Source organism: Paenibacillus qinlingensis, assembly GCF_013204845.1.
GTDB lineage: Bacteria > Bacillota > Bacilli > Paenibacillales > NBRC-103111 > Paenibacillus_E > Paenibacillus_E qinlingensis.
This window is the reverse complement of sequence record NZ_JABMKY010000001.1, coordinates 401,097-458,767: the sequence shown is the minus strand read 5'-3', so window position 1 is coordinate 458,767 and position 57,671 is coordinate 401,097. Positions and strand designations below refer to the sequence as shown.

Annotated in this window: 56 protein-coding genes (2 of these 56 cut by a window edge); 50 read left to right on the top strand and 6 right to left on the bottom strand. The window is 43.8% G+C overall.

The window, feature by feature from the left end; all coding sequences use genetic code 11:
• The 8 genes from HQN88_RS02325 to HQN88_RS02290 form a co-directional block, all read left to right on the top strand.
• Positions 1–920, top strand: the 3' portion of a protein-coding gene (locus tag HQN88_RS02325) for a glycoside hydrolase family 15 protein (protein ID WP_173108618.1). 175 nt of this gene lie to the left of the window's left edge; only the last 920 of its 1,095 coding nucleotides appear in the window; the start codon falls outside the window, past its left edge; its stop codon occupies positions 918–920.
• A 47-nt stretch (positions 921–967) separates the two neighbouring features.
• Complete coding sequence (locus tag HQN88_RS02320; RefSeq protein WP_173108617.1) at positions 968–1,186, top strand: DUF1540 domain-containing protein; 219 nt, start codon at positions 968–970, stop codon at positions 1,184–1,186.
• A 22-nt stretch (positions 1,187–1,208) separates the two neighbouring features.
• On the top strand, positions 1,209–1,616 hold the full coding sequence (locus HQN88_RS02315; protein ID WP_173108616.1) for a hypothetical protein: 408 nt from the start codon (positions 1,209–1,211) through the stop codon (positions 1,614–1,616).
• 339 nt (positions 1,617–1,955) lie between these two features.
• A complete protein-coding gene (locus tag HQN88_RS02310; protein WP_173108869.1) occupies positions 1,956–3,248 on the top strand; it encodes a hemolysin family protein in 1,293 nt (430 codons plus the stop codon).
• Between the two features lie 121 nt (positions 3,249–3,369).
• Positions 3,370–4,080 carry a lytic transglycosylase domain-containing protein gene (locus HQN88_RS02305; protein ID WP_173108615.1) on the top strand — a complete coding sequence of 237 codons (711 nt, stop codon included), beginning with the start codon at positions 3,370–3,372 and terminating at the stop codon, positions 4,078–4,080.
• 165 nt (positions 4,081–4,245) lie between these two features.
• The gene (locus tag HQN88_RS02300; protein ID WP_173108614.1) at positions 4,246–5,424 is read left to right on the top strand and encodes a cysteine desulfurase family protein; all 1,179 of its coding nucleotides are present in this window, start codon (positions 4,246–4,248) and stop codon (positions 5,422–5,424) included.
• On the top strand, positions 5,421–6,629 hold the full coding sequence (gene thiI / locus HQN88_RS02295; RefSeq protein ID WP_173108613.1) for a tRNA uracil 4-sulfurtransferase ThiI: 1,209 nt from the start codon (positions 5,421–5,423) through the stop codon (positions 6,627–6,629). Before HQN88_RS02300 ends, thiI begins: the two co-directional genes overlap by 4 nt.
• Before the next feature lie 71 nt (positions 6,630–6,700).
• A complete protein-coding gene (locus HQN88_RS02290) occupies positions 6,701–7,381 on the top strand; it encodes a TerC family protein (RefSeq protein WP_173108612.1) in 681 nt (226 codons plus the stop codon).
• Between the two features lie 23 nt (positions 7,382–7,404).
• Here the strand turns inward: HQN88_RS02290 and HQN88_RS02285 are convergent, their stop codons facing one another.
• A complete protein-coding gene (locus tag HQN88_RS02285) occupies positions 7,405–8,610 on the bottom strand; it encodes an MFS transporter (protein WP_173108611.1) in 1,206 nt (401 codons plus the stop codon).
• Between the two features lie 300 nt (positions 8,611–8,910).
• Between HQN88_RS02285 and HQN88_RS02280 the strand changes: the two genes are divergently transcribed.
• The 6 genes from HQN88_RS02280 to HQN88_RS02255 all read left to right on the top strand — a co-directional run bounded on the left by HQN88_RS02280 (position 8,911) and on the right by HQN88_RS02255 (position 12,808).
• Positions 8,911–9,309 (top strand): hypothetical protein, encoded by a 399-nt coding sequence (locus HQN88_RS02280; protein WP_246320005.1) that lies wholly within the window; start codon positions 8,911–8,913, stop codon positions 9,307–9,309.
• Positions 9,310–9,473: 164 nt separating this feature from the next.
• Positions 9,474–11,315, top strand: a complete 1,842-nt coding sequence (gene typA, locus HQN88_RS02275; RefSeq protein WP_056609692.1) for a translational GTPase TypA — start codon at positions 9,474–9,476, stop codon at positions 11,313–11,315.
• A gap of 146 nt (positions 11,316–11,461) precedes the next feature.
• On the top strand, positions 11,462–11,737 hold the full coding sequence (locus HQN88_RS02270) for a YlaH-like family protein (RefSeq protein ID WP_173108867.1): 276 nt from the start codon (positions 11,462–11,464) through the stop codon (positions 11,735–11,737).
• A gap of 21 nt (positions 11,738–11,758) precedes the next feature.
• Positions 11,759–12,196, top strand: a complete 438-nt coding sequence (locus tag HQN88_RS02265; protein WP_173108610.1) for a hypothetical protein — start codon at positions 11,759–11,761, stop codon at positions 12,194–12,196.
• A gap of 1 nt (position 12,197) precedes the next feature.
• Positions 12,198–12,479: a hypothetical protein gene (locus tag HQN88_RS02260; protein WP_173108609.1), complete on the top strand. Its 282-nt coding sequence runs from the start codon at positions 12,198–12,200 to the stop codon at positions 12,477–12,479.
• Positions 12,480–12,664: 185 nt separating this feature from the next.
• Positions 12,665–12,808, top strand: a complete 144-nt coding sequence (locus tag HQN88_RS02255) for a hypothetical protein (RefSeq protein WP_173108608.1) — start codon at positions 12,665–12,667, stop codon at positions 12,806–12,808.
• A gap of 40 nt (positions 12,809–12,848) precedes the next feature.
• Here HQN88_RS02255 and HQN88_RS02250 read toward each other — a convergent pair whose 3' ends face one another.
• On the bottom strand, positions 12,849–13,397 hold the full coding sequence (locus HQN88_RS02250; RefSeq protein WP_337995211.1) for a YhcN/YlaJ family sporulation lipoprotein: 549 nt from the start codon (positions 13,395–13,397) through the stop codon (positions 12,849–12,851).
• A gap of 113 nt (positions 13,398–13,510) precedes the next feature.
• Here HQN88_RS02250 and HQN88_RS02245 point away from each other — a divergent pair, with 113 nt between their 5' ends.
• A complete protein-coding gene (locus tag HQN88_RS02245; RefSeq protein WP_173108606.1) occupies positions 13,511–14,842 on the top strand; it encodes a PhoH family protein in 1,332 nt (443 codons plus the stop codon).
• 43 nt (positions 14,843–14,885) lie between these two features.
• Here the strand turns inward: HQN88_RS02245 and HQN88_RS02240 are convergent, their stop codons facing one another.
• From HQN88_RS02240 to HQN88_RS02230, 3 genes are all read right to left on the bottom strand, one after another.
• Entirely contained in the window at positions 14,886–15,374 is a 489-nt protein-coding gene (locus tag HQN88_RS02240) for a hypothetical protein (protein ID WP_173108605.1), read from the bottom strand.
• Between the two features lie 41 nt (positions 15,375–15,415).
• On the bottom strand, positions 15,416–16,513 hold the full coding sequence (locus HQN88_RS02235) for a murein hydrolase activator EnvC family protein (protein WP_173108604.1): 1,098 nt from the start codon (positions 16,511–16,513) through the stop codon (positions 15,416–15,418).
• A gap of 100 nt (positions 16,514–16,613) precedes the next feature.
• On the bottom strand, positions 16,614–17,582 hold the full coding sequence (locus tag HQN88_RS02230) for a hypothetical protein (RefSeq protein WP_173108603.1): 969 nt from the start codon (positions 17,580–17,582) through the stop codon (positions 16,614–16,616).
• Positions 17,583–17,672: 90 nt separating this feature from the next.
• On the opposite strand from HQN88_RS02230, the gene HQN88_RS02225 reads away from it, so the two are divergent.
• Entirely contained in the window at positions 17,673–18,803 is a 1,131-nt protein-coding gene (locus HQN88_RS02225; protein WP_173108602.1) for a class I SAM-dependent methyltransferase, read from the top strand.
• A 32-nt stretch (positions 18,804–18,835) separates the two neighbouring features.
• Here HQN88_RS02225 and HQN88_RS02220 read toward each other — a convergent pair whose 3' ends face one another.
• Complete coding sequence (locus HQN88_RS02220; protein WP_029196536.1) at positions 18,836–19,066, bottom strand: DUF2626 domain-containing protein; 231 nt, start codon at positions 19,064–19,066, stop codon at positions 18,836–18,838.
• Positions 19,067–19,455: 389 nt separating this feature from the next.
• Here HQN88_RS02220 and HQN88_RS02215 point away from each other — a divergent pair, with 389 nt between their 5' ends.
• From HQN88_RS02215 to HQN88_RS02050, 34 genes are all read left to right on the top strand, one after another.
• A complete protein-coding gene (locus HQN88_RS02215; RefSeq protein WP_173108601.1) occupies positions 19,456–20,109 on the top strand; it encodes an RsfA family transcriptional regulator in 654 nt (217 codons plus the stop codon).
• A 102-nt stretch (positions 20,110–20,211) separates the two neighbouring features.
• Entirely contained in the window at positions 20,212–21,165 is a 954-nt protein-coding gene (locus HQN88_RS02210; protein WP_173108600.1) for a ketopantoate reductase family protein, read from the top strand.
• 13 nt (positions 21,166–21,178) lie between these two features.
• Positions 21,179–21,580, top strand: a complete 402-nt coding sequence (locus HQN88_RS02205; RefSeq protein ID WP_246320004.1) for a DUF3397 domain-containing protein — start codon at positions 21,179–21,181, stop codon at positions 21,578–21,580.
• A 390-nt stretch (positions 21,581–21,970) separates the two neighbouring features.
• The gene (locus HQN88_RS02200; RefSeq protein ID WP_173108599.1) at positions 21,971–23,653 is read left to right on the top strand and encodes a peptide ABC transporter substrate-binding protein; all 1,683 of its coding nucleotides are present in this window, start codon (positions 21,971–21,973) and stop codon (positions 23,651–23,653) included.
• Between the two features lie 100 nt (positions 23,654–23,753).
• Positions 23,754–24,686 (top strand): ABC transporter permease, encoded by a 933-nt coding sequence (locus HQN88_RS02195; protein ID WP_173108598.1) that lies wholly within the window; start codon positions 23,754–23,756, stop codon positions 24,684–24,686.
• Between the two features lie 4 nt (positions 24,687–24,690).
• Positions 24,691–25,623 carry an ABC transporter permease gene (locus HQN88_RS02190; protein WP_171635296.1) on the top strand — a complete coding sequence of 311 codons (933 nt, stop codon included), beginning with the start codon at positions 24,691–24,693 and terminating at the stop codon, positions 25,621–25,623.
• 13 nt (positions 25,624–25,636) lie between these two features.
• On the top strand, positions 25,637–26,674 hold the full coding sequence (locus HQN88_RS02185) for an ABC transporter ATP-binding protein (RefSeq protein ID WP_057314638.1): 1,038 nt from the start codon (positions 25,637–25,639) through the stop codon (positions 26,672–26,674).
• Positions 26,667–27,641, top strand: coding sequence for an ABC transporter ATP-binding protein (locus HQN88_RS02180; RefSeq protein ID WP_173108597.1), 975 nt, complete (start codon positions 26,667–26,669; stop codon positions 27,639–27,641). Before HQN88_RS02185 ends, HQN88_RS02180 begins: the two co-directional genes overlap by 8 nt.
• 157 nt (positions 27,642–27,798) lie before the next feature.
• A complete protein-coding gene (gene bshC / locus HQN88_RS02175) occupies positions 27,799–29,433 on the top strand; it encodes a bacillithiol biosynthesis cysteine-adding enzyme BshC (RefSeq protein WP_173108596.1) in 1,635 nt (544 codons plus the stop codon).
• Positions 29,434–29,444: 11 nt separating this feature from the next.
• A complete protein-coding gene (locus HQN88_RS02170; RefSeq protein WP_173108595.1) occupies positions 29,445–30,707 on the top strand; it encodes an adenosylhomocysteinase in 1,263 nt (420 codons plus the stop codon).
• A 580-nt stretch (positions 30,708–31,287) separates the two neighbouring features.
• Positions 31,288–32,370 carry a DUF4349 domain-containing protein gene (locus tag HQN88_RS02165; RefSeq protein WP_173108594.1) on the top strand — a complete coding sequence of 361 codons (1,083 nt, stop codon included), beginning with the start codon at positions 31,288–31,290 and terminating at the stop codon, positions 32,368–32,370.
• A 126-nt stretch (positions 32,371–32,496) separates the two neighbouring features.
• A complete protein-coding gene (mraZ, locus tag HQN88_RS02160; RefSeq protein ID WP_056612672.1) occupies positions 32,497–32,934 on the top strand; it encodes a division/cell wall cluster transcriptional repressor MraZ in 438 nt (145 codons plus the stop codon).
• A 69-nt stretch (positions 32,935–33,003) separates the two neighbouring features.
• A complete protein-coding gene (gene rsmH / locus HQN88_RS02155) occupies positions 33,004–33,954 on the top strand; it encodes a 16S rRNA (cytosine(1402)-N(4))-methyltransferase RsmH (protein WP_056612670.1) in 951 nt (316 codons plus the stop codon).
• Positions 33,955–33,972: 18 nt separating this feature from the next.
• Entirely contained in the window at positions 33,973–34,431 is a 459-nt protein-coding gene (locus HQN88_RS02150) for a septum formation initiator family protein (RefSeq protein ID WP_173108593.1), read from the top strand.
• 15 nt (positions 34,432–34,446) lie between these two features.
• Positions 34,447–36,747: a penicillin-binding transpeptidase domain-containing protein gene (locus HQN88_RS02145; RefSeq protein ID WP_173108592.1), complete on the top strand. Its 2,301-nt coding sequence runs from the start codon at positions 34,447–34,449 to the stop codon at positions 36,745–36,747.
• A gap of 86 nt (positions 36,748–36,833) precedes the next feature.
• Complete coding sequence (locus HQN88_RS02140) at positions 36,834–38,762, top strand: stage V sporulation protein D (RefSeq protein WP_173108591.1); 1,929 nt, start codon at positions 36,834–36,836, stop codon at positions 38,760–38,762.
• A 111-nt stretch (positions 38,763–38,873) separates the two neighbouring features.
• A complete protein-coding gene (locus HQN88_RS02135) occupies positions 38,874–40,364 on the top strand; it encodes a UDP-N-acetylmuramoyl-L-alanyl-D-glutamate--2,6-diaminopimelate ligase (RefSeq protein ID WP_173108590.1) in 1,491 nt (496 codons plus the stop codon).
• A complete protein-coding gene (locus HQN88_RS02130; RefSeq protein WP_173108589.1) occupies positions 40,361–41,743 on the top strand; it encodes a UDP-N-acetylmuramoyl-tripeptide--D-alanyl-D-alanine ligase in 1,383 nt (460 codons plus the stop codon). Before HQN88_RS02135 ends, HQN88_RS02130 begins: the two co-directional genes overlap by 4 nt.
• Positions 41,744–41,818: 75 nt before the next feature.
• On the top strand, positions 41,819–42,754 hold the full coding sequence (gene mraY / locus HQN88_RS02125; RefSeq protein ID WP_216855617.1) for a phospho-N-acetylmuramoyl-pentapeptide-transferase: 936 nt from the start codon (positions 41,819–41,821) through the stop codon (positions 42,752–42,754).
• A gap of 3 nt (positions 42,755–42,757) precedes the next feature.
• On the top strand, positions 42,758–44,152 hold the full coding sequence (gene murD / locus HQN88_RS02120) for a UDP-N-acetylmuramoyl-L-alanine--D-glutamate ligase (protein WP_173108587.1): 1,395 nt from the start codon (positions 42,758–42,760) through the stop codon (positions 44,150–44,152).
• 56 nt (positions 44,153–44,208) lie between these two features.
• On the top strand, positions 44,209–45,306 hold the full coding sequence (gene spoVE, locus HQN88_RS02115; protein ID WP_173108586.1) for a stage V sporulation protein E: 1,098 nt from the start codon (positions 44,209–44,211) through the stop codon (positions 45,304–45,306).
• 7 nt (positions 45,307–45,313) lie between these two features.
• Positions 45,314–46,384, top strand: a complete 1,071-nt coding sequence (locus HQN88_RS02110; protein WP_173108585.1) for an undecaprenyldiphospho-muramoylpentapeptide beta-N-acetylglucosaminyltransferase — start codon at positions 45,314–45,316, stop codon at positions 46,382–46,384.
• 212 nt (positions 46,385–46,596) lie between these two features.
• A complete protein-coding gene (gene murB, locus HQN88_RS02105) occupies positions 46,597–47,502 on the top strand; it encodes a UDP-N-acetylmuramate dehydrogenase (protein WP_173108584.1) in 906 nt (301 codons plus the stop codon).
• Between the two features lie 15 nt (positions 47,503–47,517).
• The gene (gene murA, locus HQN88_RS02100; RefSeq protein ID WP_173108583.1) at positions 47,518–48,786 is read left to right on the top strand and encodes a UDP-N-acetylglucosamine 1-carboxyvinyltransferase; all 1,269 of its coding nucleotides are present in this window, start codon (positions 47,518–47,520) and stop codon (positions 48,784–48,786) included.
• A gap of 96 nt (positions 48,787–48,882) precedes the next feature.
• Positions 48,883–49,707: a cell division protein FtsQ/DivIB gene (locus HQN88_RS02095; RefSeq protein ID WP_173108582.1), complete on the top strand. Its 825-nt coding sequence runs from the start codon at positions 48,883–48,885 to the stop codon at positions 49,705–49,707.
• A 299-nt stretch (positions 49,708–50,006) separates the two neighbouring features.
• Positions 50,007–51,251, top strand: a complete 1,245-nt coding sequence (gene ftsA, locus HQN88_RS02090; protein WP_173108581.1) for a cell division protein FtsA — start codon at positions 50,007–50,009, stop codon at positions 51,249–51,251.
• Between the two features lie 30 nt (positions 51,252–51,281).
• Positions 51,282–52,406 (top strand): cell division protein FtsZ, encoded by a 1,125-nt coding sequence (gene ftsZ / locus HQN88_RS02085; RefSeq protein WP_056612645.1) that lies wholly within the window; start codon positions 51,282–51,284, stop codon positions 52,404–52,406.
• Between the two features lie 233 nt (positions 52,407–52,639).
• Complete coding sequence (gene spoIIGA, locus HQN88_RS02080) at positions 52,640–53,563, top strand: sigma-E processing peptidase SpoIIGA (RefSeq protein ID WP_173108580.1); 924 nt, start codon at positions 52,640–52,642, stop codon at positions 53,561–53,563.
• Positions 53,564–53,710: 147 nt separating this feature from the next.
• Positions 53,711–54,433: an RNA polymerase sporulation sigma factor SigE gene (sigE, locus tag HQN88_RS02075; protein ID WP_173108579.1), complete on the top strand. Its 723-nt coding sequence runs from the start codon at positions 53,711–53,713 to the stop codon at positions 54,431–54,433.
• 160 nt (positions 54,434–54,593) lie between these two features.
• Positions 54,594–55,376, top strand: a complete 783-nt coding sequence (sigG, locus tag HQN88_RS02070; RefSeq protein ID WP_056612640.1) for an RNA polymerase sporulation sigma factor SigG — start codon at positions 54,594–54,596, stop codon at positions 55,374–55,376.
• 142 nt (positions 55,377–55,518) lie between these two features.
• Complete coding sequence (locus HQN88_RS02065; RefSeq protein WP_056612638.1) at positions 55,519–55,818, top strand: YlmC/YmxH family sporulation protein; 300 nt, start codon at positions 55,519–55,521, stop codon at positions 55,816–55,818.
• A 113-nt stretch (positions 55,819–55,931) separates the two neighbouring features.
• Positions 55,932–56,789 carry a peptidoglycan editing factor PgeF gene (gene pgeF, locus HQN88_RS02060; RefSeq protein WP_246320003.1) on the top strand — a complete coding sequence of 286 codons (858 nt, stop codon included), beginning with the start codon at positions 55,932–55,934 and terminating at the stop codon, positions 56,787–56,789.
• Between the two features lie 45 nt (positions 56,790–56,834).
• The gene (locus HQN88_RS02055) at positions 56,835–57,521 is read left to right on the top strand and encodes a YggS family pyridoxal phosphate-dependent enzyme (RefSeq protein ID WP_173108578.1); all 687 of its coding nucleotides are present in this window, start codon (positions 56,835–56,837) and stop codon (positions 57,519–57,521) included.
• Positions 57,522–57,581: 60 nt separating this feature from the next.
• Positions 57,582–57,671 carry the 5' portion of a cell division protein SepF gene (locus HQN88_RS02050; protein ID WP_056612633.1) on the top strand. The gene runs 333 nt beyond the window's last position, so the window shows 90 of its 423 coding nt (coding positions 1–90); the start codon lies at positions 57,582–57,584; its stop codon lies beyond the right edge, outside the window.

The following is a 57,671-nucleotide window of genomic DNA, read 5'->3' as shown; positions in this document are numbered from 1 at the left end:
AATTCTACCGCTGGGTGCATCGAGTTCTGAAGGACAAACGCCCGCGGCTAACCGATCTAATGCGAAAACACGAGAATAGGGAGTGGATTGATCGTTCCGAGTTTTTAGGGACAAGGTATCACTTGGATGGGCGAGATGATCATTCCGAATGGGGTCACTTCCAGTTAGATGGTTACGGGGCTTGGATCTGGGGGCTTGTAGAACATATACGTTTGACGGGTGACACTTCACTTCTAGAAGAGTTCAGGGACAGCATTGAGATAACAGTAGACTATGTCATGACATTCTGGCACTATCCGAATTTTGATTGTTGGGAGGAATATCCTGATTATGTCCATCCAGCAACGTTGGCCTGTTTATATGGAGGACTGAAGGCGCTAGGTGAGCTTGAAGGACGTCCGGCCTTGATTGAGAAATCTGATCTCATCCGAGATTTTATACATACGCATGCTGTTCATGACGGGCGCTTCGTGAAATCTATTCATTGTATGAATGAAGTATGGCAACCGGCGTTGTTTGGTGTTGACGCAAGCCTAATGTGGCTCGCCTTACCATTTGGTGTATGTAAACCAGACGACCCTATTATGCTGCGAACACTGCAAGCGATTGAAGCTGATCTTAAACATGACGGGATTGGGCGCTACATCGAAGATCGATATTACGGGGGCGGCGAGTGGCTGCTTCTGACTGCTTGGTATGGCTGGATCCAGTTAGAACTTGGAAATAAAGACGAAGCTCAGCGCTGTTTAGCATGGATAGCAAGCAAGGCTGATGAGCTGGGACGTTTGCCAGAGCAAGTAGATGACCACCTTCTCGAGCCGGCTGTATATAAAGAATGGATAGAGAAACATGGGGATCCTGCACTGCCGCTGTTGTGGTCGCACGCCATGTTCTTGGTCTTATCTGACAGACTTCGCTAGGCATAGTTCACTCCTGAGGCGGGCAAATTGTTAAGGGGGTGATAATGATGCCAGCAGTCAAATGCGCAGTAGCGAATTGTGAATATTGGACACAAGGAAACAACTGTCATGCGGACACGATTATGATTGAAATTGATCAGCACGCTCATGCTAGCTACAATGAAGAATTTGCTTCAGAGGAATCGTTTGATACTACTCATCATGATACTGCAACTAAAGCGGCTAATACGTGTTGCCACACGTTTAAGCCTGCGAGTAAAAACTAGGTATGTGTAACGCGGAGGTAGCATGAATAAAGAGGACAGTTCTTTAGACAATGCCACCAAGGAGCGATTCCAGAAGAGTCAGCTTCATCTCGAAAGCGGACTCCATGCTGGGGAAGAATATGCAGCTGAGATTGCTGTACCTCAGACCAGAATAAACCCAGATTATAAGTCCAGTTCGACCTCGACAGTTTCTGATGAGGAAGTCGCTGAGCTCGTAGAAGTTGTAACACGCAATAAAGCAGTGGGGTATGTTGCACTGTTTGTTGCTCTGGCCTCTTTATTTGTATGGCCAGTACTGCTTGGGATTTCGGGTATTATTCTCGGTGTTATTGCTTTTGTAATGGGAAATAAGAGCTTGGGTTCTTGGTCCGTTGCTCTTGGTTTTATTGCCGTTGCCGCCTATTTTTTATTGATTCCATATTATTCCTAGCAAGCCAAGCAAGCCGAGAAATCGGCTTGCTTTTTATTTTTAATCAGAAAAAAAGGTGGAAAAGGGCTTAAGAATGCCATTATTCCTGTGTAAAAGCGCGAGAAGGGCTTATTTTAATGTGTTTACGCCCATTTGCTCGTACTATTTGGCTTCAAGTGTCATATTCGCACCTTTGAATGATTACAGTATTATTATATAATGAGTAGTGATATTTAAAAAAATAAAATCGAAAATTAAGGGAGGTGTACCTACTCTCCTGGGTGCAGCTTTTGCACTTGTTAGGGGATAGGTAAGGTATTGGAAGATCCTTTGCCCGAAACGTTAATCAGTTTTCTGTTAATGTTTGGACTAGTGTTGTTAAACGGTTTTTTTGTCGCAGCAGAATTTGCAATGGTGAAAGTACGTGGAAGTCGGATTGAATCGCTTGTCGGTGAAGGCCGGCGTAATGCGAAGTTTGCTCAAGGAATTATGAATAATCTTGATGCTTACCTTGGTGCGTGTCAATTAGGAATAACACTCACTTCATTAGGACTTGGTTATGTAGGTGAACCGACGTTTGCCAAAATTTTAGAGCCATTATTCGCTCCGCTGGGATTACCAGACACCGTTTTTCACACGATTACATTTATTATCGCGTTTTCCTTAATGACTACTCTTCATATCACGTTAGGTGAACAGTTTCCTAAAACGTATGCGATTCGTAAAGCGGAACAAATTACGTTGCTCTCTGCAGGACCCATGGTATTATTCTATAAAATGATGTACCCGTTCATTTGGACATTAAATGGCATTTCGAATTGGATGTTGCGCCGTGCTGGGATTGAGCCTACAACGGAACACGAATCTGCGCATACGGAGGACGAAATTCGAGTCCTGATGCAGGAAAGCCACAAAAACGGACTAATTGATAACACAGAGCTCACGCTTGTTGATAATATATTCGGATTTGCTGAGACGACAGCACGCGAAATTATGATTCCTCGTACAGAAATGGAATGCTTATATGCAGGACTTTCTTATGCAGAGAACTTAGCTATCGCGATCAAAGAAATGCGAACTCGCTACCCAGTGTGTGATCCAGATAAGGATAACATCATCGGTTTTGTTCACATTAAGGATCTGCTGAAGCCTGATGCCAACCTGAAAGGCATTAAGAAAATCATTCGACCGATTACTACGGTACCGGATTCTATTCATATCAGTGATTTGCTGAAAATGATGCAGAAACGCAAGAGCCAAATGGCTTTGCTCATTGATGAATACGGCGGTACTTCAGGTTTAGTGACGTTAGAAGACATTATGGAAGAGATTGTTGGTGAAATCCAAGATGAATTTGACGAGGAGCGCCCAACGATCGAAATGAAAGATGAGAATACATTCTCAATTGATGGATTGTTGTTAATTGATGAAGTTAATGATTACTTCGGACTTGAAATCGAGTCGGATGACTATGATACGATCGGTGGTTGGATTTATTCCCAAACGGAAATTCCTCCTAGCCGTAATCAGCAGGTAAGTTATAACGACGAGTTTATGTTTATCGTTGAAGAAACCGATCATTTGCGCATATCACGAGTCACAGTGAGAAGATCATTGAATGACAATGAAATGCTGCAACAGAATATTTCTTGAAAGGCAAGAGGGGGCAGTCAATAGACTGTCCTTTTTTTTATGTATTCGAATAAAAGTATAGTCGTCAAGGCTCAAAACGTGTACAATGAATACATCGAAAATGAAAAAGCGAGGTCTGAGAATGAACAGCATCACGAATACGCAAGGAATTGACCCTAGAGTGTTGAAAGAGCTGCTTCAGCTTCAGACGATGAGTAAAATAAGTCTTTTCGCTGATAACTCCTCATCTTCAAGCTCGGACGAAACTAGTGATTTCAGTGAGATTTTAAACACATTGATGGGCCAAGGTGTAAATACGGGGACTGACCCTTTAGATACATCTATACTTAATCAATCGCTAAGCAATCTGCCAAGCGCGTTAGGCGCTTTGAATAAATCATTTACACCGTTGCAGTCCCTCTCACAGCCGACATCTGTAACGCAGTTTGAAGGGCTCATTGGGCAAGCTAGTTTAAAATATGGCGTAGACACCTCTTTGGTTAAGGCGGTCATTCAGCAAGAGTCCTCGTTCAACCATCAAGCAGTTTCAACCGCAGGTGCCAAAGGATTAATGCAGCTAATGGATGGAACTAGCAGCGGTTATGGGGTCACGAATCCATTTGATCCCAAGCAGAATATAGATGCAGGTACACATTTCCTTAGTGGATTGCTGAAGAAATATAATGGGAACGAAGGCGTTGCTCTTGCAGCATACAATGCTGGTCCTGGTCGTGTCGATCGCTTAGGGATAAAGACAGATCAGGATTTGGCCGCTAAGCTTCAGTTCTTGCCGAAAGAGACGCAAGCGTATGTTTCAAAAGTGCTCGATCATCGTTCTAATTTTGCTCAATAAATACGGATCCAATGGGCTGGTTTTCGCATGTGCTATGCGGAGATCGGCCTTTCGCATTGTTGCCTGCTTACTTGAGTTCTCATCGGATATACGTTTTAATAGGAAAAGCATCCCATGAAACAAGAATCATTTTAGTTTAGGGGTATGAAGGGGAATCTGCAAACTATGCTTTATATGGATTACGCGGCAACGTCGCCGCTTTATGAAGAAGTGATAGAAACGATCGCGGAAGTAATGAAATCTCATTACGGAAATCCTTCCTCGATTCATCGCCTTGGTGTAGAAGCTGAGAAGCTTCTGCAAAGCGCGAAGGGAGTTATAGCTTCATCGCTTAAGGTATCGTCAAATGAAATCATTTGTACTTCTGGCGGGACTGAGAGTAATAACTTAGCGATCAAAGGCGTAGCCTACAACTATCAGCAAAGAGGCAAGCATCTGATTACTACGCAAATCGAGCATCCATCCGTTAAGGAAGTATTTGCTGGACTTGAGCAGGAAGGCTTTCGTGTTAGCTATTTGCCTGTCTCTAAGACTGGCAGCGTACAGCTCGAGGATCTTCAAGCAGCCATTTGTGAGGATACAATTCTTGTTAGCATCATGTATGTGAATAATGAGATTGGCACGATCCAACCGATTCAAGAAATTGGTCAGTTCCTCGCGGGTTTTCCGAAAATTATATTTCATGTTGACGCTGTACAAGGCATTGCTAAACTTCCTCTAGAACCGAAGACATGGGGAGTTGATCTCTGCAGTGCTTCTGCGCATAAATTTCGAGGTCCAAAGGGTGCAGGCTTCTTATATCGGAGAGCAGGCGTACAGCTCAAACCATTGCTTGCAGGTGGGGGACAAGAATTTGGTGTTCGTTCAGGTACGGAGAATGTCCCTTTGATCGTGGGCATGGCCAAAGCACTGCGCATCAGTATGGATCATCTTGCATCGAAAATTGCTCACAAGCGGGCGCTCAGGCAACAATTGTTGACCGGTATCTCTGCCATACCTGAGCTAGCAATTTCAGGCTCTGCGGTGGAGGAGGAGATGGCTCCTCATATTGTTCATTTTTCTTTTGCAGGAATGAAAGCAGAGGTCGTCGTGCATGCCCTAGAACAGAAGGGGATCTACATCTCTACGAGATCAGCTTGTACATCTGGTGAATCGGAGCCTAGTGAAGTCATGCTGGCATTGGGTTATCAGCGTGATGTGGCCGCTAGCGGCTTAAGAATAAGCTTTTCTGATGAACAACAAGCAGAAGATATAGCGCTGTTCCTGCGCTCATTACAAGAGGTGGCCAAGGAGCTTGCTCCCATGAGAAATCCATCCGTCATCCATAGGGGGAAGCGAAATTGAAACCGGATTGTTTAATATTGCGTTTTGGCGAAATGATGTTAAAGGGTAAAAATCGCAAACGATTTGAACAGAGTGTTATAATTCAAATTCGTAAAGTTTTAAGTTCTTTTCCTGATGTTAGGTATATTCCGGAGTTTGGACGCGTATATGTGGAGCTAGGGGGTGCCGCTTATGAACAGGCTTCTGCTTCTTTACAGCGTGTATTTGGACTTGCATCCTTCAGTCCAGCGTATCATGCGCCATTGGAACTAGCTGCAATTCAAGAAACAGCGCTGCGGATGATGCAGGCATTACCTAAGCAACCTTCGACTTTTAAGGTGACAGTTCGCAGGGTTAATAAAGCATTTCCGCATGACTCGCAGCAGATGAATTACTTGGTTGGCGGTTATGTGCTTCAAGCGATTCCGGGGCTGCAGGTGGACGTTCGAAAGCCTGAGGTTGAATTGCGTGTAGAAATCCGAGAGGATAAGGTGCTTTTATACGTTGAAGTCATTGAAGGGGCTGGGGGGTTCCCGTCAGGTACAAGTGGCAAAGCGCTGCTCATGTTGTCTGGAGGTATTGATAGTCCTGTTGCAGGTTGGTTAGCCATGCGAAAAGGGTTGACCTTGGAGGCTATCCATTTCCATAGCTATCCATATACGAGTGAGCGGGCGAAGGATAAGGTCATTCAGCTTGCGAATCAGTTGGCAGGCTACACGGACTCCCTAAAGCTTCACATGGTGTCTTTCACAGAGGTTCAAACCTCCATACATCGTGAGTATCAGGATAATTTGCTAGTCACGCTCATTAGGCGGGCTATGTACCGAATTGCTGAACGGATAGCTGAGCGTGAAGGACTTGGAGCCATAGTTACCGGTGAGAGCTTGGGGCAAGTTGCAAGTCAAACCCTGCCAAGTTTAAATGCTATTGGTCGTGTGGTCACTTTACCGCTCCTTCAACCGTTGATGATGATGGACAAGCAAGAAATTATTGGTCTTGCAGAATCAATTGGGACTTTTCCTATTTCGATTTTACCCTATGAGGATTGCTGCTCCTTGTTCCTTCCGCCATCTCCTAGTACGAATCCTAACTTAATCTTGGTTGAGAAGCTGGAAGCTAGCATGGGTTTTCTAAATGAGTTAATTGACAAAGCGGTCTTAGCAACAGAAACTATTGAAATCGTACATGGACAATTGAAACAGGAAACTAACGCCCATTTATTCTAACTCTCGACGCTGCTGTGAACGCACCCTTTCCAATCACTTGCTCTCCATGTTCGCCAGGAGGTCGTGAAGCAATGATTGATGCGTTATTATTATTTCTGCAAATTATGTTAATCAATATCGTTCTGAGCGGCGATAATGCGGTTGTCATTGCATTAGCCAGCAAGAATCTGCCGCTTGAACAGCGCAAGCTTGCGATTTGGTGGGGGGCGTTCGGCGCTATTGCTCTTCGTTTAATACTGACACTTGTAGCCGTGAGTCTGCTTTCAATTCCATTCATTCAAGCGGGCGGTTCTATCTTGCTCTTATGGATTGCGATTAAGCTCCTTACGGACGAAGAGGGGCATTCCAATGTCAAGGAAGCTTCAACGCTTGGCAAAGCGATTTGGACGATTATTGTTGCAGATTTCGTCATGAGTTTGGACAATGTATTAGCGATTGCAGCCAAAGGAAATGGCAATAATACGGTCATTATTTTGGGTATTGGACTAAGTATTCCGATTATTATTTGGGGAAGTACGCTTGTGATGAATTTATTGCAGAAATACCCGATTCTGGTATTTATCGGAGCAGGGATACTTGGATATACAGCAGGGGAAATGTTTGTAAAAGATGAGAAAATGATTGACTGGTTGCTGCATGATTATGAGTTTTTACATATTTGGATCCCCATTATGGCAACCATTGTCGTAATTGCGGCAGGTGGTATCGCCAAAGGGGTACGAATGCTGCAATTCAAGACGCGGAATGAATGAATTCAAAGCACGCTGACCATGGGTCAGTGTGCTGTTTTTTTGTGCGACGCGATGGCCCAGAAGGACCAGCCATAGATTAAGAGGAATAGAATAATTAATGTTGTGGAGTATCTATACATCATCGCGTAACTACCACTCCAGTTAGCGAGGGCGCCTAACGCCATGGCACCTAATCCAATGCCAAGGTCGTTGGCTGAGAAGAAGGTTCCATTGGCAGCGCCTCGGCGCTCAGGGGAAGAACGCTGAATCGTCCACGCTTGAAGAGCGGGTTGTATCGAGCCAAATCCAACGCCGTAGCATAAAGCTGCAATAGCTAGGCTAGTGTTGGAGTGCGCATATGAAAGTAATAATAAGCCTGAAATCGTGAAAGCCGCTCCAGGGAGCAGCACCCACTCCGGTCCTTTGCGGTCGAAGAGAACCCCAGTGAGGGGACGCACGAGTAGAACCATGCTGGCATTGCATAAGAAAAATAAACCTACATTAGGAATGCCTGCTTCTAAGCCGAATAAGGTAATGAAAGTCACAATTCCTCCGTAACAGATTGCACTGCATAGTAACAGGGCAGAGGGGAGGAGCGCGCTCTGTTCCCATAGGCGATCGACAAAGCGAGGGCGTTGACTTGGTTTCACTGGGTGTAGAGGCTTCGGATATGTAATGAAAAGCGAGCTAAACAAAGATAAAATAGCAAGAATAGTTGAGATTAAAAGCACATAAGCAAATCCTATGGATTGCATGACCCACAAACCAGTTAACGGACCGACGGCCATGGCCAAGGTGTTGGATAACCCATAATAGCCCATTCCCTCGCCGCGGCGTTCAGGGGGGATGATATCGGCTATTACGGTTCCGAGCGATGTCGTCGACAATCCCCAGCCGATGCCATGAACGAATCGTGCTGCTAGAATTAACGTAACTGCTGCGATATATGAATAACCGGCAATGGTAAGTGCGCAAATAGTTAAACCAACTAAGAGAACATGTTTTCTACCTAAAAGGTCTAATGCTCTGCCGGCGAATGGTCTTGTCAGGAGTGAGGAAATAGTGAAAATCCCAATGACAAGTCCGACTTGGACATTGTCTCCACCTAATTGAGAAAGATGAGTAGGTATCGTAGGGATCAGCATTTGAAAACTAAAAAAAAGCAGTAAATTTGCGAGTGATGTGATCAGAAAAGCTTTGGTCCAAAGTGGTTTCTGTTTTACCTTATCGCTAGTTAGAGTTTGTTCCATGATACCTCCTCAGTTGAACATCAGACGACCGATCGCCAAGGCAAATGGGGCCTGTGCGAGCTATAGTATACCCAGTCATTTGGAATTGAACGCAAATTGGGGCAATCATAAACACCTAGCAATTTTATGCCATGTGAGCTAAAATATTTGTTGAAGGGTGTCGATTTATAGTCGATTTACCCTATTCAACCTATGCCCATTTGAGGAGGGATTCGTATCGCTAGAAATAGCTACTCCATTGGTATTGTATTTATTGGCTTAGCTGTCTTATTGTTGCTAGGCAAATTAGGAGTCTTCCAGATGCTTTTTTCCTTTTTTTGGCCACTTGTCTTACTCGTGCCTGGACTGCTCTTTCATTTGTTGTATTTTAACCGCCGTTTACCAGCGGGCGTTCTCGTTCCTGGCGGCATTTTAACCGTATATGCCCTTATGTTTTTCTTTTGCAACTTATTTGGTTGGGGTTCTATGGCTTATATTTGGCCAGGTTTCATACTAGGTCCTGCAATTGGTTTATATGAACTCCACTTGTTTGAACGGGGGAGTGATCGCGGTATTTGGATCGCAGCTATGGTGTTAGGCATCATTTCGGCAGCGCTGTTTGCTTTGACTTTACTAGTCAAACTAGGGATTTATGTAATCGCTTTGATCCTTGTTGTTGTTGGACTTTCCATGATTTTCCGAAAGCGAAGATTGTGGTGAACTTGCTTCTTTCCAGTTAAAAGTTTTGTTAAGTGTGCCTTTTGTCTTGCATAATGTCGAGAAACTGCGTATACTAAGGGTAAATGTCAAGCGTCGGCGCTTATGTCCGACGCTTGTTTTATGAACAGAGACGAAAATTATAGGGTAGAGAGGGTTTGACATTCATGCATGCAAGAGACAAGATTCGCAACATTGCCATTATCGCACACGTTGACCACGGTAAAACAACACTCGTAGATAAATTGCTTCAACAATCCGGAACATTCCGCGATAACGAAGCTATTCAAGAAAGAGCGATGGACTCCAATGATCTAGAGAGAGAGCGCGGTATTACCATCCTTGCCAAAAATACGGCGATTAACTATAAAGATTACTTGATTAACATTGTAGATACACCAGGGCATGCTGACTTCGGCGGAGAAGTTGAACGTATCATGAAAATGGTAGACGGCGTATTGTTGGTTGTTGATGCTTTCGAAGGTACAATGCCACAAACGAAATTCGTTCTACGTAAAGCGCTTGAGAGCAACCTATCCCCAGTTGTTGTTGTAAACAAAATTGACCGTCCGAACGCTCGTCCACAAGAAGTTGTTGATGAAGTTCTAGACTTGTTCATTGAACTTGGTGCTACTGACGAGCAACTTGATTTCCACGTTGTATATGCTTCCGCATTGCAAGGGACTTCAAGTCTAGATCCAGAGAAACAAGATGATAACATGGAAGCTATCTATGAAACAGTCGTACAACACATTCCAGCTCCAACGGAAGATGTTGAGCAACCTCTTCAATTCCTAGTTACATTGATGGATTACAATGAGTACTTGGGTCGTATCGGTGTAGGCCGTGTGAACCGCGGTAAAATCCGTCAAGGTCAAACTGTTACGGTTATGACTCGTGAAGGCGGACAAAAACAAGCTAGAATCGAGAAGCTTTTTGGATTCAGTGGTTTGAAGCGTATTGAGATTGAAGAAGCAGCTGCAGGGGACATCATTGCCATTGCAGGTATCAAAGATATTAACATTGGTGAAACGGTAGCAGATCCTGCGAACCCAGAAGCATTGCCAGTCTTGAAAATCGATGAGCCAACGCTTCAAATGACATTTATCGTAAACAACTCGCCATTCGCGGGTCGTGAAGGTAAATGGGTTACTTCCCGTAAAATCCGTGAGCGTCTTTATAAAGAACTTGAAACAGACGTTTCCCTTCGTGTTGAAGATACGGATAGCCCTGACGCTTTCGTAGTATCGGGCCGCGGTGAGCTTCACTTAGGTATTTTGATTGAAAACATGCGTCGTGAAGGCTTTGAATTACAAGTTTCCAAACCAGAAGTTATCATTCGTCAAATCGACGGACAAAAAATGGAACCGATTGAGCATTTGATCATCGACGTTCCAGAAGACAGCATGGGTTCCGTTATGGAGAGCTTAGGTTCTCGTAAAGCCGAAATGGTCAACATGATCAACAACGGCAGCGGTAACGTTCGTCTAGAGTTCAAGATCCCAGCACGCGGTTTGATCGGTTACAGAACGAACTTCCTAACGCTTACTCGCGGCTACGGAATTATGAACCATGCTTTTGACAGCTATGGTCCATACCAAGGAGCAGGCGTTGGCGGACGTCACGAAGGCGTACTCGTTTCCAGTGAATCCGGCGTATCTACATTATATGGAATTCTTTCTGTCGAAGATCGCGGTATCTTGTTCGTTCATCCGCAAACAGAAGTTTACGAAGGTATGGTTGTTGGTGAGCATACACGTGACAATGATATCATCGTTAACATTTGTAAAGAAAAAGCGGTTAACAACATTCGTTCCGCAAATAAAGAAGAAACAGTAAAAATGAAAACACCTCGCTCGTACTCTTTGGAGCAAGCTCTTGAGTACTTGAATGATGATGAGTATTGTGAAATTACACCTAAATCGGTTCGTATCCGTAAAAAGATTCTGAACAAGAGCGAGCGCGAGCGTGCTGAGAAGCACCGCAAAACAGCGGAAGCTAACGTTTAATTCACAAAGTATTCGAATAAAGGGAAATGTGGGCTTTCTAGCCGCATTTCCCTTTATTTTATTGTCGTTTTAAGGGATAATGAGGAATGACTTACATTGGATGACTTAACCTATTAATGAAATGGAGTGTATGTTCGTTGACTGCCCTGAATGAATGGTTTGCCAATCACCTCTTGATTACGTATCTATTAATCTTTGTTTTTATGTCCTATGTGTACAATAAAGTGTTTCGTACCCGCAAGCTGCCAGTGCTTAAAGCAGCTCTAATCTATGTGTTGTTAGCAATCGGTTCCGTGATGCTCCTCGTATTCCAAATCGTAGGCTTGCCCATTGTACTTTGCTTGGCTGTAGCGATTTCTTTGATGTTCATGGTTAGAATCCGCTATTTTATTGAAAAAAGAACCGGCAAAAGGCCGACATAACAAGTAAGGAGTCCATGCCTTATGACGCGATATTGGTTAACACCTATTCTCAGTTATTCGCCGCTCGTGTTGGGGGCTGAGCGTATGAGCTGCCTGCCTGACGCAGAATTCGAATCGTTCCGCCAGCTAGCAGGCCAGCAACATCCTCGCTTACTCCAGATGTTTAAAGCGAGCCTCCTGCTCAGTGATGATGAAGAGATGTGTGGATCAGACCTCGTAGAATTAGATTTAACGCATGAAGGTAACCTTGTATTTAATGGTGAGCCATTCTATCTATCGCACTGCGCAGAAGCCTTTCTGGACCGTTTGTTGACTAAGCGAGAGGCGAAAGGTTTGCTAATCGCAATGGATGAACATCGGGAAACTAGCTATAGGATGCATAGCATTTGGATCAAACAATGGATGGATTGGTTAGATGCTGGATATGATGTTGTTCTACTAAGAGAGGATGGACGATGAAATGAAGCTAGGGGATGCTTTTTTCAATTGGTTGCAAATGCATATTGTGTCCCAGGCTCGTCCTGAGGATGAAGCGGCGAAGGAAACGCTGGATTTTTTTGCACTTATAATAGTTGAAGATCACGGAGTTAGTAATCTAGAAGTGCTGCCGATCGAAGATCCGATGAAAATATGGATTGGCTATGACCATGAAGGGGAGTATCACAAGCATTGTTTCGATCGCGAGAGTGCGGAGAAGCTGTTGGATGATATCAACTCGAATCCCATTTACAATAATCAATAGTGCTGTAACGCTGGGAACGTGGACATAACTTTAACAAATCAACGTACACTTAAATATATCTGGGCAAATAAGGAGTGCCCGTTGATTTGAAAATAGATACATAATGGTGGAACGCTTGGCACTCACTATGCTATACTGTAAGTGTAAGGAGCGTTTTCAACCACCTAGTAGGAGGCGCAAACGATATGGCTGAACTTCTAACAGCTGCACCGATGCAATGGACAGATAGCGCCCACATGATGAATACAGCCGAATATGCGAAAGCTTGTGAGAGCCGAGATGCCCAATTTTCACTCGGCCGAGTTTTTGATGCGATAAAAAAAGCCTAGATCTGCGTCTGCAGTCAGGCTTTTTGTCATCTTCAGCAATTTATCGGGCTGGAACCTGAGGGCTGTCCCCACTAGGACCTGCGTTATCGATATCTGGATCATTGCGGATATCACGTGGCAGTTGTGGCATCACACGACCAACGATATCAGCCATTTGTTCTGCAAAGCCTTGTATAGGTCTTCCTGCTTGAATGTTATCCCGGATGTTGCGTAAGCGTTGATCTAAATCCATATCAGCTGTAACGATGGCATTCACGCCATAAGGATCCTTCTTGAGTGCTTCGGCCACCGAATATTTAACGGTTCCGACTCTCGCTCGATCAAGCTCCTTCTTAATATTAATGCCGACGACAGCTGTATTGCCGAAGACGACGCAATGTGCGCTTTCAACCTGAGGGATACCCAATGCTAGGTTTTCCAAATGCGCTGCAACCGCCTTAGAATCTTTGATTTCTAGCTTTTGCGGAGCAATTTGTTGAACTTTTACTTGCTTTTGATTCGTATCTTGAGAGGGGGCACCACTTTTCGGCGCTTGACTGCAGCCTACCGCGAGGATCAATATCAGTCCGCATACGTATATTAGTCTCACCAGAATCGTTCCCTTCTTTCCTTGAATCTCGCGTTTAGTTTGTCCTGTACAGTTAGGTTGTATGTATGAATATAACCAATGATCTAACGCCAAATCTGGGAGGGGACACACCAATGAAAAAAATTTACGTGTTAGATACCAATGTACTGCTTCAGGACCCCAATGCTTTATTCGCATTTGAAGATAATGAAGTGGTCATACCCGCCGTGGTGTTGGAAGAAATCGATTCTAAGAAACGAAATGCGGATGAAATCGGTCGCAATGCCAGACATGTCTCGAGATTGCTAGACGGATTAAGAGCCAAAGGCAATTTATCTGACGGCATTACACTTGGACATGGCGGCAGCATTAAAGTGGAGCTTAACCATCGCAGCTTTGCGAAGCTGCAAGATACGTTTGCTGAATTAACGAACGACAATCGTATTCTAGCGGTTGCATTGAATTACCATTTGGAAGAACAAGAAAATGATGTGACTAGACCTGTTGTTATTGTTAGCAAAGATACGTTGGTCCGAATTAAGGCGGATGTACTAGGAATCCCAGCACAGGATTACTTAACAGATCGGATTGTGGCTCAAACCGATATGTATACGGGGTATATCACGCTTTTTGTTCACCCTTCGATCATTGATGAGTTTTATTCATATCGCTTCTTGACCGTGACTTCACTTAATTTGAGCTATATGCTGCATCCGCACGAATTCGTAATCCTGCGCGATGAGCTGGGCTCTTCCAAGTCCGCACTGCTCAAAGTTACACCGGATGCCAAAAAACTTGAGCCGCTTTACATGAGTAATGATCCCATCTGGGGAATTGCCGCGCGCAATGCGCAGCAGCGAATGGCTCTTGAGCTTTTGCTCAATGACGATATCCCGCTCGTCACCCTAACTGGGAAAGCGGGTACAGGTAAAACGCTGCTTACGTTAGCTGCGGGGCTCATGAAAATTGAGGATGATCGCAAATATAAGAAACTGTTAATTGCTCGTCCGGTCGTCCCGATGGGCAAGGATATTGGTTACCTGCCTGGTGAAAAAGATGAAAAGCTGCGCCCTTGGATGCAGCCGATCTATGATAATTTGGAATACTTGTTCGATACTAAAAAACCAGGCGATATTGAAAAAATACTTGCCGGTCTCGGCAGTATTCAAGTGGAGGCGTTAACGTATATTCGTGGACGTTCCATACCTGGTCAATTTATTATTATCGATGAAGCGCAGAACCTTTCTAAACACGAAGTGAAAACGATTGTATCTCGTGTTGGGGAAGGCAGTAAAATCGTTCTCCTCGGTGATCCGGATCAAATTGACCATCCGTACCTAGATGCATCCAGTAATGGGCTTACGTATGTGGTAGAACGCTTTAAACAGGAAGGTATAAGCGGACATATCACGCTGGAGCGCGGCGAACGCTCGCATCTGGCTCAATTGGCAGCAGATTTGCTCTAAATAGAGAAAAGCCCACATCAGCCGATGTGGGCTTTTTGCTGCGTTATCGAAGGATTTCGATGCCGCAGCGATAAGCTTTGGCAATTCCGTGCATGAGTTCTTCGAGCTGTCGATCAACAACGTACACGTCGTGGCCGCCATCTTTGTACTGGGCGATGAGATGCTCTTCAACCTGAAGGGCAGCTTGATCAACTTCGACAGAGGGACTATTCGCAGTAAAACGGAAAGGGATCACGATTTTATCGTATAAATAGTTATGTTCTGCACGACTAGTGAACCCGTAGTCACTGAACAAATCCGTCAACTCTGCATCTTCAACTAACAAACGAAGCTCCATTAGTGTGGTTTCAATATTAAAATGGGCCATGACTTCAAGTGCAGCGCGTTGTTGCTCTTCATTGCTAACAATCAGCATTTCTTTATCGCGATCGAATAACTCGACTTTGCCGGCAAGCGCTTTGACGATTTGGGCATAGAAGCCAGGTATTTTTCCGTCGGGCAGATCCATCATAAGACCAATTTTAGATTCCATTTTTGTTGTTCCTCACTTTTCCATGCATGATCCCTACTAGTTTACAGAGATAATTTGAGTTTCACAACTGCCACGCCTTTTTTGGTTTCGACACTGATCACATCGAGGTAGCTCACTACTTTTTTCGGTACAAAACCTAGTGAAAATTCCTTCGTAAAGTCTGCAATGGTCGTATCAGGCAACTTGAAGTTGTTAAATTCAAGATTATCAACAACAAATCGTATTTCATTCAAATTTTCAGCGTTGGTAAGAAGGACGAAATTTCCTTGTATGGCTATCTGCAATTCGCCCTTTTTGCCTGTGGCGACCATAGATCCATCTTTGAATTCAAAATTCAACGTTTTCAGAAGCTCACTCTTGGAGTGAAGATAGATATTAAAATCTGCATCTGTGAGATTGATGACTGGTGTTGTTGATGTCATGCTAATATACTTGCTGTCTTGCATCAAGAATTGGGGTAACTCGCGGAAAGCCATGGATAAATTGTCTAAGTAATCTCTGGCCAAAGGTAAGCCTTCTTGCTTCCACTGATCATTCAAACTTTTGATTTGGGATGCAATAACCTGAGCTTGTGCACTGACAGCAAGCTGTTTGTCCAGTTCTTCTTGAAGCTTAACGAGTCTCTCGCGCTGTTGTAGGAATTTATCTTTGGTAACTTGCAGCTCAGTTCGTGAATTCGCGAGTTCCGTTTGTAACTTGGTGAGTTTCTGAAAGGAATCCGTAAACTTCGCTAGTGAGCGATGGTCATTCGTGATAATCATCTGTAAATACTCGAACATACGCAAGACATCGGTAAAGGAATTTGCCGCGAAGAGAAGCATCCAGATCGAATCTCGGTCTCCTGTATAGTACGCGCGAAGCACTTTGCCAGCATGCTTGCGAGTTGCTTCCACATTACCGTTTTGCTTAACGATATCTTGTTCATTCTGTTTGATCTGCTCACCTATTTTGGCATCCTGCTCGTTAAGACGAGCAACCTCTTTATCGATTTCGAAAATAGTGAGCCCTTTCTGCAGCAATTCCTTAGCTTCATCTTGAGATGATTTGATTTCTTCAGCCAAGGCGCCTCCAGTAGGCAAAGTGAGTTGCAATAGCAAAACAATGGACAACAGCAAGGCTGTGAGTTTTTTAGAATTCATTGATGGTATTCTCCCCCTATGAATAGATTATCATATTTCTATTAAATGAAGCACAAAAAAATACTTACCTTTGGGGAAAGGTAAGTATTTAACCTTGTTCCTATTTTTTTGCTGCCGGTGTTAAAAGCTTGAGAATATCATCAAAACTCTTGACTTTAGCAGGAATTTCTTTTGTTAGAGGCGCACCTTGATTAATGGCATCAGTAGTTTGATGAAGTGTAATGTGATTGTCGAGGACTTTGCCATCTAGTGTCACTGAGAACGTGATATCCAGCGTCTGATCACGAATAAAGCCTTGATCATCTATTGCGATCTTCATACTGCTTGGTGCTTTAAGCGCTATAGAAGCCATGCCATTTTTCTTGAGTGCTTCTGCTTTGTCGGCTGTTAACAAGCCATTTGTTTGTAAAGTGCCAATGAACTCTGGCAACTTGGCTTGGAATTGCGTGTTGATTTCTTTTGCATTTTTTGTAGTCAGATCAACTTGAATCGATTTAGCTGTAGAACCGTCAGTTAGTTTAATAGGGTCTTTGGCCTGCTTAAACCACTTCGCATCGATTCCTTCGAAAATCAATTTCGTAAGCGCGGTAGAAACTTGTGGTGTATTTTTCAATGTGTCAGCTTTAAGGGGACTAGCCGTTGTGCTGCTCATTTTTTGTAAATCTATCGCATAGAACTCATCCCCTGTCTTATTTAAGGCTGGCATATTAAAATACAATTTGCTATCTTTAATGAGAATTGGTATGTCGATGGGGGATGTAGATCCCTTCGGTGTCACGCGTAAGTCGGATTGATATTGGAGGGGGTCAACTTGGCTAATGCCCTTCCACGTAATTGTGCTTTCTCTGATCAAAGCTAACAACCCGTTGGTAAGAGGGTTAGCTGATTTCATCAAACCATCACTGATCGCGAGAGTCGTGCTACCATCGAAAGTATAAGATTTTAATTCCGATTGTTTGTTTACGGATTGCTGAAATGCTTCTTTAACTTGTGTGTTGTCTGTACATGCGGTCAACGAGACTAGGCCAATTGCCGTTATCGCTGTTAGGGTAATCCACTTCTTTGTCATGCTGGGCTGTCTCTCCTTCCATAATCCTTTTTCATTATAAGGGTTTCCTATTCATTTGTCTGTAAGTAAAGAAATGGGGGTTTTATAATCGTGAATCAACTAGAGCCTACTAGCGTTGTCGCGGTACTGAAGGAACGTATTTGTTCGACTGTAGATCAAAGAATCTCCTTTCGAGACTATATGGAGATATGCTTATACCAGGAAACAGTTGGTTATTACCGGAAGGACCAAATAAAGATAGGGAAACAAGGAGATTTCTATACTAGCTCTTCCATAGGGACCGTAATGGGCGAAATGGTGGCCTCTTTCATATATAACCATCTGCAAACTCAAACCAATCAGCCTACTCAATTTGAAATCGTTGAATGGGGGGGAGGCAATGGGCGAATGGCAGGCCAATTACTTGATGAAATGAAGCGGGCTGCCCCCGATGTCTATGAATGTATGACGTATACGCTTATTGAATCGAGTGCCTATCATCGCCAATTGCAACTAGAAAGGCTTGTTGAGCACGTGGAGCGAATACGTTTCTTGGATGAAACAGCATGGTTGAGTGAGCCTCCGCGCGATCATGTGTATGTGTTGGCCAATGAATTGCTGGATGCATTCCCGGTTCATCGCCTGCAGTACAAAGAAGGTGTCTTTCATGAATCTTATGTGATATGGCAGGAACAAGAGCCACATTTACAAGAGAAATGGTTACCTCTTCGACCTGGACGCATATTAGACTATCTAAATACATTAGAAGTTCAATGGCAAGAAGGACAGATGAGTGAATGGAATCTAGAGGCAGTAGATTGGTATGTCCGACTTTCGGAACGGATTCGAAGCGGTTGCGTTATTGCAATTGACTATGGCGATGTAGAGGAGGAATTGTACGCCTCTCATCGGCATCAGGGGACATTAATGTGCTATCGGAAGCACGAAGCGCACGACAATCCTTTTATTGATCCAGGTGATCAGGACATTACGGCACACGTTAATTTCAGCATGTGTCAGGAGGCTGCGATTTCCGCGGGATTTGAGCCGTATGTGTTTCAGACACAGCGTCAGTTTTTAGTCGAGCAGGGCATATTGGAAAAGTTGCAAAATCATTTTGATCCAAATCCATTTAGTGATGTGTCCAAAAGAAATCGTTCAATCCGACAATTACTGTTGAGTGACGGGATGAGTGAATTGTTTAAAGTGTTTATTGCCATTAAAAAAGGTGAACCGGCATAATTGCCGATTCACCTTTTTGTTTGTTATCTGCGTTAGACGGACATTTTGAAAAATGACCAATACGTAAATCCGCTGAAGGAGATAATCATGTATCCCCAGAACAGCAATATGTAAGTACGTTCTGACAAGCGCATATAGCCTAGAATAACGAATACGGCAGTTTGAAAAAAGAAAATCAGAGACATAGGTATCATATCGCCAGCTAAGCTCATTAGTGCGATAACAAGTGTCCAAAAACCTAGAACCCGAAACATGCGATCCATTCTCGTTACATCCCCCTCTCGTACCACGTTGCACAATAACTACAACACATTATACCGTTTGATCTTATTGGTGTAAACCGTCAAACGGTGACGAAATTGAAAACATTTCATCATATAGACGTAGTATGTCTTTTTATACGAATCCCATGTATGAGGGTCAAAAAATTTGGCAATACCATTTAGTATCAAATAGATTCTATGAACTCTAGTACGGGCATAGAAATAGTAATAATGGCAACGAATCAATTGATACCTGTCTGACTAATTGATTCTTCTTTATGATGTATCCGCGGGTAGGAGAGAATTTGATCAGTAATCAAAGCTCCCGAAAAGGAGAGACTTTGCTCTCGGACCAAAGATCCCTATAATTTGTTAGGAGGTTTGGCCTTATGTCGGCAATTAGACAAGATGCTTGGAGCGATGAAGACGACTTAATTTTAGCGGAGTTGACATTGCGTCATATCCGAGAAGGAAGTACACAATTATCTGCGTTTGAGGAAGTTGGCGAGCGCATTGGACGAACAGCGGCCGCATGTGGGTTTCGCTGGAACAGCTTTGTTCGGAAGAAATATGAAGCAGCCATTCAAATTGCGAAAGCACAGCGTCAGAAACGGACACAGCTGAAAAAGCATGCACCTGTTTCAATTTCGGGATCTTCATCCATTGGTTTACTTGATAGTCCAGATGTATCTTCGGGCAAGAATGAAGTGTTTACTGAAGAGACGCTGTCTATCGATGCAGTCATTCGTTTCTTACGGCAATGGCGCAGTACCTATCAGGATATGAATCGTCATATTAAAACGTTGGAAAAAGAACTGCAGGACAAAGAGGACGAACTCGATAGACTTGGCAGAGAAAATAATAAGCTGAATAAACAAGTAAATGAAGTTGAAACCGATTATCGCGTCGTGAATGATGATTATAAAGCGCTTATTCAAATCATGGACCGTGCCAGGAAAATGGCCTTTCTCGTAGAGGAAGAGGAAGAAGAGAAGCCGCGCTTCAAAATGGATGCAAATGGTAATTTGGAAAGAGTCGATTAATTATTAAATCGCTTAGAATGAAAAGCTGCAAATCAAGGTGAGCCTTGGTTTGCGGCTTTTTTGCTGTATAATAGTGGGTACATAAATAAAGGTGGTTATTGCATGCATATTATGATCATCGGTGCTGGCTCTCTTGGACTTCTTTTTGCCGCTAAGCTTGCCCCTATTTGTTCGCATTTAACAGTAGTAACAAGGTCTGAAGATCAAGCTATTAAATTGGCGGAGACTGGTATCCAAATCATTGGGATGGAGCCACTAGAAGCGAAGGCGGAGAGGCCGATCGTATTCCATAGCTATTCCGAAGAGACGGGTGAAGCTAGTGTTCCACTTGCGCAACAAGTCGATTATATCTTCCTGATGGTGAAGCAGACGGCGATATCATCAGAGCTTATCAACTATATTCAAAGCCAAATGACACGTCACACTTACCTAATATGTTTTCAAAATGGCATGGGTCATGAAGTGAAATTAGGCCAAGCCATCGGATGGAATAAGCTTTTATTTGCGGTAACAACTGAAGGGGCTAAGCGAACTAGTCCTACATCTGTCAATCATACGGGGCATGGTATCACATATTTAGGGGCGTTAGAACCGAATAATCTTCCTGCCCCAGATAATCAACATATTTTCATTGTGCAGATGTTGGAGTTAGCAGGATTTCGTGCGGAATTGTCGAAAAATATGGGAGTCAGAATCTGGAGTAAATTAGTTGTGAATGTGGTCATTAACCCACTCACCGCCATTTTACGTGTACAAAATGGTGAATTACTCCGTTCGACATGGACTCTGTCTCTTATGCAAGATCTTTACCAAGAAGCGCTTCATGTGGCTGCTGCCAAAGGAGTTGAACTTCCGGTTGAGCTATGGGATACCATTATGGCTGTATGTGAGTCGACCAAAACGAATCATTCCTCGATGTTGCAAGATATCGAGGCATCACGCCATACGGAAGTCGACTATTTAAATGGCAGTTTAGTGAAGATGGGCAATGAAATGGGCATTGAGCTACCTGCGAATAGCATGGTGTATAGAATGATTAAAGCGATAGAAAATTAAGAGGTGAAACTTTTTGCTGAATAGTTTCGTTAGTCTATTATCTACCTTATATGCCATGTTGGCAGTAGCACCATTTATTACGTTTGTTCTAGTGTGGTTCCTTATCTTTCTATTTCTGAAGGATAAGAAAATGACCACACGTTTTACTATGGATATCACAACTTTGTTTCTACTAGGATCTGTATCCTTGATGTGGAACAAACTTTTTCATACCCAATTTGGCTTCTGGTTAATAGTTCTGATCTTATTAATTGCTTTTGGTATTATTGGGGGTTATCAAAATCATTTGAAAGGGGAAACTAATTTAATCAAAGTGGGCAGGCTTGTTTGGCGACTTAGCTTTGTAGGCTTGTCGGCCTTATATATTCTGTTGTTTTTCGTTCATATAGGTAAAAACTACCTTTTTACAACATAGTTTTTCCATGTGGTTACCTGATTTTGGATATTATGGGCAATAATTAAGTAGATGTTTGTAATATTTATTTGAGATTTGTAGAAAATAACAAACAAAATCGTCTAGATTTTATTAACCGTTGGTTGTATAATTAAAAACCGTGAGAGTAAATTTTTTTACCAGTTATTTAGTCATAGGTAAATTAATTGTGGACAAACTCATCGTTTATGTTATAATTCCTTGCGTAGACTCTAGTAAATTTTTTTACCAGAGGTTCGAGTGAAGTTATATAACATTAAAGAAGCGGTTTCATTGATCTCCGGGTTAAAGGTGTAAGGTTTATGTTAATAAAACTAACAAAACACCTAGCCATAGATGTCTAGACATACATATTTTAAAGGAGGAGTTTATATGAAAGCGACAAAGTGGGTTACTACAGCAGTAGCATTAACGCTTATGGGTAGCGTAGCAGTGGGTTGTGGCAAAAGTGAGGAAACACCAGCAGTATCACCAACAGATGGTACTAAAGGTACTTCAGCTCCAGCGTCCAACAAGCCTCAAGAAATTAAAATCAATTTCTCTGCTGAGCCTCCTATTATGGACAGCTCCAAAGCAACTGCAAATGCTGCTTTTACTTTTATTAGCGCATTTAATGAAGGTCTATATCGTACAGATAAAGACGGCAAAGCAGTAGCTGGTCTTGCAAAAGATATGCCTAAAATCTCTCCTGATGGTCTAACGTACACGATCGATATTCGCGACAACGCGAACTGGTCTGACGGACAACCTGTAAAAGCACAAGATTTCATTTATTCCTTCAAACGTACATTGGATCCTGCTACAAAAGGGCAATATAGTTTCGTAGTAGCTTGGATTAAAGGTGGAGAAGCTGTTACTAAAGCGAAAACTCCTGAAGAAGTTAAAAAAGCACAAGATGCACTTGGCGTTAAAGCAATCAGCGACAAGCAAATTGAAATCAAACTTGAAAAACCGGTTGCATTCTTTACACAAATGCTTGCATTCGGAACTTTCTTGCCACAACGTGAAGATTTCGTAACGAAAGCTGGCGACAAATACGGCGCTGAAGCTGACAAAGTTATCGGTGCAGGTCCATTCATCTTGAGCAAATGGGATCATGGCCAAACACTTGAGCTTGTTAAAAATGAAAAATATTGGGATGCTGCAAATGTGAAGTTAACAAAAGCAACAGTCAATATCGTTAAAGACACAAATACAGGCCTTAACCTATATGAAACTGATGCGGCTGATTTGACTGAAATCAATCGTGATCAACTGACTTTGTACAAAGGTAAACCGGACAACCTGCCTAAACCAGAGTTGACGAACTCCTACTTGATGTACCAAGTGAAGAAACAACCAGCGCTTGCGAACAAAAAAATTCGTCAAGCACTTGGTATGGCAATCGATCGTCAAGCTTATGTAGATACAGTTCTTGCTAATGGTTCCGTTGCTTCCACTGGTCTAGTGCCAGGTGGTACTTCTGACGGTGCTGGTGGTGAATTCCGTAAAACAGCTGGCGAAACGCAACCGAAGTTCGATGCTGCTAAAGCAAAAACTTTGCTTGCAGAAGGTTTGAAAGAGCTTGGTCTAACTGCACTTCCAAAAATGAAAGTGAACGCGGATGATACAGAAACTGCGAAAAAATCACTTGAGTTTATCCTTGCACAATGGAAACAAAACCTTGGTTACGTAGCTGAAGCGAACCCAGTTCCTCATGCATTGCGTATCGAGCTTTCCTCCAAAAAAGATTTCGATATCGTTCTTTCCCTATGGGGCGCAGATTACAACGATCCAATGACGTTCTTGGATATGTGGGTAACTGGCGGCGAGTTTGATGAAGGTGACTACAGCAATCCAGAGTACGATAAACTTGTGAAGTCCGCTCAAACAGAAACAGATACGACGAAACGTGCTAAAGCTTTGGTTGAAGCTGAGAAAATCCTTATGGATGATCAAGGTGTAGCTCCATTGTACTTCCGTACTCGTGCGTACCTGAAAAAATCAACAATTAATGGTTTGATTCTTCCGTCGTTTGGTCAAGAGTGGGAATTGAAATGGGCTTCAGTTAAGTAATCTTTAAAAAAGTAGTTTAGAGCAGAAGGGGCCGTTCGCACCTCGTGGGAGCGGCCTCTTCTAACTTTCTTGTCTTATATTTTAATAAAGGAGGAGCAATATGATTAAGTTCATTCTTCGCCGTTTCCTATATGCGCTTATTACGTTATGGCTAATCGCAACATTTACTTTCGTTCTGATGAAAAACTTGCCAGGTAATCCACTAGGAGAAGGCGCTGAGAAGATTCCGAAAGCTACGAGAGATATGTTGATGAAGCAATACGGTTTAGATAAGCCATTGTGGGAACAATACTTGACATTCATGAACAATATCATCCATGGCGATCTAGGAGCTTCCTTTCAATTCCCTGCTCACAAAGTTACAGATATTATCAAACAAGCTTTCCCATCATCCTTAGAACTTGGATTGATTTCAATTGTAATCGCAATTGTAGTTGGTTTAACTTTAGGAATTATTGCAGCCTTGAAACATAATAAAGTTGGCGATTACACAGCTATGTTCATTGCGATCCTAGGTGTTTCCATTCCATCTTTCGTACTTGGGCCAATGCTTTCCTATTATGTAGGTGTGAAGTGGGGAATTTTGCCTGCTGGTTTATGGAAAGGTCCTGAATACAAGGTATTACCAGCTATTGCTTTGTCCTTCGGTACCATTGCGATTCTTGCTCGGTTGATGCGTACTTCCATGTTAGATGTATTGAATCAAGATTATATTAAAACAGCGAAATCAAAAGGTTTGTCAACTTTGACAGTTGTAGTTAAGCATACAATTCGTAATGCGATATTGCCGGTTATCACGATCATCGGCCCAATATTTGTAAACGTCATCACAGGTACGTTAGTTGTTGAACAAATTTTTAGTGTACCAGGTTTGGGTAAACATTTTGTATCGTCTGTATATTCGAATGACTATACGATGATTTCTGGATTGACTATATTTTACTCAGCAATTTTGATTGTCGTTATCTTTATTACTGACGTTGTATATGGCTTAGTAGACCCTAGAATTCGTCTTGGGAAAGGCGGGAAATAAATTCATGCAAACTCCAAATGAATCAACAGATACTAACTACAAGTTTGCTCCCGTTTCAAATAAATCTCTAACTGGTGAAGTCATTGTACGACCTTCACTTAATTATTGGCAGGACGCATGGAGACGACTTAAGAAAAATAGACTGGCTATGGCTGGCTTAATTATATTGGTAGCTTTAATCGTACTTTCGATTATCGTTCCATTTGTTTCAAGCTACGATTATCAGACGCAAAACTTAAAACTTAAAAATGCGGTACCAAGCAGTTCGCACTTCTTTGGAACGGATGACTTTGGTCGAGATGTTTGGACCCGTGTTTGGTGGGGTACTCGTATCTCCCTATTTATTGGTATTACAGCAGCATTAATTGATTTAGTAGTTGGTGTTATTTACGGTGGGATTTCTGCGTATTATGGTGGAAAAGTTGATGAAGTGATGCAACGTTCCATTGAAATCGTCTACGCAATTCCTTTCTTGTTGATTGCCATCCTATTAATCATGGTTATTGGCTCGGGGGTATCTTCCATTATCATCGCCTACAGTATTACGGGGTGGGTGCCTATGGCACGGCTTGTTCGTGGACAAATGCTTACGCTCAAAGAACAGGAGTTCGTATTAGCTTCGCGTACATTGGGAGCTTCTCCCATGAGAATAATTATGCGTAGTTTGATCCCGAATGCACTTGGTATAATCATTGTACAGATCACATTCGTTGTGCCATCTGCGATCTTTACGGAAGCATTCTTGAGCTTTATCGGTCTTGGTGTAAAGCCACCGCTGGCGTCGCTAGGTAACTTGCTGTCAGACGGTGCTAACTATATTCGGTTATATCCGCATCGCCTTATTTTCCCGACGATTGTGTTCAGTTTAATCTTATTGAGCTTCAATCTACTCGGCGATGGGCTTCGTGATGCGCTAGATCCAAAAATGCGCAAGTAAGAAGGGGTGAATAATGATGAGCACCAAAGACAATTTACTAGAAGTGAAAGATTTGAGAGTTTCATTCCAGACTTATGCGGGTGAAGTTCAAGCTGTTCGCGGCGTATCTTTTTCTTTGAAAAAAGGTGAAGTGTTGGCGATTGTAGGTGAATCCGGCTGCGGTAAATCCGTAACGGCACAAACGCTCATGCGTTTAATTCCTACTCCGCCTAGTTATATAAAAAGCGGCTCTATCATGTTTGATGGGAAAGTGGATATTACCAAGCTTTCCAACAGACAAATGGAGAAAATTCGTGGCTCGGAAATGGGCATGATTTTCCAAGATCCAATGACTTCATTGAATCCAACGATGAAAATTGGTGATCAGATCACGGAAGGTTTGATCAAACACGAGGGTTTAAGTAAAAGTGCTGCAAGAGAACGAGCTATTGAAATTCTTAAGTTAGTTGGGATTAACTCGCCTGAGGGTCGTATTCATCAATATCCACACGAACTTTCCGGTGGTATGCGTCAACGTGTCATGATCGCGATTGCGCTCGCATGTTCTCCTAAGCTTCTAATTGCGGATGAGCCGACAACAGCACTAGACGTTACCATTCAGGCTCAAATTATTGATTTGATGAAGAAGATCTCCGTTGAAACGGACTCATCCATTATCTTGATTACACATGATCTTGGTGTTGTTGCTGACATGGCAGGGCGTGTTGTAGTTATGTACGCAGGTAAAATTATTGAGCAGGGCACCGTAGATGAAATATTCTATGAGCCACAGCATCCATATACATGGGGTTTGCTTCGTTCAGTGCCGCGGTTGGATACGAACACGAATGAGGAGCTTGTGCCAATTCCGGGTACACCGCCAGATTTGTTCGCTCCACCGAAAGGGTGTGCCTTCGCAGCTAGATGTCCATATGCGATGAATCACTGTCTGGAAGAAGATCCAGCACACTCCGTGCTGTCTGAAACACATTCAGCCGCTTGTTGGTTACTTCACCCGGATGCGCCGAAGGTTGAACGTCCTGTAGGAGTGGGAGGTAATAGGCATGTCTAAAACATTGGCTAAGTCTGAGCAACCGATTTTGCAAATTCGCAATATGAAGAAGCACTTTAATCTTGGGAACGGCAAGGTTTTGAAAGCCGTAGACAACTTTTCTATAGAAATTAAACGTGGTGAAACGTTTGGTCTTGTTGGTGAATCGGGTTGTGGGAAATCCACAGCTGGAAGAACGATCATTAAGCTATATGACGCGACAGAAGGCGAAGTTATTTTCGATGGTGAAGATGTTCATAAGCTGACTGGGAAAAAGTTGAAGGAATTCAACCGGAATATGCAAATGGTATTCCAAGACCCTTACGCATCCCTGAACCCGCGTATGACTGTCGGGAATATCATTGCTGAAGGAATTGATATCCACGGCTTATACAAAGGTGCAAAGCGTAAAGAACGTGTTATGGAATTGCTTCGTGCAGTTGGTTTGAATGATGAGCATGCAAGCCGATTCCCACATGAATTCTCCGGTGGTCAACGACAACGTATCGGGATTGCTCGTGCGCTTGCGATCGAACCGAAATTCATTATCGCGGATGAGCCGATTTCCGCTTTGGACGTTTCCGTTCAAGCGCAGGTCGTTAACCTTTTCAAAAGATTACAAAAGGAAATGGGCTTAACTTACCTATTTATCGCGCATGATTTAGCGATGGTTAAGCACATATCCGATCGTATCGGGGTTATGTATTTAGGCAGCCTCGTTGAGGTGACAACGTCCGACGCGCTTTACGCGAAACCGTTGCACCCTTACACACAATCCTTGCTTTCTGCGATTCCGATTCCAGATCCAGAGATTGAACGAACTCGTGAACGTATTATTCTTCAAGGTGACGTGCCAAGCCCGCTCAACCCGCCAAGTGGTTGTCCGTTCCGTACGCGTTGCCCACAAGCGATGGCGAAGTGTGCAGATTCCATGCCGCCTAGCAAAGAAGTGGAACCGAATCACTTCGTTGCTTGTCATTTATACTAATAAGCTTAGCCGTCCCAAGAGGGGCGGCTTTTCCTCGTTATCCTAAACGTTACATAATTGTAATTAGAAAAAATACAGTTTTGACGATTTCGGGGCTACCGTGTACAATTAAAAGATAGTTGTTTTATTTGTTATGAAGAGGAGACACTAGTCGCATATGCAAATGGAAACTTTTCAATGGAAGAAAAATCAAACATTAGCGGAAGATTATATAACGGGTAAAGGTAAGGCGAAGTCGCTGTTCCCTTATCATTTTGGCAATGCGGAAGATTGGCAAGCTCGCGTGAATTGGCTGGACGGAGCTGCGGAAGCTCCGCATGTCGTGCGTGAACAGCTTGTAGGGGTGCTAGAGGCCTATAATCGACGTGTAGGGAATACAGGTATGGCTCTCGAATATATCGCTGCATTAGGAGATCAGCAAACGCTAGCGATTGTTGGTGGTCAGCAAGCAGGATTGTTTGGTGGTCAATTGATGATTCTATATAAAGCCATCACCATTATTCAATTGGCGCGTGAATGGCGTACCAAGCTGCAACGAACAGTTGTCCCAATTTTCTGGATTGCTGGTGAGGATCACGACTTCGATGAAGTCAATCATGTTCATGTGCTTTCGAATGCGCAACAAATTGAGAAATTGAAGGTAGAGCACCCTACTGGTATAAGAACGTCCGTGAGTCGCCTGCCACTGTCTTCTGAAGCGTGGGAAGAGGCATTGAATAAGTTGGATCAATCGTTAATGGATACAGAATTCAAAGCGTCCTTGTTAGATAAAATGCGTTCAGCTGCAGGAGATGGCGCAACCCTTTCAGATGCATTTGCTCGTTGGATGGCGATGCTCTTTGGCGAGTATGGACTTGTGTTAATTGATGCGGATGAGCCTTCGGTACGTACCCTAGAGTCATCCATGTTCGAAAGCATGGTAGAGCAGAATGAATCATTTGCCGCATCTTTAATGCACAGCCAAGCTGAAGTGAGTCAAGCGGGTTACGGGATTCAAGCGGAAATTCATGAGGATGCTGCGAATCTCTTTGTTTTCGCTGAAGGTGCGAGGCTGCTGCTCCACCGTGAGGGCGAATATTTTACGGATAAGAAAAAAATGGTTAGATATACGAAAGCGGATCTTCGTGATAAAGCGATCTCGACCCCTGATCAGTTGAGTAATAATGTCATGTCTCGGCCGCTCATGCAGGAATATTTATTTCCCGTTCTGGCGACCGTGCTTGGTCCAGGGGAGATTGCTTATTGGGCGCTGACAAAGCAAGCTTTTGAAAATTTCCGTATGCGGATGCCGATTGTGGTGCCGCGTTTGGAATTTACTTTGATTGAGGGTACGATAAAGAAACAGATGGACAAATACGAGCTCACGTTGACAGACGTTCTGGAGCGCTTTGATGAGAAGAAGCAAGCCTGGTTGGATGCGCAAGATACGCTTCAGCTCAACGAACGGTTTGAAACTGTTAAGGAGTCCTTCCTTAGCACTTACGCTCCCCTTGTGGAGTCTCTAAGTGGAATTAATCCTGGCGTCAAAAAGCTTGGAGATACGAATCTAGCCAAAATCGTGGAACAAATCGATTATTTGCATCATAAGGCAAGTGAGGCGTCACATACGCAATTTGATGCAGCGATCCGTCAGTTGGAACGTGTTCGACTAACTATTTTTCCGTTAGCCAAGCCACAAGAAAGAGTGTATAATGGGTGTGCTTATCTGAATCGTTATGGGAATGTTTGGTTGCATCATTTACTTGAGACACCAATACCCGTAGACGGCACGCATCGTATCTATTATTTGTAGGAGGAACAAAGATGACAACTGCAACAAACAGTATTGTAACTGACATGGCGCTAGCGCCGGATGGTCATTTGAAAATTGATTGGGTTCAGGCGCATATGCCTGTTTTGAATCGAATTCGTGAGCAATTTGAGAAAGAACAGCCTTTCAAAGGATTGAAAGTAACAATCTCCTTGCATTTGGAAGCTAAAACAGCTTACTTAGCCAAGGTTGTTAAAGCAGGTGGAGCTGAAGTTACAATCACGGGGAGTAACCCGCTTTCCACGCAAGATGATGTATGTGCGGCGCTTGTTGAAGATGGAATCACTGTATTTGCAAAATACAACCCAAGTCCAGAAGAATACAAAGAACTTCTTATTAAATCTTTGGAATCCAAACCAGATCTTATTATCGATGACGGTGGCGACCTAGTTTCGCTTCTTCACTCCGAGCGTAAAGATTTGGCTGTCAATGTGCGTGGTGGTGCGGAAGAGACAACAACAGGTATTCTTCGCTTGAAAGCGATGGAAAAAGACGGGAAGCTTGGTTTCCCAATGGTTGCTGTTAATGATGCTTATTGTAAATACTTGTTTGACAATCGTTACGGTACTGGCCAATCTGTATGGGATGGCATTAACCGTACAACAAACTTGGTAGTTGCAGGTAAAACTGTCGTTGTAGTTGGCTATGGCTGGTGCGGTAAAGGTGTAGCTATGCGTGCTAAAGGTTTAGGCGCAAACGTAATCGTCACTGAAATCGATGCGATCAAAGGCGTTGAGGCGTATATGGATGGTTTTGCGGTGATGCCGATGATCGAAGCTGCCAAATTGGGTGATTTCTTTGTAACAGTTACAGGTAACCGCGATGTTATCCGTGGCGAACACTACAAAGTGATGAAAGACGGCGCGATTCTTTCGAATGCGGGTCACTTTGATGTTGAAGTAAACAAACCTGAGTTAGAAGCATTGTCTTCTTCAAAGCGTACAGTTCGTCGTAACATTGAAGAGTATCAGTTAACGGATGGTCGCAAAGTGTATATCTTAGCTGAAGGTCGCTTAGTTAACCTAGCTGCTGGGGATGGTCATCCGGCTGAAATCATGGATATGACGTTTGCGCTTCAAGCGATGTCTTTGAAACACGTGAATGATTCTTATCAATCTTTAGGAAACACAGTTGTCAATGTTCCTTATGTACTGGATGAGCAAGTTGCTCGTTTCAAACTTGAGTCACTAGGTACGAGTGTGGATGCTCTCTCAGATGAGCAAAAAGCTTACCTCGATAGCTGGGATGAGCACTAGGATAGATGATGTGATTTGAAGTGAAGATGATGCCCTCTAGTCCACTTATGTGGATTGGAGGTTTTTTTTGAGGTTGTTGATGTTGGAAGAAGGTAGTAGATGAGGAGTCAAATGTGAATAAATGGATTTTGTACAGTTAATATAGTGGAAATGGACTAGTTTATAACATTAACTGGATTTTCTGTAGGTATATTCAGGGTTTTTCGTTAAACTGAGCAATTATGGGATAATTAACTACATAAAATACATCTAAATCAATATTTCAATGAAATTCAACTAAAATAACTGTAATTTTTCCAGCTAACTCCTAAAAGTCTCGGCTCATACCCACACTGGCTTCAGCAACCCCAGCAACTCAGTAAGACAGGAAGCCCCAACACCCCCGACAATACGCTAGCCACCCCGCACTCCACTGCCTCGTAACCTGGTCAGCGTCACTCTAAAATTTGTAACATTTCATCCAAACCAAACCTCCTTATCACTTTTTATTGCAACCCGCGTTGTTTCCATGCAACTTTCGAGTTCGAGATTCCGTTTGAAGGGTGTGTAACCTATAAATGGAAATTGGGGGCGTGTTGAAATGAGGATAAAGACAAGAGCAAACCTAGCGCTTATGATCGTCATGTGTATGTTGGTGTTGGGTGTGTTGGCAGGATGTAGTTCATCCTCCAAGAGCGAACAATCCGCGTCCAAGGCTGATTTAAAAGTTGAAATGAACAGCGTGCAAACTTCCGGTGCGACAGCGGATCAATTTGCAAATAAAGATGTAAGAGCAAGTAATGCAGCTCCAGCAGCTATGGCGAAGGAATCCACAACGAAAGATACAACAACGGATGCAAAGGCGGCTGCGCCAAATGTTGTGATGCCTGCAAGTGGAAACGATCAAGAAGCTGGTTTTAATCGCAAACTTATTTATCGGGCTAATCTTGTGATGCCAGTTGAAGACTATAGTAAAGCACAAACTCAGCTGCGGGATCTTGTTGCTTTAAGCGGCGCTTACATCTTGCAATTTTCCGAGAGTGCGAATACGGGTGAAAAGGGTGGAACATACACGATTAAAGTCGCAGCGAATGGTTTTGTGTCCATGCTGGACGGCCTAGAAAAAATAAGCCCTGCGCTCCAAAGAAATGTACAAGGGCAGGATGTAACGGAAGAATACGTTGATCTCAGCTCTCGTCTGACGGCCAAACAGCTTGTTGAAACCAGATTGCTCAGTTTTATGGAGAAAGCATCGAAGACGGATGATTTACTCGCATTTTCTAATGAGCTCGCCAAGGTACAAGAGGTGATTGAGCAAATCAAAGGCAGGATGCGATACTTAGATCAAAATGTTTCTTATTCCACCATCGAGCTGCGTATGTATCAACAAACCGGTAAAAAACCGTTGCTGTCTGACCCGAATGAACTAACTTTAGCGGAACGTGTGGAAAAAGCATGGGGCTCTAGTCTGAATGTTCTGGTCGCAGTGATGCAAGGTGTCCTCGTTTTCCTTGCTGCCGCGGTACCGGTTTTGGTGATATTACTTCTAATTGCCATCCCGATTTGGGTATACAGACGCAAGCGGAACCAACATTTGAGGGAATTGCGGTTGCAACTGAAGGAGCAACAAGTATCTGATAATACACCCCAAGATACAGAACAAGGAACAAAAGGCACAGAATAGACCTAAAATACGAAAAAAAATTAATTAATCCTGCTAACTAAGCAGGATTTCTTTTATTTTTAGCGAATATTGATTCAAATGTGGTGAAAAGTGGTACAAAGTGGAGGGAAAGGGGGGCTTGATGCTATGTTTATGGGTGAATATCAACATAGCATTGACGAGAAAGGCCGAATGATCATTCCGGCTAAATTTCGTGAAGCCCTTGGCGAAGCTTTTGTCATCACCCGTGGTTTGGATCAGTGCTTATTTGTATATCCGCAATCCGAATGGTTAATTCTCGAACAGAAGCTGAAAGCATTGCCATTAATGAAATCAGATGCACGTGCTTTTACCCGGTTTTTTTTCTCTGGTGCAACAGAGTGTGAGCTTGATAAGCAGGGAAGAGCTAACATTCCAAGCAATCTCGTCGACCATGCTAAGTTAGAAAAAGATTGTGTCGTTATCGGTGTTTCTAATCGTGTGGAGATTTGGAGTAAGCAAGTTTGGGAAAGCTATGCCAATGAGTCTGAACAGTCATTCAATGAAATAGCAGAGAAGCTGGTCGATTTTAATTTTGATTTATAGAAATGTAGTGTTTAAGAATATGCTTACGAAGTCAGTTTTGCCAAGGCGAAACTTTTAGGAGGACAACAAGTGTTTCATCATGTGACTGTACTTAAAGAAGAATCTGTAGAAGGTTTACATATAAAACCAGATGGCGTTTACGTGGATTGTACAATGGGAGGCGCGGGACATAGCTCGCTTATCGCTTCCAAACTAGGACCAGAAGGGTTGCTTATTGCCCTTGATCAAGACGATGTTGCATTAGCCAATGCCCAAACGGTGCTTGCACCCTATCTAGATCGCGTTGCCATTATCAAAAGCAACTTCAGAGAAATTGAGCATGTACTACGCGGTGTACCCAAAGCTATGAAGGATGGAAGGCCCCAGGTTGATGGCATTTTGTTCGATCTAGGTGTATCTTCTCCACAGTTGGATGATGGTGATCGCGGATTCAGCTACAACCATGATGCCGAGCTTGACATGAGAATGGATCGGGATACGCTGCTCACCGCCAAAACAATCGTGAATGAATGGCCTGCTGACAAAATCGCAAAAGTTTTATTCGAATACGGGGAAGAGAAGTTCTCCAGACGAATTGCTGGTGTCATTGTAGAAGCGAGAGAGAAGAAAACGATTGAAACAACAGGTGAACTCGTGGAATTGATCAAAGAGGGGATCCCAGCTGCTGCAAGGCGGACAGGGGGGCACCCGGCCAAACGCAGTTTCCAAGCGTTACGAATTGCCGTGAACGATGAACTAGGCGCATTTGAAGAAGCGCTCCAGCAGTCACTTAACTGTTTGGCGCCTCAAGGACGCATTGCAGTCATTACATTTCACTCCTTAGAGGACCGTATTTGCAAACAGTTTTTCGTGAAAAATGTGGAGAAATGTACGTGCCCGCCGGCTTTTCCAATGTGCGTTTGTGAGAAAGCAGGAGATTTGAAACTGGTTACTCGTAAACCAATTCTACCTAGTGAACATGAATTAGAAGTCAATCAAAGAGCCAGATCGGCAAAATTAAGAATAGCAGAAAAGCTTTGACCAAGGGAGGAATAAGCGATGTCATACATTCAAGGCAATTTGGCACTTGATCCGAAACGCAAACCGAGTCAGCAACAGCGTGTTAAGATAAAAGAAACAACCAAGGTTGTTTATCGCAATTCCTCATTGCCAGCGCAAGAGAAAATGCTCTACTTATTCACAGTTGTACTTTGTGTTATTGTTGCTGGCGTGATCATTTGGCGATTTGCTGCGATCTATCAGATGAATGCGAATATTTTGAAAATGCAAGGTGAAATACGTGAAATTCAAGCACAGAACAGTGCCCTTAAGCAAGAAGTTGAGAAGCTTCAAAGCCCAGATCGTTTAAAAGAGGAAGCAGTACGCCTCGGGTTTAATTTACAAGATGTGAAGCAAAGTAATGTCGTAGCGCAATCGACGGCATCTACGAAGACGAAATCTAGTACAACGACAGCTACAACGAGTGGCAAAAGTACGAAAACAGCTTCTAAACCGTAATGGGCAGGTACTCATATGACTAAAAAAATTAAGTTACGTTCTTTGCTACTTGGAGGGTTTTTTACCCTTCTTTTTGTTGTCCTCATGTTTAAAGTCTATTGGATTCAAGTGGTAGAAGCATCCTGGTTGCTAGAGAAGGCAGAGAAGAGATGGGAAACGGATAAAGTGCTGGCTCCCGTACGCGGTTCAATCTTGGACCGCAATGATAAAGTACTCGCCGTAGAAGCAACAGCTTATACGATTGCGCTAAATCCGAAAGTGATTGATGCTTTGCATATTGCTGAGGATTTGACCCAGGGGTTAGCTGATATTTTGAAAGAATCCGAAGCATCTCGCGCAGATCTCGTAAATAAGATTCGCGAGAGGGCGACCAAAAAGAATCTAGATGGGACGGACTTCGCTGCCAATGTTGAAGTACGCAACGAAGGTTGGAAGATTGAGAAAGAGAAGGCGGATCAAGTTCGTGTACTCATTAGCAATCTACAAACGAAGCTCAAGTTGGGCGCCAGAGCGAGCGTTGGAATTTCAATTCTTGAAGATGAAAAAAGGTACTATCCGGGTGAAACGTTAGCGTCCCATATTCTTGGGTACACCAACAAAGAAGGTGAAGCATCGCTTGGCCTAGAGTTGAACCTAAACGATACGCTTAAGGGTGTTCCAGGGATGCTAAGTTATGAAAAGGATGGTAAAGGTGTCGAACTTCCTGATGCCAAAGTCAACTTTAAACCTGCGGAAGACGGAAACAATGTTAGACTTACGATCGATAAAAACATACAGTTTTATTTAGAGAGTGCATTAGCGAAAGTTAATGACAAATGGCATCCTAAAAGCCTGACAGCGATTGCGGTCGATCCAAAAACGATGGAAATACTAGGGATGGCTAATACGCCAAACTTTAATCCGAATACGTATTGGAATTATGATCCACAGAAAGATTTTAGAAATGGCGCCGTTGCTTCTCGATATGAACCTGGATCTACATTTAAATTAGTTACCCTTGCAGGAGCCGTGGAAGAGGGATTGTTTAATCCGACAGAAACCTATCAATCAGGGTCAATTAAAGTCTCAGACCGTATCCTCCATGACCATAATCTCGTTGGGTGGGGGAAAATTACCTTCTTAGAAGGTTTGAAGAGGTCTAGTAACGTTGCATTTGTAAAGCTAGGAATCGAGAAGTTAACACAGAATAAACTACGCGATTATATTAATAAGTTTGGTTTCGATCAAAAAACGAATATCGATATGCCTGGAGAAGTTAAAGGGCTCATTGACATGAAATATCCATCTGAGTACGCAACAGCAACCTACGGGCAAGGAAAAGTCGTTGTGACAGCGATCCAGCAGACCGCAGCCTACGCAGCCATTGCGAATGGTGGTAAATTGATGTGGCCGCATATTGTGAAGGATATTCTTGATCCTAAAACAGGGAAAGTTATCACGGCGTATGAACCCCAAGTCATCAGACAAGTTGTAAGTCCGCAAACGGCAGCGCAAGTGAGTGGATATTTAGAGCAAGTCGTATCCGACCAAGAAGTAGGGACTGGTAAGCTTGCCTATATGGAAGATTATCGGATAGCAGCAAAAACAGGGACAGCGAATATCGTACTTCCTGGTGAAAAAACGTACTCACCGGATACGTGGGTAATCTCATTTATTGGTTATGCGCCAGTAGAGGACCCACGGATTCTAATTACATTGATCGCAGATCAGCCTGATCTTGGCGGAAACTATCATTTGGGCGGACAAGTCCTTGCGCCAGCGTTCAAAGAAATCGTCGGTGAGTCTTTGCAATACATGGGCGTAGCCTCAAGTAAAAAGCCGAAAACGATCACCAAAGAAGCGAATCGTCTTAATGTACCGAACTTATTAGATGTTTCTTCGACAAGCGCTAAAGACACTGCCAAAGATATAGGACTTTCGCTTGAAGTGTTCGGTAAAGGTGAAAAAGTGGTCGATCAATTCCCGAAGGCAGGAACTCAAATTTTATCTACGCAGCATATTTACGTTGCCATGCAACCTGTCGAAGAAATGCCACTTCCGAATTTAGTGGGCAAATCTCTGCGAGATGCTGTTGAAACGTGTTCTTTCTTCAAAATTGATTGTCAAACCTCTGGAGAAGGGTATGTATCCGAGCAATCTGCAGCAGGTGAAGGTCGTAGCGTAACGCTGCAGCTTAAACCACTAAGTGATAAAGCAGACACGGCAAGCGGATCAACACCTTCTGCAACACCTGCAGGTACGCCAACACCGTCACCAACGCCTAACGCCAAAACGGAGACGCAACGAACGACAACCACAGCAAATAAACAACGTTAGTGAACAGCTTGTTCTAACCCCAGTTTGTCCTGAATAGTCATGTTAGGAATGAACATGACAATAGTGGGAAGGGAGACTGAACGTTCATGCGGGCTTCTAACGTTACCGTTCGTCGGAGATTGTTTACGGCGTTAATCATTGGAACTGTCATCTTTACAGCACTTATTATCCGTCTTGCCTATGTTCAACTTTGGATCGGACAAGACCTCGCGAAGTTGGCCGAGAACAGTTGGCGAAGAGAGATTGGTTTTGCACCCAAACGTGGCGAAATTCAAGACCGTAATGGCTTGACGCTTACGTATAGTATGAGTACCCCTACACTTGTGGCGATTCCTATACAAATTAAAGATGCTCACGCCACAGCCGCTAAACTGGCAGAAGTGTTGGATGGCAATGAAGATGACATATACAAACAAATTACAAAGAAAGAAATGCAAAACTATATAAAGCCATCGGGTCGTAAAATTACGATAGAAAAGGCGCAGGAAGTACGTAATTTGCAGCTGCCTGGCATCATCGTAGCCGAAGATAATAAGCGCTACTATCCTTATGGTTCGCTTGCAGCGCATATCCTAGGCTTCGCAGGGATAGATAAAGGGCTAACAGGGATTGAATCGAAATATAACTCTCAATTGACAGGGATCGCAGGCAATATCGCTTATATGACAGATGCAGCTGGCCGGAAATTAGCTGGTACAACGGATACTTACACACCGCCTAAAGACGGGCTGAACGTGAAGTTGACCATCGACAGCCATTTGCAATCGGTGATGGAACGATCGTTAGATCAAGCGATGGTGCAGTATCAAGCTCAGAACGTCATTGCCATCATGATGGATCCGAATACCGGTGAGATCCTGTCAATGGGCAGCCGACCGACGTATGATCCAGGTAAATACATGGAGTCGCCGGCTGAAACGTATAATCGGAATTTACCGATTTGGAAAACGTATGAGCCTGGTTCTACATTTAAAATTATTACCCTTGCCGCAGCACTAGAAGAAAAGAAAGTGGATTTAAAGAATGAACAGTTCTACGACCCAGGTTCAATAGAAGTTGGGGGCGCTCGGTTGCGTTGCTGGAAACGTGGAGGACATGGCAGTGAAACAATGCTGCAGGTTGTTCAAAATTCCTGTAACCCGGGGTTTGTTGTGATGGGGCAGCGGTTAGGCAAAGAGAAATTATTTGACTATATTTCCAGATTTGGTTTTGGTAAAAAGACAGGAATTGATCTTGGCGGTGAAGAGAATGGGATTATGTTCAAACCATCGCAAGTAGGTCCAGTCGAATTGGCTACAACCGCATTCGGTCAAGGTGTTTCGGTTACACCCATCCAGCAAATTACTGCGGTCTCAGCAGCGATCAATGGTGGTAAGCTATTTAAGCCTTACGTTGCCAAATCCTTCTCGAATCCAGATACGGGTGAAGTTGTCGATGTAGTTGAGCCTGAATTAGTCCGTAACGTCATCTCAGAGGACACGTCTAGACAAGTTCGTGAAGCGCTGGAGAGTGTTGTAGCGAAAGGGACAGGTCGCAATGCATTTATTGATGGCTATCGTGTTGGCGGAAAAACAGGTACAGCCCAGAAGGTTATCAATGGACGTTATTCACCTGATGAACATATCGTGTCTTTCATTGGCTTTGCGCCAGCAGATAATCCGAAGATTGTTGTTTATGCGGCGGTAGATGATCCGAAAGGGATTCAATTCGGGGGTCTGATTGCAGCTCCTTTAGTCAGAGATATCATGGCGGATGCACTGCGATACATGAAGGTTGAGCCGGACAAAAATCAACTGGATAAAGAGTATCGCTATGGAGAAATTCCAATTGTTGAAGTTCCGGACTTGGTTGGAGCGTCAGTTGATGATATATTAGAAGACCTGAACATGAATTTTAAGCTGGCCAAATCAGGAAATGGGAAGTACGTCATCTCTCAAGCGCCTAAAGCAGGCTCACGTGTGGATCAGGGTTCTACGATTCGTATCTTTTTATCCAATGTGGATCCAGAGAAATAGAAGACTTGCACAAAACTCAAAAAAAGATTTGCGAATAAGACATGTTTAGCTTTTCTACTTGCATAAAATTGTCCATAATAGTTAGATAAATCTAGGAAGAGAGGGTTGCTTATGAAACTGCAGGAGCTTGCTTCCGCACTGCTCATTACCCATATACATGGCGATAAAGACACGGAGATCACGGGGATTGAGGCAGACTCTCGTAAAATAAAACAGGGAGATTTGTTTCTGTGCATCCCTGGCTTGACAGCTGATGGCCACGACTATGCCCCCAAAGCGATTGCGCTCGGGGCTTCTGCGCTTGTTACGGAGAGAGTACTGGATCTGCCTGTCCCTCAACTCGTTGTCAAAGATGCCAGATATGCGATGGCGGCTCTATCTGCCCATTTCTTCGGATATCCCAGCAAAGAGCTTAAAATTATCGGTATTACGGGGACGAATGGTAAAACAACCTCTACGTATATTCTAGAGAAAATCATCGCGGATCAAGGCAAAGTAACAGGACTAATGGGCAATATCCATATCAAAATTGGTGATGACTACATAGAAAATAAAGCGACGAATACACAGGAAGCTTTGGAGCTTCAGCGTATTCTAAGAAAAATGGCGGATGCAGGGACCGATTATTGTATCATGGAGGTCTCTTCGCATGGTCTTGATATGGGAAGAGTGAAGGGGATTCAGTTCCGTTCAGGCATATTTACCAATTTGACACAAGATCATCTGGACTATCACAAAACGATGGATGGTTATGCTGCAGCAAAAGGATTGCTATTCTCTCGCCTAGGCAATAGTTTTTTCGAGGATCCAAATGCTCGCCAATATGCGATTCTGAATGGGGACGATGAGGCATCTCAGACGTTTCGTCGTTTAACAGCGGCTCAAGTCATTACGTACGGTATTGAAAACGATTGTGATGTTCGCGCTTCCGATATTCGGATGACTTCCCAAGGGACTGAGTTTCAGCTGCATTCCTTCGCTGGAGAAGCTTTCTTTCGCATGCAATTGGTAGGGAAATTCAATGTGTACAATGTGTTAGGAGCAATTACTGCTGCCTTAGCGGAAGGGATTCCCTTAGAGGCTATCCGTACGAGTGTAGAACGTATCGCAGTGGTAGAAGGTAGAATGGAAGTTGTCAACGAGGGCCAGGATTTTCTGGTGTTGGTTGACTATGCACATACGCCAGATGGTTTAGAGAATGCCCTCTCTACGGTAAGTGAGTTTGCCGAAGGGAAAATCATCACCGTGTTTGGTTGTGGAGGGGATCGTGACAAAACGAAGCGTCCCATCATGGGAAAAGTTGCTGCACACTATAGCGACCTTCTTTATGTGACGTCTGATAATCCGCGCACGGAAGATCCAGATGCGATTCTGGCAGATATTGAGCCGGGGCTCAAAGAAGTTAATTACCCAGAAAATCAGTACATTTTGTTAGCTGATCGTAAAAAAGCGATACAAAAGGCTATTGAAGAGGCAGGCCCTAAAGATGTAATATTGATAGCGGGAAAAGGCCACGAAACGTATCAGGATATCATGGGTGTCAAGCATGATTTCGACGATCGTTTGGTGGCTAAGGTTGCGATAAGGGGGAGAACACAGTGATTCAGCGTACATTAAGTCAAATAGCAGCGATGCTCCGCAGCGAGGTGTCCGGCGCTCATGGCGACATTTTGATTAAAGGGGTTTCTACCGATACACGTTCCATTCAGTCAGGCAGTCTGTTTATCCCGCTTATCGGCGAAAATTTCGATGGTCACCAATATGCGGAAGATGCTTATCAGAAGGGGGCTGCGGCCATCCTCTGGCAAGATGACCATGGTGCGGCGCCAAGCGGTGTACCTTACATTCCTGTCGAGGATACACTAACAGCCCTTCAGGATTTAGCTAAATCATACCGCCAAGAGCTTTCTGTGCGAATCATCGGCATTACTGGCAGTAATGGGAAAACGACAACCAAAGATTTGGTTGCAGCTGTTCTAGGAAGCACTTATGAGGTTCATAAAACAAAGGGAAACCTGAATAACCATATTGGTTTACCACTTACACTCTTGCTTCTTGAAGAAACGACGCAATTTGCCGTCGTAGAGATGGGCATGAGCGGGCGTGGCGAAATTGCTTTATTGTCTGAAATCGCAGAGCCGGAAGCCGCAATTATCACCATGATTGGTGAGTCGCACATGCTTCAGCTAGGTTCCAGAGATGAAATCGCCCGTGCGAAAACGGAGATTGTTACTGGCATGCCGAGTGACAGCTTGATCATTTATAACGGGGATGAACCGTTAATTGAACAAGCACTGGGCGAGCTGGATCTGCCAGAGGGGTTGCGTCGCATTCGTTTCGGCCAAGGCCACGATAATGATCGTTACCTCACCGATATCCGGATGGATGCGGATGGCGCTTACTTCACCATTAATTCCCCCGGGTACGAGGAATTGTTTATTCCCTTGCTTGGCACGCATAACGTGGTGAACACGCTCGCGGCCATAGCCGTCGGCGAGGCCTTCGGCGTCACGCCAAGTGCAGTTGCAGCGGGGCTTCGCGCGCTGCAGATGACAAGCATGCGCATCGAGAAGCTCACGGCAGCCTCTGGGCTGACCGTGCTTAACGATGCGTACAACGCCAGCCCCGCCTCGATGCGGGCGGCGATAGCCCTGACCGAGCAGCTGAGCGGCTTCGGTCGGAAGTTCCTCGTGCTCGGCGACATGCTGGAGCTTGGCGAGCACGAAGAGCAGTTCCATCGCGGCATTGGCGCGATGTTGTCTCCGGAACGTGTAGACTACGTCTTCACGTTCGGGCGTCTCGGGCGCTTCATCGCGGATGAAGCGGCTAACGCTTTTCCGCAGGCGCAGGTGCGCGCCTACGACGACAAGGCGCAGCTCGCGGAGGAGCTCGCAGCACTCGCAAGCCCCGAGGATCTCGTGCTCGTGAAGGGCTCGCGCGGGATGCGGCTGGAGCAGGTTGTCCAAAGCTTATTAGCCTAATAGATTGCAATTTTTGAAATAGAGTGACGGAAATGAGCAGGGGGAACCAACGTGGAAAACGCGGTATTATTAACAATGGGTGTAGCATTTGTGCTTGCGCTAATCATGGGGCCATTATGTATACCTATTTTAAGACGGATGAAATTTGGTCAGCAAATTCGTGAGGATGGCCCGCAAGGTCATCTCAAAAAACAAGGTACACCAACGATGGGCGGCGTCATTATTTTACTCGCGCTTTCCTTGGCTACACTTCGTTTTGCTGACAAAAATACAGATTTACTCATTTTATTAATAGCTTCATTAGGTTATGGACTTGTGGGCTTCCTTGATGATTATATTAAAATTATTTTTAAGCGTTCGTTGGGACTTACAGCAAAGCAGAAGCTTTTCGGTCAATTATTGATTTCGGCCATTGTCTGTTATTTACTCGTTATGCAAGGACATAGCACAGATATTTATGTGCCGTTCGTTTCGTATCATATGAATGCCGGTTGGTTGTATTTCCCGTTAATGGCCATCTTGATGTTAGGTGCTTCGAATGCCGTTAACTTCACAGATGGTTTGGACGGTTTGTTAGCAGGGACAAGTGCAATTGCATTTGGGGCTTACACCATTATTGCTATGAATAATACACAGCCAGAAGCAGCGATCTTCTCAGCAGCAATGGTTGGTGCTGTACTTGGATTCCTCGTCTTCAATGCGCATCCTGCCAAAGTATTCATGGGTGACACCGGCTCTTTGGGGATCGGTGGTGGACTTGTGGCCGTTGCCATCTTAACGAAAGCAGAACTGCTTCTTGCTATTATTGGTGGAGTTTTCTTAGTAGAAATCCTATCTGTTGTCATTCAAGTTGTTTCTTTCAAAACAAGGAAGAAACGCGTGTTCAAAATGAGTCCCATCCATCATCACTTTGAGTTGGTGGGATGGTCAGAGTGGCGAGTTGTAATTACTTTCTGGGTCGTAGGTCTAGTGCTTGCTGTGCTCGGATTATATATGAATGAGGTGTTGTAGAAAATGAGGCATCCGCGGGATTATCGTGGACTTGAAGTGATTGTACTTGGCTTGGCTCGCAGCGGTGTCGCTGCAGCTAAGCTTTTTCATCAAAAAGGAGCTCTCGTCACTGTCAATGACAAAAAGGAACGAAGTGCGTGCCCTGAAGCCGACGAGTTGGAGGCTCTGGGTATTTCTGTTGTATGCGGGTTTCATCCGGAGTCCCTTGTGCATGAGGGGGTTGCGCTAGTTGTCAAAAATCCAGGGATTCCGTATTCGGTAGACCCTATTCGTAAAGCAGAAGAACTAGGTATCGAGGTTGTGACTGAAGTTGAGGTGGCTTATCAATTTTGTGAAGCGCCCATTATTGGGATCACTGGCTCTAACGGAAAGACAACGACTACAACACTGATCGGTTTGATGCTGGAAACGGCGGGCTTGAAACCAGTTGTTGCAGGGAACATTGGCCGTGCGTTAACCGAAGCTACACCTGAAGTGACAGCTGAGAATTGGATGGTTGTTGAATTAAGCTCTTTTCAACTAAAAGGCACAACAGCTTTCCGTCCAAACATTGGCCTATTGTTAAATGTATTTGAAACACATCTGGATTATCATGGGTCCATGGACGATTATATTGCCTCTAAAGCCAAAATTTTTGAAAATCAAACAGAGGCTGACACCGCAATTTTGAATTGGGATGACGAAGTGTGTCGACGTCTCATGCCGAATCTGAAAGCGAAACAATTTCATTTCTCTATGAAAGAAAAGCTTACTTATGGCGTCTATTTGGATGCAGAAACCGACTGTCTTGTGTATGCGAACGGTCAGGGATCGATTCAATCGATTATGCCAGCTACTGAAATGGGCATACCCGGAAGCTTTAACGTCGCCAATGCGTTGGCAGCCGCTGCAGCGGCCATTACAGCTGGCGTAGAACTGTCTGTGATAACTGATGAGTTAAGAAAGTTTCAAGGCGTAGAACACCGTCTAGAGCTTGTGAGAGAACTTGGTGGCGTAAGCTTTTATAATAACTCTAAAGCAACGAATGCTGCCGCTTCCATAGTGAGTATTGAAGCTTTTAATCAACCTGTGATCTTGATAGCTGGCGGATTGGATCGCGGCTCGGATTACATGGATCTATTACCTACGTTTAAGGAGCGCATCAAAGGAATTGTCACTTTAGGGCAAACCAAAGAGAAAATCAGGCATATTGCTGAATTGGCAGGGATTAGTAAGGTGCAAACCGTCGATACTGCTAAGGATGCAGCGGACGCGGTTTCACAAGCCGTGCAGCTTGCCTGGCAAATGAGTGAGGAAGGAGACATTGTGCTTCTCTCACCTGCTTGTGCAAGTTGGGATATGTTTCCATCCTATGAGGACAGGGGACGCATGTTTAAGGAGTCCGTGCATAACCTTTAAGTAGGGCTTATCCACTTTTTATTAGGAGGCCCACAACTGACAAAGAGGTGTCTGTAATGGGTAAAGCACGCTCCGCTCCTGACATTTGGATTATTATTCCGACCTTGCTGCTTTTGACAATCGGCGTTATTATGGTCTACAGCGCTAGTAGTGTACTTGCATTTCGAGAGTTTGGTGATTCTTTTTATTATTTAAAAAGACAACTGATCTTCGCCGTACTAGGAATTGTAGCGATGTTCTTCACGATGAATGTGGATTATTTGGTGTGGAAACGATTTGCTAAGTTGGCCTTGTTTGTGTGCTTTGGTATGTTGGTCATTGTTTTGATTCCTGGTATCGGTGTGATTCGTGGCGGGGCCAGAAGTTGGCTAGGCATCGGAGCTTTCGGGATTCAACCTTCTGAATTTATGAAAATAGGGATGATTCTCTTTCTTTCCAAGATGCTGGCCGAAAATCAGTCCAAGATTACACTACTAACCAAAGGGTTGATGCCGCCTCTAGGTATTATGGGATTGGCATTCGGTTTGATTATGCTGCAGCCGGACTTAGGAACGGGAGTCGTACTTGTAGGCGCGTCACTCTTAATTATTTACACGGCTGGTGCGAGATTGCTTCATCTTTCCTATCTAGGTATGATAGGGGTTGCGGGTTTTATTGGACTCGTTATTGCCGCTCCATACCGTCTTAAACGGATAACAGCCTTTCTCGACCCTTGGCAGGATCCACTTGGTGCTGGTTATCAATCTATTCAATCTTTATACGCAATTGGACCAGGCGGACTAGTAGGTCTTGGACTCGGAATGAGCCGGCAAAAGTATAGTTACTTACCAGAACCGCAAACTGATTTTATTTTTTCTATTATCGCGGAAGAACTTGGTTTCATTGGAGGTACGTTGGTTCTGCTGCTCTTCACCATCTTAGTATGGCGGGGGATGCGTGCGGCGATTACGGCACCAGATACATTTGCCAGTTTAATTGCAGTAGGTATTATCGGCATGATCGCTGTTCAAGTTATTATTAACATCGGCGTTGTTATTGGAATGTTTCCTGTAACAGGCATTACGCTGCCTTTCATAAGTGCAGGGGGGTCATCACTGACGCTCATGCTGACATCCGTTGGCATCCTGCTTAATATATCCCGCTATTCGAGGTGACAGGGGAATGAAGACAATTGTATTTACCGGAGGTGGCTCCGCAGGCCATGTTACCCCTAACTTAGCGCTGATGCATAAGCTGAAGCAGCAAGGTTGGGATGTCAAGTACATAGGCTCGGCTACAGGTATTGAAAAAGAGATCATTGATCGAGAAGGGGTTCCCTTTTATCCGATTTCATCAGGGAAATTGCGTCGATATTTTGATCTCAAAAATATAAAAGATCCATTTAAAGTCATGAAAGGTGTTTATGAATCGTATCGGTTACTTAAACGTTTGAAACCCGCCATTGTCTTTTCGAAGGGCGGGTTCGTTTCCGTTCCTGTCGTTCTTGGGAGCCGTATGAACAATATTCCTGTTATAATCCATGAATCCGATATGACGCCAGGACTGGCGAATAAAATTTCGATTCCTTTTGCAACGAAGGTCTGTGTGACATTTCCTGAATCCCTTTCGCATATTAAAGGTGGGAAGTCTGTTCTTACAGGCTTGCCGATCCGTGAACATATGAACAGTGGTAAAGCCTCGCGTGCACTTCAACTTTGTGAGTTCCATTCACAAAAACCAGTTATATTAGTCATGGGTGGAAGTTTGGGTTCACATGTGCTGAATCAAGCTGTACGCAGTAACTTAGCTCGTTTACTCCAACAATTTCAAATTGTGCATCTGTGTGGCAAAGGGAATGTGTCTACTGAGCATCTTTCTACCCGTGGCTATAAGCAATTTGAGTACTTGAACGAAGAGCTTCCTGATGTGCTTGCGATGACGGACCTTGTGATCTCTCGAGCTGGTGCAACGTCTATCTTTGAGTTTCTAGGTTTAGAGAAACCCATGCTGTTAATTCCGCTATCCCTTCAAGCTAGTCGAGGCGATCAGATATTGAATGCGGCATCCTTTCAAAAGGCAGGTTATGCCGATGTGATTCAGGAAGAAGATTTAACCGCTGACGGGCTTGCCGATCATGTCGAAGCACTTTACAAGAACCGTGAGACGTATAAAGCAGCGATGCAATCACGTAATGAGAGTGATGCCGTAGCTGCTATCGTAAAATTGATTGAAGCGCATAGCAAATCGTTGTGAATTTGTTAAAGCGTATAGGCGATTGTCACACTCTAACCGATTTTACATAAACTACACTATAACCGTGACAGACACCTAAGGCTTCATAAGTGAACAAGGAACGAAGAACGGCCGACTTCGCTCAGCTCCTTATGAATGAAATGTCAGAACATGTATGACTCAAATCTTACACCTCTACATTTCGCCCTACGTTCTGTGAAGGAGGTTTTCCCATGCAGAAGTTAATAGCCGACTTAAAGGCATCAAATATTGGCGAGATAAGAACGAATGAACGACTAGCTCCATACACCACTTGGAAAATCGGCGGTCCGGCTGATTGCTTGATTATTCCTCACTCCAAAGAGCAGGTAGCTGCATCCATTAAGTTTCTTCATGAGCGAGGCGTACCTTGGACCGTGATCGGTAGGGGCTCCAATTTGCTTGTCGGAGACAAAGGGATTCGAGGCGTCGTAATTAAGCTAGGCAACGCGTTAGATACCCTTCGTTTTGAAGGCGCAATGGTCTATGCAGGAGGTTCCTATTCGTTCATTAAATTGTCCGTACTCGCAGCCAAAGAAGGTTTGACCGGACTGGAGTTTGCTTCAGGAATCCCCGGTACAGTGGGAGGCGCCGTCTACATGAATGCAGGGGCTCACGGGTCCGATGTGTCACGCATACTCAAGCAGGCTGAAGTCATCCTGGATACAGGGGAATTGGTCGTCATGCAGGCAGAAGATTTACAATATGCTTATCGACATTCTATTTTGCACACATTGCCTGGCATTGTAACAGAGGCTGTCTTTGAATTACAGGTTGGAGACCGCAACGAAATCGCTGGGGCTATGGCCGCTTACCGAGATCGGCGACTGCGGACCCAACCTTTGCAATTAGCTTGCGCAGGAAGTGTATTCCGCAACCCCGAAGGGGGCTTCGCAGCGAAGCTCATCGAAGAAGCAGGTCTGAAAGGCAAACGTGTCGGTGGAGCAGAAATCTCTATGCTTCACGCCAATTTCATTGTTAATACAGGAGAAGCTACAGCCGAGGACGTTCTTACTCTTATCAACGAAGTACAGCAGATCGTAGAGCAATCGTACGGTATTAAGCTAGTACCTGAGGTTCTGGTAATGGGTGAGAGGTAAATCGGAGGTGGAATTTTGGAGAAGCTCGTTATCGAAGGTGGAAGACCTCTTACGGGAGCCATCCAGATACACGGCGCTAAAAACGCCGCATTACCCATATTAGCTGCATGCTTACTTGCTAGTGGTACGCATACTTTACACAATGTTCCTAATCTGCTCGACATCGACACCATGCTTCGTATTCTTCGTTCACTTGGTTGTCGAGCCGAGCAGCAAGGGGATACAGTAACCATTACAACATCCACAGTTCATTCCTCCCACATCCCCGAAGAATTGATGGGTCAGATGCGTTCATCCATCTTTCTTATGGGTCCGCTACTCGCTAGATTCGGCAGTGTCACGGTATATCAACCTGGTGGCTGTGCGATCGGCGAACGAAAAATCGATTTGCACCTCAAAGGTTTGCAAGCTCTAGGAGCCGAGATTGAAGAATATGCCAATAAAATCGTCTGTTCTGCCGAAACCTTGCAAGGTAATGAGATCTTCTTGGACTTTCCAAGCGTCGGGGCGACCGAGAATATTATGATGGCCGCTGTGAAAGCGGAAGGTACGACAACGATTTATAATGCTGCACGCGAGCCAGAGATACAGGATTTGCAAAATTTCTTGAATGCGATGGGCGCTGATATTATTGGTGCAGGAACGGATACGATCACGATTCGTGGCGTTACTTCGTTGTCTCCGTGCACGTATCGGATTATTCCAGATCGTATTGTTGCAGGGACCTTTCTAGTTGCTGCAGCGGCTACTAGAGGTAATATTACTTTGGAAAGAGTAAATCCTGCTCATTTAACCTCGGTTATCCATGTGCTTAAGCGTGCAGGTGTTCAAATCATCGCAGACGGTGATATAATACATGTAAGCTGCAAGGCTAGACCCAAGGCAGTTGAACGTATCGTGACGTCGCCTCATCCTTCTTTCCCTACGGATTTACAATCACAAGTCATGGTACTCTTATCTCTAGCAGATGGATTAAGTGTGATGAAAGAAACGATATTTGAAGGTAGATTTAAGCACGTGGATGAATTGTCCCGGATGGGGGCAGATATTCGCGTAGATATGAGTTCAGCCTTTATTCGTGGTGTGCCAAGGTTGTATGGAGCTACTGTTGAAGCGACTGATTTACGGGCTGGTGCTGCTCTCGTAATTGCCGGTCTAGCTGCGCATGGCACAACGATTGTTGAGCAAATTCATCATATCGATAGAGGTTATGATAGGATTGAACATATGCTAGTCAGACTTGGGGCCTCCGTGCGTCGACAAGCTCCGGTTCCCAGTGAGTAATATCTTGTGTGGCTATCGCGTATCCCTTTCTGCGTGCAGGAGGGGATTCACGATATTCATTGGAATCTTCATTAATATAATTAGGTGGTGCCCCTCTTGTCCGAAGCTAACAAAGTACCAACGTTGCCTGTACCTAAGCCACGTACGCGTACGAATCGGAAGCTACTCTCTTTTTTGATCATATTCTTCCTAACTGTTCTAGTCATATTGTTCTTCCAATCTTCCCTTAGTCGGATTAGTCGGATTGATATTGAGGGGAATGTGCTATTAGCCACGGATGCAATTGGACAAGCTAGTCAAGTCGTTGTCGGTGATCGTTTTTTTGCAGTGAGTTCTAAGACGATAGGACAGCGGATTTCTCAGATGCCTATGATCAAGAGCGCTTCCGTAAAGAAGACATTTCCAGGCGTCATTCACATTCAAGTCGAAGAATTTCCTAAAGTAGCTTTCCAAATTGATCCTAATGGTAAAAAGTCAGCTGTGCTCGCAGACGGCAATGTCATTGAACTGCCAGCTGGCAGCGTTATACCACTCGATATGCCAATATTAACGGGGTGGACGGAAACAGATCCGAATAAAGCAGCTCTATGTAAAATACTGGGAGAGATCCCGCAGAGTGCATTGTCGGATGTTTCAGAGATTAAGCCGGATCCTTCGGAATCATATCCTGACAAGATTAAGATTTACACACGCTCACAATTTGAAGTCCATACTACCATTTCCTATCTGCCTGATAGAATTGATAATTTGCCGGGGTATATTGCTGGTCTAGCAGAGGACCATATTTCAAATGGAATCATCACGATGCTCGAAGTTGAATATCACACGCCATTTGCAACAACCGGGGATGCCAAGTCAGATAACAAAACAGATCCTAAGATCAGCCCTAAACCTACGCCAAAAACAACACCAAAGCCATAACAACCGCTATGGTGCGGAGAAACTCACAAAAATTCGTAGCAGAGACTACTCAATCTCTGAAAAAAATGTTAAAATTAGTTTTATGGTTAAATAGGCTCTATCTGCATACTCTATTTTTTCTTGTATTTACTAGACGAAATTGTTTGCATTTTACAACATTGAAAACAGAAATTGAAGTTGGTTTTTAAATGCAAAAATAATGTAGAAAAAAGAGGGAATATGGCGGTTGTGTGGAATACGTATAAAAGTATTTGTGAAGATTTTGCAATTTTACCTAAGTTACAGGAGGTGCCAGGGGCTTGAGCAACAATGATATCATTGTTAGTTTAGACATCGGTACATCCAAAGTTCGAGCTATTATTGGGGAAGTTGTTAACGGAACCATTAATATAATAGGAGTGGGATCTGCCGAGTCAGAGGGTATTCGTAAAGGCGCAATCGTTGACATTGATCAAACTGTACATTCCATCCGAAGTGCTATTGATCATGCTGAACGAATGGTCGGTATACAAATTTCCGAGGTTTACGTTGGAATTTCAGGAAATCATATTTCTCTTCAATCAAGTCACGGCGTAGTTGCTGTTTCAAATGATGACCGGGAAATCGGAGAAGAAGATATTGATCGCGTTATTCAAGCGGCAAGGGTCATCGCATTACCTCCCGAACGTGAAATAGTTGGAGTTGTACCTAAGCAATATTTAGTAGATGGACAAGAAGGTATTAATGATCCACGCGGAATGATCGGTGTTCGTTTGGAAGTAGAAGCGACGATTATTACTGGAGCGAAAACGGGCATACATAATTTAATGCGTGTTGTGGAAAAATCCGAATTGAAGGTTGCAGGACTTATTTTAATGTCGCTCGCATCTGGTAATTTGGCGCTTTCCAAAGATGAGAAGACTGTTGGGACCGTACTAGTTGATATCGGAGCTGGCGCAACGACAATTGCTGTCTTCGATGAGGGTAATTTAGTTGCAACGTCAACGATTCAGATTGGCGGAGAATTTATCAGCAATGATATTTCTATTGGCTTACATACGCAGCTGGAAATTGCTGAGAAGATCAAATTGAAATATGGCTGTGCATCCGTAGAAGATTCCGCACCTGATCAAGTGTTTAAAGTGACGAGAATGGGCAGCAATGTTGAAAAAGAGTTCTCTCAGGTTGATCTTGCAAATATCGTTGAGCCTCGTGTCGAAGAAATTTTCCAATTGATTCGTGCAGAAGTTCATCGTTTGGGATTTGGAAATCTTGCAGGAGGTTATGTACTAACGGGTGGAACAGTTTGTATCCCAGGTATTCTGGCGATTGCACAATCCGAACTGTCTACATCTGTACGTATTGCAGTGCCTGATTTCATCGGGGTACGTGATCCTTCCTACACGAGTGGTGTTGGTATTATTCAATTCGTCTCCAAATACATGAAGAATCGTAATACGGGCATCACCAAAAAACTGGTTGCTAAGACTACCAAAAAATCCTCCGATAGTCAAAAGCCAGGTTGGGTTGATCGAGTTAAAAATTTCTTCAGTGAATTCATTTAGTGAACGTTAAGTTAGGGGGATATGGCTCATATGTTTGAATTTGATATGGATTTAGACCAATTGGCTCAAATTAAAGTCATTGGTGTTGGTGGCGGCGGTAGCAATGCAGTGAATCGCATGATTGAAAACGGTGTTAAAGGTGTAGAATTTATTACCGTAAATACGGATGCACAGGCGCTTCATTTGGCCAAGTCCGTTCATAAATTGCAAATTGGCGATAAATTGACCCGCGGTCTTGGTGCAGGTGCAAATCCTGAAGTCGGGAAGAAAGCAGCAGAAGAGTCAAGGGAGACGATTCTGAATACGCTTCGCGGCGCAGATATGGTGTTCGTAACGGCAGGTATGGGCGGCGGTACAGGTACAGGAGCTGCTCCAGTCATTGCGGAAATCGCAAAAGAAGTAGGCGCACTTACAGTTGGCGTAGTAACGCGACCGTTTACTTTCGAAGGACGTAAGCGTTCTTTACAAGCTGAGCAAGGGATTGCTGCTTTGAAAGAGAAAGTAGATACACTTATTATTATCCCGAACGATCGTCTACTCGAGATTGTTGACAAAAAGACTCCGATGCTTGAAGCATTCCGCGAAGCGGATAATGTTCTTCGCCAAGGTGTTCAAGGGATCTCAGATTTGATCGCAGTACCAGGACTTATCAATTTGGACTTTGCAGATGTCAAAACGATTATGACTGAACGTGGTTCCGCCCTTATGGGGATCGGAGTAGCGACAGGTGAGAATCGTGCGGCAGAAGCGGCGAAAAAAGCGATCTCGAGTCCTTTGTTGGAAACATCAATCGAAGGCGCACGTGGTGTTTTGATGAATATCACAGGGGGTATGAACCTTAGCTTGTACGAAGTGAATGAAGCCGCTGATATCGTGGCATCTGCTTCTGACATTGAGGTAAATATGATTTTCGGTGCTGTTATTGATGAGAAGTTAAAAGATGAGATCTTAGTTACGGTTATTGCAACTGGTTTCGAACATAAAGCGGCTCCGATTCATCAGTCTATCAAACGTCCAGTTTCACCAGGACAACCAGAGACGGCTGCACCTGACAACCGCTTAAATAATCTTAAACCATTTGGCGCACAGCCTTCTAATGATCAATTAGATATTCCGACTTTCTTACGAAATCGCGGACGCAATACTGACAAATAATTACATAATAATTGTCTAGAGACCGAAGCCCTACTTAACGTAGAAGCTTCGGTTTTTTGTTGTTCTATAAGCTTTTTCCCTGTGGACAGGACCGCGTTAACTGACAAAAAAAGTAGCTTCCTACTAGCATGATTAGACAGACTTTGAACTTGGAATCCAATATACTGATTTAGAACCTTAAAGTTTCGTCACGAAATTGCTAGATAGTGCCCTTCTTGGAGGTGAGGCATGGCATGGTCGTCTATGCGGATCTCATTTTCCTGTTGAACTTTCTGGTGGATGCAGCCTTACTATTGGTCACTGCAAAAACGCGGAAAATAGCGTTCACATGGTGGAGAATTGCACTTTCTGCAGCATTAGGGGCTTCGTATGTCGTTATGATGTTTTTACCAGTTCCAACCTTGCTTTTTACATTTTCTGTGAAATGTATGTTCTGTACAGGTATGATTATGACCGCTTTTGGTTACGGTTCCCTACAAAATTTAATACGAAATATGGGAACTTTTTTACTCATCAATTTCGCTGTTGCTGGCGGGATGTTCGGCATTCATTATGTGCTTGCCTCTTCCTCTGATGTGATGAAGGGAATTGTATTTACCCAATCCGGTGTCGCTGTATTCCAATTCCAAATTGGTAGCATCTTGTTTGTGGTCCTTCTGTTGCTTCCGCTCATCTGGTGGTTTAGAACGGTGTTTCAAAGCAGTAAACAGCGTGAGGTTATGACAACCTATTTGGCAGAGGTTACGATTCATGTTGGGGATTTCAGCGCTACCTGCAAAGGCTTAATTGATACAGGTAACCAACTGTATGATCCATTGACGCGCACACCAGTAATGGTTATGGAAGTATCGGAATGGGGAGATGTCCTGCCTGAGCAATGGCTGCAAAGAATACGTTCTTCAGATGTGGATCAAATCATCAGCGGCATAGGGGTGGAAGAGTTCATTTGGCAGGACCGTTTGCGACTCGTACCTTACCGTGGGGTCAACCGAAATACGCAATTCATGCTGGCTATTAAACCCGATAAGGTGGTGATTATTCATAATGAATCGCAATTGGAGGCAACGAAGGTGCTTATAGGGCTAGACGGAGGAAAATTATGCAGCGATGGCTCCTACCAAGCTATTATCCATCCTGCATTGATTCAAGCTGTTTAATGTTTCGAGATGAGTAGATAGACCAGATTCAGGAGAGGTTCAACGCAGTAGACAGTTCATTCTTACAAAGTCAGTTTTCCATTGGAAAACGCAGCTTAGCTTACGATGAAAGTTTTGCTATGGCAAAACTCTTAGGAGGAAACTAACATGTTCTTGAAGTGGAAACTGCTTGTTCAACTAACGTATTATCGCATTTTGATGATGCTGGGACTCAAAGGTGAGGAAATCTATTACATAGGTGGTAGTGAAGCATTGCCACCGCCGCTTACGCGTGAAGAAGAAGAATACTTATTGGAAAAATTACCATCTGGGGATGCAGCTATTCGAGCTATGCTGATTGAACGCAACCTGAGATTGGTTGTCTATATAGCGAGAAAATTTGAGAATACGGGTATTAACATCGAGGATTTGGTTTCGATTGGAGCGATTGGTCTCATCAAAGCCGTAAATACATTTGATCCCGAGAAGAAGATTAAACTAGCAACTTACGCTTCACGTTGTATTGAGAATGAAATACTCATGTATTTGCGCAGAAACAGTAAAATTCGAACAGAAGTATCGTTTGATGAGCCGTTGAATATTGATTGGGATGGTAATGAACTTCTTTTGTCTGATGTGCTTGGCACAGAGAATGATACCATTTACCGGAACATCGAAGAACAAGTTGATCGGAAGCTTCTTCATAAGGCACTTGATAAGCTCAGTGAACGTGAACGTATTATCATGGAACTGAGGTTCGGGTTGCAGGATGGGGAGGAAAAGACGCAGAAAGACGTTGCAGATCTGTTGGGTATTTCGCAATCTTATATCTCCAGATTAGAAAAACGTATTATTAAGCGGCTTCGCAAAGAGTTTAACAAGATGGTCTAAAATTTTTTTTTGGCAGTAAATGTCGAAATTGTTCAGGTGTCACGGGAGGGAGCGAGTCAGTACCCTTTTGTCAAGTGGCTGAGCTAGGGATGAGGCAGGAATAAATCGACCGCTCACGGGGATAATTAACAGTAATGTTTCTCCTTGGGAGGTAATCACGGTGACCCGAAATAAAGTTGAGATATGTGGAGTTGACACCGCCAAACTGCCTGTGCTGACCAATGCAGAGATGCGTGAGTTGTTCACTGACCTGCAAACAAAACAGGAACGAACTGCAAGAGAGAAATTGGTCAATGGCAATTTAAGGTTGGTACTGAGTGTGATTCAGCGGTTCAACAATCGTGGAGAGTATGTGGACGATCTCTTCCAAGTTGGCTGTATTGGTTTGATGAAAGCCATTGATAACTTTGATTTAAGTCAAAATGTCAAATTCTCGACCTATGCCGTACCGATGATTATAGGTGAGATACGCCGCTACTTACGAGATAATAACCCGATTCGCGTTTCTCGTTCCTTGAGAGATATTGCTTACAAAGCATTACAAGTTAGAGACAGTCTAACGAATCAAAACTCACGCGAGCCATCTATTTATGAAATTTCTGAAGCCTTGAATGTACCGAAAGAAGATGTTGTTTTCGCGCTTGATGCTATTCAAGATCCCGTTTCCTTATTTGAGCCCATTTATCATGATGGAGGCGATCCCATCTATGTGATGGATCAAATAAGCGATGAGCGCAACAAAGACATGTCATGGATCGAAGGTATCGCATTGCGCGAAGCGATGCATAAGTTGAATGCTAGAGAGAAGATGATCCTATCTATGCGCTTCTTTGAAGGGAAGACCCAGATGGAAGTAGCGGATGAGATTGGTATCTCTCAAGCACAAGTTTCAAGGTTAGAGAAATCGGCTATTTGTCAGATGCAGAAACATGTGAAATCCTAAGTGCAATTAACAAAGACTGGAACGGCTTTGGTAGACAAGCCGTGAAGGTCTTTTTTTGTTTGACAGGACATTTTGCCCATAAGACACATATACTAATAAAAAATCAGTACAAATTCTAATGAGATATGTGGTGATAGGCCTCATGAAAATATCTGATTTCCAGACAAAGGACGTAATTAATATTGTGGACGGCAAAAAGCTTGGACAAATCAGTGATTTGGAGCTTGACCTGCGCCAAGGACGAATCGAATCCATTGTTGTTCCGAATCAGAGTCGATTTTTTGGACTGTTTGGAACGGGTACCGATGTGATCATTCCTTGGAAGCATATCGTGAAAATTGGTGCTGACGTTGTGCTCGTGAAGCTAGAAGATGTAAGGCCATATCGACAAACGGACGACACCGAAGTGGTATATGAGTTTAATCGTCAGTTTAAAAATTGACGTTGGACACACGAGAACGCTGTATCAGCAGAATAAACAGCTGAGCAGACATCGTGTGTCTTTTTATTTTGTGCTAAAGTAGTGATATATGAATTGGGCTGGAGGGATTTGCATTGGAACCATTTGACTTACAATCATCACTACATTCAAAAGAGGACCAACCGGTCCTATTACCTATAGCTTCGTGGATGTCATTATTTCCTGAGATTACTGCTGGTTTTAGCTCTCGTTTAGGTGGAGTAAGTCAGGCGCCATTCTCAACACTTAATCTCGGTTTGCATGTGAATGATAACCAGGAGGATGTCGTGCGTAATCGAGAGCGTGTTGCTGACGCTGTAGGGCAGTCATTTACATCTTTTACATATGCGGAGCAGGTCCATGGGAAAGACATCGCTATCGTCAGTCTGAACGAGCAAGGCATGGGGCGTGATAGCAGAGAAACAGCTCTCCAAGCGAAGGATGGATTTATAACCAAGGAGAAAGGCATTGTACTCTGTGCGCAATTTGCGGATTGTGTACCGTTGTATTTTTATGATCCCATTCAGCGTGTGGTGGGTCTTGCTCATGCAGGTTGGAAAGGGACGGTGTTAAACATTTCCATGGCTACAATATCCTTAATGACACATACTTTTGGTAGTCAGCCTTCTGATATCCGAGCAGTCATTGGTCCCTCAATCGGCGTCTGTTGCTATGAAGTTGATCAGACGGTAGCATCGCGTGTTAGGATGGTATTTGAGGAGACGGAAATATCACTTGAGGAACAAGCAGCTATTCTGACTGATAAAGGTAATCAGAAGTATATGTTGAATTTGCAATTATTAAATCAGAAATTGATCGAGCAAGCAGGAATTTTGTCGTCCCATATCGAAGTAACACAGTTATGTACGAGTTGCCGAACTGATCTCTTCTTTTCGCATCGAAAGGAAGGGGGGGCCACAGGAAGAATGATCGCTTGGATCGGTCTTCGTTGATTGGAACTGGAACTGGCAATGTGTGTGAATAGAGGTGTAGAGAGAATGAGCGTATTGGAACGCAAACAAGAGGTTGAAGCTCGAATAGCAACTGTATGTCGGGAGTCAGGCCGTCAAGAACATGACATTAAGATCATCGCAGTAACCAAATATGTATCTTTAGAAACGACAGAACAAGTATTGAACACGGGTCTACAGCATATTGGAGAAAATCGTTGGCAAGATGTAAAACCGAAGTGGGAAGCTCTGCATGAGCGTGGAACATGGCATTTTCTAGGACATTTGCAGACGAATAAGGTGAAAGATGTTATTGGCAAATTCGCGTATATTCACTCGCTGGATCGGATGTCGCTTGCGAAAGAGCTGGACAAGCAAGCTGCCAGTTTGGGTATAGTAGTCAATTGTTTCTTGCAAGTGAATATTTCCGGTGAAGCAACGAAATATGGCATATCGCCGCAAGAATTTTTCCAATTTGCGGAGGAAGTAAGTAAGCTTACACATATTCGTGTTTGCGGATTGATGACGATGGCTCCTTATGAGTTAGAATCCGAAGAAACGAGACCTGTTTTTCGAGGATTACGTGAATTAAGAGATCAATTGAATGAACGAAGGTTGTTCCCTTACGAAGTGAGTGAGTTATCTATGGGGATGTCAGGTGACTTTGACGTGGCCATTCAAGAAGGTGCAACCTGGGTTCGCTTAGGTACAGTTTTGGTAGGTAAAGAGGGGTAGTGGGTATTAGGTATTAGGGGATATGATTCCTATGCATGATTTCGTTAGGAGGGAAGCGCAATGGGTGTATATAACCGATTTATGAACTTTCTGGGACTTCAGGAAGAGGAAGAAATTGTAGAGCGTGAGCGGATTGTAGAAGCAACAGAA

What these genes read in the sequence shown, in the direction of transcription:
- HQN88_RS02280 (WP_246320005.1), top strand. Translation starts at nt 8,911, where the DNA reads ATGCTTTTTTCCTTTTTTTGGCCACTTGTCTTACTCGTGCCTGGACTG.
- HQN88_RS02065 (WP_056612638.1), top strand. Translation starts at nt 55,519, where the DNA reads ATGAAAATATCTGATTTCCAGACAAAGGACGTAATTAATATTGTGGAC.
- typA (WP_056609692.1), top strand. Translation starts at nt 9,474, where the DNA reads ATGCATGCAAGAGACAAGATTCGCAACATTGCCATTATCGCACACGTT.
- murD (WP_173108587.1), top strand. Translation starts at nt 42,758, where the DNA reads ATGAGGCATCCGCGGGATTATCGTGGACTTGAAGTGATTGTACTTGGC.
- HQN88_RS02145 (WP_173108592.1), top strand. Translation starts at nt 34,447, where the DNA reads ATGACTAAAAAAATTAAGTTACGTTCTTTGCTACTTGGAGGGTTTTTT.
- HQN88_RS02235 (WP_173108604.1), bottom strand. Translation starts at nt 16,513, where the DNA reads ATGAATTCTAAAAAACTCACAGCCTTGCTGTTGTCCATTGTTTTGCTA.
- mraY (WP_216855617.1), top strand. Translation starts at nt 41,819, where the DNA reads ATGGGTGTAGCATTTGTGCTTGCGCTAATCATGGGGCCATTATGTATA.
- HQN88_RS02300 (WP_173108614.1), top strand. Translation starts at nt 4,246, where the DNA reads ATGCTTTATATGGATTACGCGGCAACGTCGCCGCTTTATGAAGAAGTG.
- ftsZ (WP_056612645.1), top strand. Translation starts at nt 51,282, where the DNA reads ATGTTTGAATTTGATATGGATTTAGACCAATTGGCTCAAATTAAAGTC.
- HQN88_RS02190 (WP_171635296.1), top strand. Translation starts at nt 24,691, where the DNA reads ATGCAAACTCCAAATGAATCAACAGATACTAACTACAAGTTTGCTCCC.
- HQN88_RS02170 (WP_173108595.1), top strand. Translation starts at nt 29,445, where the DNA reads ATGACAACTGCAACAAACAGTATTGTAACTGACATGGCGCTAGCGCCG.
- HQN88_RS02110 (WP_173108585.1), top strand. Translation starts at nt 45,314, where the DNA reads ATGAAGACAATTGTATTTACCGGAGGTGGCTCCGCAGGCCATGTTACC.
- HQN88_RS02220 (WP_029196536.1), bottom strand. Translation starts at nt 19,066, where the DNA reads ATGGATCGCATGTTTCGGGTTCTAGGTTTTTGGACACTTGTTATCGCA.
- HQN88_RS02165 (WP_173108594.1), top strand. Translation starts at nt 31,288, where the DNA reads ATGAGGATAAAGACAAGAGCAAACCTAGCGCTTATGATCGTCATGTGT.
- HQN88_RS02195 (WP_173108598.1), top strand. Translation starts at nt 23,754, where the DNA reads ATGATTAAGTTCATTCTTCGCCGTTTCCTATATGCGCTTATTACGTTA.
- HQN88_RS02260 (WP_173108609.1), top strand. Translation starts at nt 12,198, where the DNA reads ATGAAGCTAGGGGATGCTTTTTTCAATTGGTTGCAAATGCATATTGTG.
- spoVE (WP_173108586.1), top strand. Translation starts at nt 44,209, where the DNA reads ATGGGTAAAGCACGCTCCGCTCCTGACATTTGGATTATTATTCCGACC.
- HQN88_RS02150 (WP_173108593.1), top strand. Translation starts at nt 33,973, where the DNA reads ATGTCATACATTCAAGGCAATTTGGCACTTGATCCGAAACGCAAACCG.
- HQN88_RS02230 (WP_173108603.1), bottom strand. Translation starts at nt 17,582, where the DNA reads ATGACAAAGAAGTGGATTACCCTAACAGCGATAACGGCAATTGGCCTA.
- HQN88_RS02255 (WP_173108608.1), top strand. Translation starts at nt 12,665, where the DNA reads ATGGCTGAACTTCTAACAGCTGCACCGATGCAATGGACAGATAGCGCC.
- sigE (WP_173108579.1), top strand. Translation starts at nt 53,711, where the DNA reads ATGTTCTTGAAGTGGAAACTGCTTGTTCAACTAACGTATTATCGCATT.
- HQN88_RS02245 (WP_173108606.1), top strand. Translation starts at nt 13,511, where the DNA reads ATGAAAAAAATTTACGTGTTAGATACCAATGTACTGCTTCAGGACCCC.
- HQN88_RS02055 (WP_173108578.1), top strand. Translation starts at nt 56,835, where the DNA reads ATGAGCGTATTGGAACGCAAACAAGAGGTTGAAGCTCGAATAGCAACT.
- HQN88_RS02180 (WP_173108597.1), top strand. Translation starts at nt 26,667, where the DNA reads ATGTCTAAAACATTGGCTAAGTCTGAGCAACCGATTTTGCAAATTCGC.
- HQN88_RS02210 (WP_173108600.1), top strand. Translation starts at nt 20,212, where the DNA reads ATGCATATTATGATCATCGGTGCTGGCTCTCTTGGACTTCTTTTTGCC.
- HQN88_RS02240 (WP_173108605.1), bottom strand. Translation starts at nt 15,374, where the DNA reads ATGGAATCTAAAATTGGTCTTATGATGGATCTGCCCGACGGAAAAATA.
- HQN88_RS02200 (WP_173108599.1), top strand. Translation starts at nt 21,971, where the DNA reads ATGAAAGCGACAAAGTGGGTTACTACAGCAGTAGCATTAACGCTTATG.
- HQN88_RS02315 (WP_173108616.1), top strand. Translation starts at nt 1,209, where the DNA reads ATGAATAAAGAGGACAGTTCTTTAGACAATGCCACCAAGGAGCGATTC.
- HQN88_RS02310 (WP_173108869.1), top strand. Translation starts at nt 1,956, where the DNA reads ATGTTTGGACTAGTGTTGTTAAACGGTTTTTTTGTCGCAGCAGAATTT.
- HQN88_RS02265 (WP_173108610.1), top strand. Translation starts at nt 11,759, where the DNA reads ATGACGCGATATTGGTTAACACCTATTCTCAGTTATTCGCCGCTCGTG.
- spoIIGA (WP_173108580.1), top strand. Translation starts at nt 52,640, where the DNA reads ATGGTCGTCTATGCGGATCTCATTTTCCTGTTGAACTTTCTGGTGGAT.
- HQN88_RS02290 (WP_173108612.1), top strand. Translation starts at nt 6,701, where the DNA reads ATGATTGATGCGTTATTATTATTTCTGCAAATTATGTTAATCAATATC.
- HQN88_RS02185 (WP_057314638.1), top strand. Translation starts at nt 25,637, where the DNA reads ATGATGAGCACCAAAGACAATTTACTAGAAGTGAAAGATTTGAGAGTT.
- murB (WP_173108584.1), top strand. Translation starts at nt 46,597, where the DNA reads ATGCAGAAGTTAATAGCCGACTTAAAGGCATCAAATATTGGCGAGATA.
- HQN88_RS02135 (WP_173108590.1), top strand. Translation starts at nt 38,874, where the DNA reads ATGAAACTGCAGGAGCTTGCTTCCGCACTGCTCATTACCCATATACAT.
- mraZ (WP_056612672.1), top strand. Translation starts at nt 32,497, where the DNA reads ATGTTTATGGGTGAATATCAACATAGCATTGACGAGAAAGGCCGAATG.
- bshC (WP_173108596.1), top strand. Translation starts at nt 27,799, where the DNA reads ATGCAAATGGAAACTTTTCAATGGAAGAAAAATCAAACATTAGCGGAA.
- HQN88_RS02305 (WP_173108615.1), top strand. Translation starts at nt 3,370, where the DNA reads ATGAACAGCATCACGAATACGCAAGGAATTGACCCTAGAGTGTTGAAA.
- HQN88_RS02285 (WP_173108611.1), bottom strand. Translation starts at nt 8,610, where the DNA reads ATGGAACAAACTCTAACTAGCGATAAGGTAAAACAGAAACCACTTTGG.
- HQN88_RS02320 (WP_173108617.1), top strand. Translation starts at nt 968, where the DNA reads ATGCCAGCAGTCAAATGCGCAGTAGCGAATTGTGAATATTGGACACAA.
- HQN88_RS02140 (WP_173108591.1), top strand. Translation starts at nt 36,834, where the DNA reads ATGCGGGCTTCTAACGTTACCGTTCGTCGGAGATTGTTTACGGCGTTA.
- HQN88_RS02215 (WP_173108601.1), top strand. Translation starts at nt 19,456, where the DNA reads ATGTCGGCAATTAGACAAGATGCTTGGAGCGATGAAGACGACTTAATT.